The 57,671-nt window shown below is 40.3% G+C and carries 49 protein-coding genes and 1 riboswitch (2 of these 50 cut by a window edge); of the genes, 21 read left to right on the plus strand and 28 right to left on the minus strand.

What is annotated here, in order from left to right; genetic code table 11:
- From H4J63_RS00265 to H4J63_RS00295, 7 genes are all read right to left on the minus strand, one after another.
- Positions 1-1,350, minus strand: partial view of an alpha-galactosidase gene (locus tag H4J63_RS00265; RefSeq protein ID WP_182193719.1) — the 5' portion only. Its footprint begins 783 nt before the window's first position; the window shows 1,350 of its 2,133 coding nt (coding positions 1-1,350); the start codon lies at positions 1,348-1,350; its stop codon lies beyond the left edge, outside the window.
- A 321-nt stretch (positions 1,351-1,671) separates the two neighbouring features.
- Positions 1,672-3,150: an SLC5 family protein gene (locus H4J63_RS00270; protein ID WP_182193722.1), complete on the minus strand. Its 1,479-nt coding sequence runs from the start codon at positions 3,148-3,150 to the stop codon at positions 1,672-1,674.
- 53 nt (positions 3,151-3,203) lie between these two features.
- The gene (locus H4J63_RS00275; RefSeq protein ID WP_182193724.1) at positions 3,204-3,965 is read right to left on the minus strand and encodes a SapC family protein; all 762 of its coding nucleotides are present in this window, start codon (positions 3,963-3,965) and stop codon (positions 3,204-3,206) included.
- A 12-nt stretch (positions 3,966-3,977) separates the two neighbouring features.
- Positions 3,978-5,504 carry a tryptophan halogenase family protein gene (locus tag H4J63_RS00280; RefSeq protein WP_182193725.1) on the minus strand — a complete coding sequence of 509 codons (1,527 nt, stop codon included), beginning with the start codon at positions 5,502-5,504 and terminating at the stop codon, positions 3,978-3,980.
- A gap of 192 nt (positions 5,505-5,696) precedes the next feature.
- A complete protein-coding gene (locus H4J63_RS00285; protein WP_182193727.1) occupies positions 5,697-8,444 on the minus strand; it encodes a TonB-dependent receptor in 2,748 nt (915 codons plus the stop codon).
- Between the two features lie 187 nt (positions 8,445-8,631).
- Positions 8,632-9,606, minus strand: coding sequence for an aldose epimerase family protein (locus H4J63_RS00290; RefSeq protein ID WP_024606514.1), 975 nt, complete (start codon positions 9,604-9,606; stop codon positions 8,632-8,634).
- 363 nt (positions 9,607-9,969) lie between these two features.
- Positions 9,970-10,368, minus strand: a complete 399-nt coding sequence (locus H4J63_RS00295) for a thioesterase family protein (RefSeq protein WP_002958811.1) — start codon at positions 10,366-10,368, stop codon at positions 9,970-9,972.
- Positions 10,369-10,401: 33 nt separating this feature from the next.
- Here H4J63_RS00295 and H4J63_RS00300 point away from each other — a divergent pair, with 33 nt between their 5' ends.
- Positions 10,402-11,106: a 2OG-Fe(II) oxygenase gene (locus tag H4J63_RS00300; protein WP_182193729.1), complete on the plus strand. Its 705-nt coding sequence runs from the start codon at positions 10,402-10,404 to the stop codon at positions 11,104-11,106.
- 20 nt (positions 11,107-11,126) lie between these two features.
- On the opposite strand, the gene H4J63_RS00305 is transcribed toward H4J63_RS00300, so the two are convergent.
- The 6 genes from H4J63_RS00305 to H4J63_RS00330 form a co-directional block, all read right to left on the minus strand.
- Positions 11,127-12,362 carry a cysteine desulfurase-like protein gene (locus H4J63_RS00305; protein ID WP_182193731.1) on the minus strand — a complete coding sequence of 412 codons (1,236 nt, stop codon included), beginning with the start codon at positions 12,360-12,362 and terminating at the stop codon, positions 11,127-11,129.
- An 11-nt stretch (positions 12,363-12,373) separates the two neighbouring features.
- A complete protein-coding gene (locus H4J63_RS00310) occupies positions 12,374-13,006 on the minus strand; it encodes a 2OG-Fe dioxygenase family protein (RefSeq protein ID WP_182193733.1) in 633 nt (210 codons plus the stop codon).
- A gap of 199 nt (positions 13,007-13,205) precedes the next feature.
- A complete protein-coding gene (gene acnB, locus H4J63_RS00315; RefSeq protein ID WP_182193735.1) occupies positions 13,206-15,803 on the minus strand; it encodes a bifunctional aconitate hydratase 2/2-methylisocitrate dehydratase in 2,598 nt (865 codons plus the stop codon).
- 294 nt (positions 15,804-16,097) lie between these two features.
- Positions 16,098-17,156 carry an OmpA family protein gene (locus tag H4J63_RS00320; protein WP_182193737.1) on the minus strand — a complete coding sequence of 353 codons (1,059 nt, stop codon included), beginning with the start codon at positions 17,154-17,156 and terminating at the stop codon, positions 16,098-16,100.
- A gap of 391 nt (positions 17,157-17,547) precedes the next feature.
- A complete protein-coding gene (locus H4J63_RS00325; protein WP_182193739.1) occupies positions 17,548-18,957 on the minus strand; it encodes a YdiU family protein in 1,410 nt (469 codons plus the stop codon).
- Between the two features lie 11 nt (positions 18,958-18,968).
- A complete protein-coding gene (locus H4J63_RS00330) occupies positions 18,969-19,664 on the minus strand; it encodes a DNA-3-methyladenine glycosylase I (RefSeq protein ID WP_024606520.1) in 696 nt (231 codons plus the stop codon).
- Positions 19,665-19,855: 191 nt separating this feature from the next.
- Positions 19,856-20,056, plus strand: a riboswitch (Lysine riboswitch).
- Positions 20,057-20,246: 190 nt separating this feature from the next.
- On the opposite strand from H4J63_RS00330, the gene dapA reads away from it, so the two are divergent.
- The 5 genes from dapA to H4J63_RS00355 all read left to right on the plus strand — a co-directional run bounded on the left by dapA (position 20,247) and on the right by H4J63_RS00355 (position 25,633).
- Positions 20,247-21,131, plus strand: coding sequence for a 4-hydroxy-tetrahydrodipicolinate synthase (gene dapA / locus H4J63_RS00335; RefSeq protein ID WP_024606521.1), 885 nt, complete (start codon positions 20,247-20,249; stop codon positions 21,129-21,131).
- 15 nt (positions 21,132-21,146) lie between these two features.
- Complete coding sequence (locus H4J63_RS00340) at positions 21,147-21,887, plus strand: 2,3,4,5-tetrahydropyridine-2,6-dicarboxylate N-succinyltransferase (RefSeq protein WP_024600030.1); 741 nt, start codon at positions 21,147-21,149, stop codon at positions 21,885-21,887.
- On the plus strand, positions 21,887-23,092 hold the full coding sequence (locus H4J63_RS00345; RefSeq protein ID WP_182193741.1) for a PLP-dependent decarboxylase: 1,206 nt from the start codon (positions 21,887-21,889) through the stop codon (positions 23,090-23,092). The genes H4J63_RS00340 and H4J63_RS00345 overlap by 1 nt, the downstream gene beginning before the upstream one ends.
- Before the next feature lie 5 nt (positions 23,093-23,097).
- Positions 23,098-24,219 carry a succinylglutamate desuccinylase/aspartoacylase family protein gene (locus H4J63_RS00350; RefSeq protein WP_182193743.1) on the plus strand — a complete coding sequence of 374 codons (1,122 nt, stop codon included), beginning with the start codon at positions 23,098-23,100 and terminating at the stop codon, positions 24,217-24,219.
- A 379-nt stretch (positions 24,220-24,598) separates the two neighbouring features.
- Positions 24,599-25,633 carry a phospholipase A gene (locus H4J63_RS00355; protein WP_182193745.1) on the plus strand — a complete coding sequence of 345 codons (1,035 nt, stop codon included), beginning with the start codon at positions 24,599-24,601 and terminating at the stop codon, positions 25,631-25,633.
- 72 nt (positions 25,634-25,705) lie between these two features.
- On the opposite strand, the gene H4J63_RS00360 is transcribed toward H4J63_RS00355, so the two are convergent.
- Positions 25,706-26,599, minus strand: a complete 894-nt coding sequence (locus H4J63_RS00360) for a bifunctional GNAT family N-acetyltransferase/hotdog fold thioesterase (protein ID WP_182193747.1) — start codon at positions 26,597-26,599, stop codon at positions 25,706-25,708.
- Positions 26,600-26,844: 245 nt separating this feature from the next.
- On the opposite strand from H4J63_RS00360, the gene H4J63_RS00365 reads away from it, so the two are divergent.
- Entirely contained in the window at positions 26,845-27,555 is a 711-nt protein-coding gene (locus tag H4J63_RS00365) for a spermidine synthase (protein ID WP_182193749.1), read from the plus strand.
- A gap of 8 nt (positions 27,556-27,563) precedes the next feature.
- Here the strand turns inward: H4J63_RS00365 and dtd are convergent, their stop codons facing one another.
- Positions 27,564-28,001, minus strand: coding sequence for a D-aminoacyl-tRNA deacylase (dtd, locus tag H4J63_RS00370; protein ID WP_024600024.1), 438 nt, complete (start codon positions 27,999-28,001; stop codon positions 27,564-27,566).
- Entirely contained in the window at positions 28,002-28,907 is a 906-nt protein-coding gene (locus H4J63_RS00375) for a virulence factor BrkB family protein (RefSeq protein ID WP_024600023.1), read from the minus strand.
- 87 nt (positions 28,908-28,994) lie between these two features.
- Between H4J63_RS00375 and H4J63_RS00380 the strand changes: the two genes are divergently transcribed.
- The 3 genes from H4J63_RS00380 to H4J63_RS00390 all read left to right on the plus strand — a co-directional run bounded on the left by H4J63_RS00380 (position 28,995) and on the right by H4J63_RS00390 (position 31,601).
- Entirely contained in the window at positions 28,995-29,651 is a 657-nt protein-coding gene (locus H4J63_RS00380; protein ID WP_024597208.1) for a DUF2959 domain-containing protein, read from the plus strand.
- Between the two features lie 74 nt (positions 29,652-29,725).
- A complete protein-coding gene (locus H4J63_RS00385; protein WP_182193751.1) occupies positions 29,726-30,805 on the plus strand; it encodes an MBL fold metallo-hydrolase in 1,080 nt (359 codons plus the stop codon).
- 67 nt (positions 30,806-30,872) lie between these two features.
- A complete protein-coding gene (locus H4J63_RS00390; protein WP_076925804.1) occupies positions 30,873-31,601 on the plus strand; it encodes a CBM9 family sugar-binding protein in 729 nt (242 codons plus the stop codon).
- A 152-nt stretch (positions 31,602-31,753) separates the two neighbouring features.
- Here the strand turns inward: H4J63_RS00390 and H4J63_RS00395 are convergent, their stop codons facing one another.
- Both H4J63_RS00395 and typA read right to left on the minus strand, forming a co-directional pair.
- Positions 31,754-32,071 carry a hypothetical protein gene (locus H4J63_RS00395; protein WP_076926067.1) on the minus strand — a complete coding sequence of 106 codons (318 nt, stop codon included), beginning with the start codon at positions 32,069-32,071 and terminating at the stop codon, positions 31,754-31,756.
- Positions 32,072-32,285: 214 nt separating this feature from the next.
- A complete protein-coding gene (typA, locus tag H4J63_RS00400) occupies positions 32,286-34,109 on the minus strand; it encodes a translational GTPase TypA (protein ID WP_002961123.1) in 1,824 nt (607 codons plus the stop codon).
- 507 nt (positions 34,110-34,616) lie between these two features.
- Between typA and glnA the strand changes: the two genes are divergently transcribed.
- From glnA to H4J63_RS00425, 5 genes are all read left to right on the plus strand, one after another.
- Positions 34,617-36,023, plus strand: coding sequence for a glutamate--ammonia ligase (gene glnA, locus H4J63_RS00405; RefSeq protein ID WP_024603879.1), 1,407 nt, complete (start codon positions 34,617-34,619; stop codon positions 36,021-36,023).
- Between the two features lie 114 nt (positions 36,024-36,137).
- Positions 36,138-36,659, plus strand: a complete 522-nt coding sequence (locus H4J63_RS00410) for a DUF4124 domain-containing protein (protein ID WP_024603878.1) — start codon at positions 36,138-36,140, stop codon at positions 36,657-36,659.
- An 82-nt stretch (positions 36,660-36,741) separates the two neighbouring features.
- Positions 36,742-37,812 (plus strand): nitrogen regulation protein NR(II), encoded by a 1,071-nt coding sequence (glnL, locus tag H4J63_RS00415; RefSeq protein ID WP_024603877.1) that lies wholly within the window; start codon positions 36,742-36,744, stop codon positions 37,810-37,812.
- Positions 37,813-37,826: 14 nt separating this feature from the next.
- Positions 37,827-39,212: a nitrogen regulation protein NR(I) gene (gene ntrC, locus H4J63_RS00420; protein WP_182193753.1), complete on the plus strand. Its 1,386-nt coding sequence runs from the start codon at positions 37,827-37,829 to the stop codon at positions 39,210-39,212.
- A 29-nt stretch (positions 39,213-39,241) separates the two neighbouring features.
- Entirely contained in the window at positions 39,242-39,700 is a 459-nt protein-coding gene (locus tag H4J63_RS00425) for a cyclic nucleotide-binding domain-containing protein (protein ID WP_010554789.1), read from the plus strand.
- Between the two features lie 9 nt (positions 39,701-39,709).
- Here H4J63_RS00425 and H4J63_RS00430 read toward each other — a convergent pair whose 3' ends face one another.
- Positions 39,710-40,375, minus strand: a complete 666-nt coding sequence (locus tag H4J63_RS00430; RefSeq protein WP_076926064.1) for a hypothetical protein — start codon at positions 40,373-40,375, stop codon at positions 39,710-39,712.
- Between the two features lie 55 nt (positions 40,376-40,430).
- Positions 40,431-40,718, minus strand: coding sequence for a hypothetical protein (locus H4J63_RS00435; RefSeq protein WP_024596967.1), 288 nt, complete (start codon positions 40,716-40,718; stop codon positions 40,431-40,433).
- Positions 40,719-40,974: 256 nt separating this feature from the next.
- Between H4J63_RS00435 and H4J63_RS00440 the strand changes: the two genes are divergently transcribed.
- From H4J63_RS00440 to H4J63_RS00455, 4 genes are all read left to right on the plus strand, one after another.
- Positions 40,975-41,358 carry an RNA-binding S4 domain-containing protein gene (locus tag H4J63_RS00440; protein ID WP_076926063.1) on the plus strand — a complete coding sequence of 128 codons (384 nt, stop codon included), beginning with the start codon at positions 40,975-40,977 and terminating at the stop codon, positions 41,356-41,358.
- A 102-nt stretch (positions 41,359-41,460) separates the two neighbouring features.
- Positions 41,461-41,889, plus strand: a complete 429-nt coding sequence (locus tag H4J63_RS00445; RefSeq protein ID WP_182193755.1) for a hypothetical protein — start codon at positions 41,461-41,463, stop codon at positions 41,887-41,889.
- 205 nt (positions 41,890-42,094) lie between these two features.
- Positions 42,095-44,839: an aconitate hydratase AcnA gene (acnA, locus tag H4J63_RS00450; RefSeq protein ID WP_024600016.1), complete on the plus strand. Its 2,745-nt coding sequence runs from the start codon at positions 42,095-42,097 to the stop codon at positions 44,837-44,839.
- A gap of 120 nt (positions 44,840-44,959) precedes the next feature.
- Positions 44,960-45,214 (plus strand): hypothetical protein, encoded by a 255-nt coding sequence (locus H4J63_RS00455; protein ID WP_024603799.1) that lies wholly within the window; start codon positions 44,960-44,962, stop codon positions 45,212-45,214.
- Here the strand turns inward: H4J63_RS00455 and H4J63_RS00460 are convergent, their stop codons facing one another.
- The 4 genes from H4J63_RS00460 to H4J63_RS00475 all read right to left on the minus strand — a co-directional run bounded on the left by H4J63_RS00460 (position 45,215) and on the right by H4J63_RS00475 (position 50,266).
- Positions 45,215-45,763, minus strand: a complete 549-nt coding sequence (locus H4J63_RS00460; protein ID WP_024603798.1) for a DUF4124 domain-containing protein — start codon at positions 45,761-45,763, stop codon at positions 45,215-45,217.
- Between the two features lie 145 nt (positions 45,764-45,908).
- Complete coding sequence (locus H4J63_RS00465; RefSeq protein WP_182193757.1) at positions 45,909-46,649, minus strand: phosphoadenylyl-sulfate reductase; 741 nt, start codon at positions 46,647-46,649, stop codon at positions 45,909-45,911.
- A 43-nt stretch (positions 46,650-46,692) separates the two neighbouring features.
- Positions 46,693-48,390 carry an assimilatory sulfite reductase (NADPH) hemoprotein subunit gene (gene cysI, locus H4J63_RS00470; protein ID WP_076926058.1) on the minus strand — a complete coding sequence of 566 codons (1,698 nt, stop codon included), beginning with the start codon at positions 48,388-48,390 and terminating at the stop codon, positions 46,693-46,695.
- Positions 48,391-48,451: 61 nt separating this feature from the next.
- Positions 48,452-50,266 carry an assimilatory sulfite reductase (NADPH) flavoprotein subunit gene (locus H4J63_RS00475; protein WP_182193759.1) on the minus strand — a complete coding sequence of 605 codons (1,815 nt, stop codon included), beginning with the start codon at positions 50,264-50,266 and terminating at the stop codon, positions 48,452-48,454.
- Between the two features lie 303 nt (positions 50,267-50,569).
- Between H4J63_RS00475 and H4J63_RS00480 the strand changes: the two genes are divergently transcribed.
- Positions 50,570-52,195 (plus strand): endonuclease, encoded by a 1,626-nt coding sequence (locus H4J63_RS00480; RefSeq protein WP_182193761.1) that lies wholly within the window; start codon positions 50,570-50,572, stop codon positions 52,193-52,195.
- 86 nt (positions 52,196-52,281) lie between these two features.
- On the opposite strand, the gene H4J63_RS00485 is transcribed toward H4J63_RS00480, so the two are convergent.
- Positions 52,282-53,268, minus strand: a complete 987-nt coding sequence (locus tag H4J63_RS00485) for a hypothetical protein (protein WP_154903735.1) — start codon at positions 53,266-53,268, stop codon at positions 52,282-52,284.
- A 417-nt stretch (positions 53,269-53,685) separates the two neighbouring features.
- On the opposite strand from H4J63_RS00485, the gene H4J63_RS00490 reads away from it, so the two are divergent.
- Positions 53,686-55,185 (plus strand): DUF3360 family protein, encoded by a 1,500-nt coding sequence (locus H4J63_RS00490; protein WP_007582201.1) that lies wholly within the window; start codon positions 53,686-53,688, stop codon positions 55,183-55,185.
- Between the two features lie 93 nt (positions 55,186-55,278).
- On the opposite strand, the gene leuD is transcribed toward H4J63_RS00490, so the two are convergent.
- The 3 genes in view from leuD to leuB are tightly spaced (at most 60 nt apart) and all read right to left on the minus strand, a layout consistent with a single transcriptional unit that may run on beyond the window.
- Entirely contained in the window at positions 55,279-55,878 is a 600-nt protein-coding gene (gene leuD / locus H4J63_RS00495) for a 3-isopropylmalate dehydratase small subunit (RefSeq protein ID WP_010555450.1), read from the minus strand.
- On the minus strand, positions 55,878-57,278 hold the full coding sequence (gene leuC, locus H4J63_RS00500) for a 3-isopropylmalate dehydratase large subunit (protein ID WP_101217610.1): 1,401 nt from the start codon (positions 57,276-57,278) through the stop codon (positions 55,878-55,880). Before leuC ends, leuD begins: the two co-directional genes overlap by 1 nt.
- A 60-nt stretch (positions 57,279-57,338) precedes the next feature.
- On the minus strand, positions 57,339-57,671 hold the 3' portion of the coding sequence (gene leuB, locus H4J63_RS00505) for a 3-isopropylmalate dehydrogenase (protein WP_007582207.1). 744 nt of this gene lie beyond the right edge of the window; the window shows 333 of its 1,077 coding nt (coding positions 745-1,077); its start codon lies off the right edge, out of view — the gene reads right to left on this strand; its stop codon occupies positions 57,339-57,341.

Consider the following 57,671-nt stretch of genomic DNA (forward strand, 5'->3'; position numbering starts at 1 on the left):
CCATTTAATGTACTTAATAGTTGGGTATTCAACTAAAATATCGTCGATGGCTTTGTATAGGTACTCAACAACCTCAGAGCGCGTTAGATCAAGTACTAGCTGATTTCTAAAGCTTAACTGTTCGTTGTTTTCAGATCCTAAAACCCAATCTGGATGCGCGCGGTATAAATCGCTATCAGGGTTGACCATTTCTGGTTCGAACCAAATACCAAACTCCATACCCAAGCTATTCACATGATCAATAACGGGTGATAAACCATTTGGGTAAATTTTATAATCTACTGTCCAATCACCTAAACCAGCGTTATCGCCACGGCGGCCTTTAAACCAACCATCATCAAGTACAAAACGTTCAATACCTAACGGCGCTACTTTGTCGGCTAGTTGCTTAAGCGTGTCTACGTCGTGATCAAAGTAAATGCCTTCCCATGTGTTGTAATGCACAGGACGCGTTTTTTCACGCTGTGCTTGGCTAAGTAAATTAGCTTTAACAAAACGATGAAAATTACGAGAAAGCGCACTAAAACCTTCACTCGAAAACGAGCCATAAATGCTCGGGCTTTGATACGTTTGACCTTTAGCAAGCGTAAGCTCACCAGGAAGTAATAACTCACCCATTTGTACATAACGACGACCTTCAGCTAAAAGCTCTGCGCGTAATTTATTATTGCCACTCCAACCTAAATGAAAGCCGTAACATTCGCCGTGTTGCTCGCCTGCATTTTCGTTATGCACTAATAAACCTGGAAATACATCGTGTGATGTTTTGCCTTTACGGTTTTCGCGAACAAAACTGCCTAAAACTAAATCAACCGACTGACGTTGAAATTCGTTTGACCAACGACCTTCAAAGCTCACTATTTTGCTTACGCTATCTGGTAGCTGAAATGTTGGTGCTGCGCAAAAGTTAACGCTTAGCGGTAAGTCGCCTAAATTAGTTAATACAGTATGTGCGCTTAGTACATCAGTGTTTTTATCAAGTGTAATGCTGTGCACTACTTCAATACCACGAAGCTTATCTACGCTTACAAACTCAGCGGTCGTACTTGAAGGCTGACGCACTTCTTGAAGCTCTGGCCCTACTGACCATGCGATTGAGTCGTTTACTAGCTCAAGCCCTGGCGCACCAGTAAAGCCCTCACCGAGTAATGGAGATAGAGAAATAGGCGCTTCTTCAACCACGGCACATTTTACTTCTTGACGCGTAGCAAGCTGAGTTAGCATTGTTTCTGTTGTTTGCTCAGATAGGCGTTTACCAAAGTACAGTAACGCCGGTGTTTTGCTCTGGCAGTCGAAAATAACGGTGCTGTTTACACTGTCTAATCGATAAAATGATTTAGTGTCGGCCATGATTTTCCTATCCTCTTATTCATTGTGTGAGTTATAAATATAACGAAAATTAGTAAGCTACACTATTTACTAAATGTATCTCTTTGCTTGAGCCACAATCGATCAGACAGTGACATTCAATAATAATAGTATATATCATATAAATTAGGTTTTGATAGTCTTTACATCGCAAATAGTCAGATAAACTCACTGGAAGTACCACTGTAATAAAAAGTATTAAACTAACCTTAGCTTTGAAGTTGTCATGTTGCTTTTAATACATATAAAAAATCGGCCAGAGTTTCCCCATGACCGATTTTGTCAGCTTAAACTATTTATACGTTATTTTTGTACTTGTGCTTGGCCTGCGTCATCAAGTGCCGGTGTTTTACCTGCCCACTGCGCATTCAAACCAAATACCACTTTATTTACTATCAATGCAAAAGCTACACATACAATCAGTGTAATTGGCATTAAATGAATGTAATGAATGTCAGTATGTAGTGGTGAGTTTGCAAACGTAAGCATGCCGTACATTACAACACCTAAAATTACTGCTGCAATACCTGCACGTGCATCAACATTTTTAAATAATAAGCCCACTACAAAAATTGAGAATATAGGCATACTTAATAAGCCGTTTAATTGCTGTAGTAAGTTAATAATACTGTCGGCTTGCTGGTAAATTGGTACAAGTACCAGTGCTAAGCTTGTTAGTAGCAATGTTACGTAACCACTTAGCTTTACAACACTTGGCTCTTTATTAAAGTAAGCTTCGTGAATGTCACACACGTATAGTGCTGTAGCTGAATTTAATAAGCTGTTGTAAGTAGAGAGTACAGCGGCTGCCATTGCCGCTGCAAACACACCGGTTAACCATGCTGGCATTACATCACCTACAATTCGACCATAAGCAGCGTCGCCAATATCGCCGTAAAGTTTAAACGAAATAATACCCGGTAATACCACAATTGCAGGGACGATTAAAAAACGAATACCCGCAGCTGCAAATATACCTTTTTGCGCTTCTTTAACATTAGGAGCAGCCATGGCTCGTTGCGTAATTGTTTGGTTAGTACCCCAGTAATACATTTGAATAAAGATCATACCGGTTAAAAGTGTTGGCCACGGAATAGGTGAGTCAGCATCGCCTATGAGTGTTAAGCGCTCCTCAGGAATACCCGTAAAGTCATAATTAATCGCATTAAGTGCTAAAAATACCACTAAAACAGCCATACCCAGTACCAGTAAACCGTTGTAAGTATCAGACACTGCAACTGCACGTAGACCACCAAAAAACGCATAAATAGCACCTACAATGGCAAATGCGGTGGCAATATACATTAGCGGAATATCAACCTTAAACATGGTTTGCATAAACAGCGCACCTGAGTAAATTACCGCTGGCATGTAAATAAGTGCATTACCTAAAAAGAATAATCCCCCAATAACAGCGCGAATATGTTTGTTGTTATAGCGCTTTTCTAAAAGCTCTGTGGTCGTTGTACAGTTGTATTTATAATAAACAGGAATAAACACTTTGGCTAAAATAATCAAACCTATAATTGCTGCAAACTCCCACCAAACTAGTAAAGCCATTTGGTTACCATTCATACCTACTAGTTGGTCGGTACTTAAATTAGTTAATGTTATTGAACCTGCAACAAACATCCAAGTAAGGCCACCGCCCGCTAAAAAATACTCTTTGGTTTGGCTTTGTCCGTTATTACGATTTTGGCCTCGGCATTTCCAATAAGTAAGGCCACCAATTAAAGCGGTGACAAAAACAAAAACCACCAGCTGTAAAATGTTATCTGACATGTGTGTGTCTCCTACGCGTTACGCGCAATGTCTGTGTAATAAAAAAGTGCACGCTACAGCGCGTGCGCATCTCGACTTAGTTCTAACTTAATTTGCTTTAAAGGCATAAGTTCGGGACGTTGGTTGTGCAGCTTTACCAATGCATTTAACTGAAACAGTGAAATAAGCATACTGTTAAGCACACTTAGGTAACCTTGCTTGTGTAAGTTTGCAACGGTATCGCTATCTAAAGTTTGCAGTTTGTCTTCATCAACGGTGCTCAAACCTTGAATAGTTTGGGTTTCGCCTTGTTCAAACTGCAATACAATATCTATGTTTTTAATAAGCCCTAAGCGCGCTACTTCCTGGGTAAATTGATACGTTTGATAATCATTTTTTAAATCGCTCTCAAGTAGCTTTTGCTGTGAATTTAAAAATAAGCTTGGGTTACCTTTAGCATCAAATAGTGCCTCGCCTTGCTGCGTATTTACGGCTGAGCTTTGATCATCAATCGCAATAAAGTAGTCGCTGCTATTTGCTTCACGGGTCATTAAATAAAGAGGCTGGGTTTGCATACATACCGGTGTGTAAAGCGCCTGCCACTGGTGGTTATTAACCAATAAACTTTGCCCAGCACTAAAGCTTGTTAAACCCGATACGGTATAACTGCCGTTTTGCGCATTTCGTGCTAAAAAAATAGGTAAGTCGCAGGCTGCTTTTGCTATTTCATTTGCTCTTAAATTAACTAAATGCTGCGTTTTTGCATATTCAATACCTGCATTAGGGTTAATTTTTAATGTTTGGTGTTTGGTGTTTACTAGTTCACTAATAGCCATAGTTACACATCCTTAAACTGGGTTAGCCGCTAACCACTGCTCAATATAAGCGCGGTGTGGCGGCAAAGTTTGCAACATCTGCTGTGTAAGCTGGCTGTTACGTTCAATTATTTGTTTGGCTTGCACATGTTGTGAATACAAATATGCTTGTTTAGTAAAGTCAGGCTTAAAGCCCATACCGTACAAAACATACTGATAACTGGCAGCAGGGAATAACTCTAATGCGCCATGAAAATCTTGAATAAGCGGGCCACGGCTTCCCCAAAGCAGTAAATCTTCTTGCAGGGTTTGTGGAATAGTATTGGGCTGCACATGTGCTTGCCAGTAAGGTTCTGGGCGCTTGGTTAACATGTAATGCAGCTTTAAAAAGTCGATAATGCGCTGCCAGCGGTAGTCCATTTGCTCGTTAAAGCGTTTAGCTACAATAGGCATTACTTGTGTATCTGCTGGCATATGCTCTGCTACAAAGCGTGCTGAAATTTCAACAAGCATAATAGCGGTTGCTTCAAGCGGCTCTACAAACCCTGCTGACATACCCACTGCAACACAGTTTTTATGCCAAAACTTCTCACGGTAGCCCGACTCAAAGCTAATTTTACGGGCAGTTAAACCGTTTGCTGCATCGCCTAAATAGTTTCGTAAGTTTTGCTCTGCTTCATCGTCTGATAAAAATTTGCTTGAATATACATGCCCTACACCACGACGATGCGTTAAACCTATATCCCAAATCCATCCAGCATTTTGCGCTGTTGCTATGGTATGGCTGGCTAAGGAGTCATCGTTTTCATCGTAAGGGACTTGCATCGCCAGTGCGCTGTCGTTAAATAGCACGTGGTCCATTTTTTTAAACGCTACGTTGAGCGCTTGGCCTAATAACAATGATGAAAAACCAGTACAGTCTATAAATAAATCGGCGCTTATAATGCGGGTTTGATCTTTTAGAGTAAGCTCATTTATTGCACCATCGTCATCAAGTTTTACCTGTTCAACAGTACCAACAATATGCTCTACGCCAAGCTTACTTTTACAATGCTGTTTAAGTATTTCTGCAAAAGCGCCGGCATCTAAGTGATAAGCGTAATTACAGTTACCTTGATATTCACCTTGCGCTATACCTCTTGGGGCTAAGCTTGCTTCGCAAATATCATGTTGAAAATTAGTTTGCTGTGCAAAGTCTTCAACATTATCTAAATATGGGGCTAAATCTATACGGCCGTAGCCTAGCGGTACAGTAAATGGATGGTAGTAAAAGTCATTATTGCCATGCGTCCAATTTACAAACTTTCCGCCTTGTTTGAAGGTAGCATTACAGGCTTTAAACACATCAACTTCACGCAAGCCTATTTGCTGAAGTGTGTTTTTCATCGTGGGCCAGGTACCTTCACCTACGCCAATAGTTGGAATGTCTGACGATTCAACCAACATCACTTTTAAGCCGTCACCATTTTGACCTTGGTGATACGAAGCTATAATTGCAGCGCTCAACCATCCTGCTGTGCCGCCACCAATTACTGCGATTGTTTTTATTGTTTTATTCATAATGGACTACTCTTTGAGTATCTTTGATAACGTTTTATACAACAAATGCCCGGTAGGGCATTTTGATTTAATGTGAATTCATTTTAGCCAATTAGGTTAACTAATATACATTACTGTTAAATTAACCTAATTGGTATTAGCACTAATGTGCTGCAATGAAACAAGAGGCGAGAAGTTCGCCTCAAACATTAATTAAAACGATCCGCGAATACCAAACGCGTAACGTGAGCCATTATCTTCCACTGAATAAATTTGGTTAGCAAAACGACCTGTTTGTACTAACTCTTCTTCAGTGATATTGATGCCTTCAGCAAAAATAGTGAAGTTTTCATTAATATCATAGCTTGCACTAATATCCCACTGGCCGTACGTTTCTACGTTCACTGGTTCACCATTGAAGCCGTTATCAACTAAGCGTAAAAAGCCTTCACGGTTGTTAAATGCAACACGTGCTTGCCAGTTGTCTTGCTCATAAAACAATACTAAGTTTTGTGAATCGCCCAAACCTTCAAGTGCAAATGTTTGAGTTGTATCATCACCTACACTAATGTCGCTATTCACAACAGTCGCATTAGCGATAAAACCAAAGCCATTTTCAAACATGTGAGTAACACCCACTTCGAAGCCGGTTACAGTTGCAGACTCACCATTTTGAGGACGGCTTACAGTGTAAACTTCTGAGCTACCAATAAGTTCGTCATCTGTTTGGTCTGTACATGTAGTACACGCAGAATCAGGACCTGAACGGTCAGACATTTCGTATGTTTCTGCACCTGTTAACGTAACAATAAAGTCGTCAACTTCTTTACTAAATACTGCAAAGCTAAATAAGTTAGCATCGTTGTAGTACCACTCGTAAGAGATATCCCAGTTTTCTGATTGGAATGGTTTAAGTGCTGGATTGCCACCACTTGCCGTTAAGTTTTGACGACGTGGTTCGTTAAAGTTTGTCGCAGGAGATAACTGAGACATAGTTGGACGAGTAATACTATCGTACGCGGCAAAACGTAAAATCATATTATCTTGTAGCTCAAGCTTAACGTTGAAAGACGGTAGTAAGTTTGAGTAGCTAGTACCTTGTTCAATATTAGTCGCAGGGCCAAATACGTTAGCAAACAATGTCGCATCTGAAGTTGGAACTACATCGCTAATAAAGCTTTGTATTGCCGCAACTTCAATATCGGTTTCAGAGTAACGAGCACCCATATTAACGGTTACCGGCATATCAGCTAGGTCAAAACCAAGCGTAAAGTCCATGTATAAACTAGTGATGTCTTCGTTAATTGTGTAACGGTTATTTTGTAGCGTTGGCTCTACTGGAAAACCTTGATCGGCTAAGTAATCAAGCATTTTATCGCCATCGTAGCTATAAAATGTATCGATTAAACCAGGGAAGTAATTACTCGCTGTGTATGCTTCAAAATCAATTTCATCAAGCGGTGCTTGTGTACCGTAACCACAAAATTGACATTGGCTACCAAAGATTTGAAAGCTTGATTTTTCACGCTCTTGGCGATAAGCACCAAAGTTAATACGCTCTACTGGGCCTTTATCTGGCACATATTCAAAATCGGCTTTTACTTCAGTAATTTCATCTTCATCTGTAAATTGATTACCAATTTCGTTGTGATGAAGTCGCGCTAGGCTTGGATCTGGCAACGAACCATTTTCAAAACCGTCATGCTGTACAGTAGGAATGCTGCCTGTACCGTCAAAAGTATAGCTATTGATAACACCTACAACGTTAAAGCGATCTCTACCAGCACGGTCGTTTTCGGCTGTTGAGCGAGATACATCAAATTTAGCTTTTAATGACTCGTTTACTTGCCAATCTACGTTAATACCAAATGCTTTATTAGTTACATCACGTGAATTACGTGTATGCGATACTAAGTCACTTGCAGGGTCGCCACTTGGCGCGCCTAAACCAACTTCTTGAGAGAAAGTTAAAAGAGTGCCTGTTTCTGGATCAATCGTTGCACTGCCTACGCGGTCTGGTTCAAACCAAGATGCTAAATCGCGTACTGTTGAGTCAACTTCGAATTTTGAAATCATACCATCAACAGTAATCGTAACATCGTCAGATGGTGCATATTGAAGTACTAAACTTGCATTTGTACGCTCGCGGTCTTGCTCATCAACTACTTGGTCCCAGTTACGTGGAATATAGGCATTTTCAAACAATACACCATCAGTTGGGTTAGATATTGTTTGGCCACCGCGCCAACCTGCCGTTAAAATTTGGTTATTTTGAAGTTTACGTTGTTGATTAGTGATGGCAAAAAGCACACCTAGCTTGTCATCGTTAAACGTATTACTTATTAAAAATGATGTTGATGGAGATACTTCTTCAGAAAGGCTTTCGTACATACCTTTAACTGAACCTAAAATATGTAAACCACCAAAATCAAAAGGGCGTGCTGTAGTTACGTTAACCGTACCACCAATGCCGCCTTCTTGAAGCGTTGCTGTATTACTTTTATAAATATCAGCACCGGTGATTTGATCTGCCGCTAATACATCAAAATTAAATTCACGACCTGCACTGTCTGTCGCAATTTGACGACCATTAACAAGTACAGTATTAAATTGTGGACCAAAACCACGAATAGTTACCGCTTGGCCTTCACCACCACTGCGGTCAATTGCTACACCTGTAATACGTTGCAGAGACTCTGCTACGTTTAAATCAGGAAATTTGCCAAGATCTTCTGCTTTAATCCCGTCTGTAACAACATTAGATGCTTTTTTATCTAACATTGATGAACGTAAGCTGCTGCGGATACCCGTTACTGCGATAACTTCAACATCTTCATTTACTACTGTAGGCGTATTGCCTTCAGCGCCTTGAGCTGCAACGCTTCCGCTTGCCAATATACCAGTGATAGCAATACTGAGCGCGGTTTTCTTGTTGAACGATAACTTATTGTTAATTATCATTTTTTAAAAACTCCTGATTGTGTGTAGTCGTTGTGTCGTTGTGGTAGTGCGTATAGTTTCAAATACTATTTATATTATAAATACTTTAAACCGGCAAAAAGTGCAACCTTTTCCTTAATTATGGATAGCATTTAATTACCGTATATTTTCTTTTGATTTTCTTTTAATTAACATTAAAGAACTGTATTTACTCAGAAAAAGCGTAAATAATAACCTGTTCGTATTTCTCTGCTGGCAATAAATTAGCCTTTGGAAAATTTTCACGATTTGGCGCATCTGGCCAATTTTGCGCTTCAAAACACAAAGCTTGCCGTGCTTTAAAAGGCGAACCAACAAAGTTTGCGGTATAAAGCTGCATGCCTGGCTGCGTACTTTTAAGGGTTAAACTAACGTTCGTGTGTGGCGAAGTTAATGTAGCCATCGTCTTTAAACTGCTGTCATCATTAAAAATATAGCAGTGATCAAAGCCATTTCCAGCTTCTAGCTGAGGATGAACGGCGCTTAAGGCCTCACCAACTTGAGCTGGCTTACTAAAGTCAAAGCAGGTACCGCAAACTAAAGCGGCTTCATTAAGTGGAATACTAGTTGTATCAATAGGAAGGTAACGATCGGTATTAATTTGAACAAGATGCTCATTAATTGACTCACTGCCATCAAGATTAAAATAGCAATGGTTGGTAAAGTTAACGAGCGTTTCTTTATTCGTTATCGCTTTAAAGTGCAGAGTAAGCTCGCCGTTTTTAGCGCTAATAGTTTGCCAAACCTGCAACTCACCGGGGAAACCTTGTTCGCCGTCGGGCGAGCAATAATAAAGCTCAACTTCACTTTCAGTTTGTTTAGTTACTTGCCAAAGTACTTTATTAAAACCTTTAACACCGCCATGTAGGCTATTAGGACCGTTATTTGCCTCTAGTTGATACTGCGTACCAGATAAGTTAAAACGCCCCTTTGCAATACGATTAGCGTATCGACCTACTGTAGCGCCTAAGTAAAATGGGTTTTCAAGATAGTATTGAGGGTCATCGACGCTAAGCGTCATTTCTTGTTTTTTAAATTTAATGCTTTTTATTATTGCGCCAAACGGCAAAATTTCAGCTGCTAAATTCTCACCATCACTGAGCTGAATAACTTGTAAAGGCTGGTTACTGGCAATAGATGTCACACGCATACTCCAATCAAATTACCGAATTAACATTTCCTGTTATAACGGCGCAACAATATATAATATAAATAGTATATAATTGAAGCCTGCAACTCAATCTAAATACGTTAAAATTTCTCGACAAAAATTTATACCTCTTCACTTAATTAAGTGATCTATTTTGAGGTAAGAAAATCGTGTTGATAACAAGGCAAAAATTTCGTTATTTAGTTGTTCTATATCAGAAATTTTTAACGCAGTTATCGTCAGATTTAATCCCTCAAATTGATTAAGTATTATTGAGGATAGGTATTACAGCTGCCATTATTTATTTACACTAATCCAGCTCAGCATGAGCTTATATAAAATATAAGCTTTGTAAGGTTAACTGCCTTGGTAAATATGCTCGTTAAGCGCTGCTTTTTCGTCAATGCTAAGCGCTTGCTTTGATTTAGCAATAAAATCGTACCTCACCATCACAGCTTTGCCTATTGCGCAGCATTTATCGTGTTGCCATGCTTCTTGCCTCAGCGTAAAAGAACTAGTCCCTATATGCTCTACAGAGGTTTTTACTGTCACTTCGTGGCCATAAAATAACTCGCCTACAAACGACACTTCAACTTTGGCGATAATCAATTTCCAATCATGTGGATTTAAGTCCGGTGTAAAAAACTTAAAAATAGGTCCACGCGCGACTTCAAACCATACAGGGAGTACGGTATTGTTAATGTGTCCGAGTGCATCTGTTTCGCTAAAGCGCGGCATCACTTTTTCAATAAACATAAAAATCCAATAATAATTATATAAAGGTAAACCATGACGGACTTTATACGCGTTATTAATAACGCATTAAGCGATGAGTTTTGCGATGAATTTATTTCCACATTCGCGCAAAGCCCGCATGTAAGACAAGGGGTAACATCGGGCGGTGTCGACTTAAAGAAAAAAGACAGCCACGACCTACACTTAAATAATCACCCCGAATATGCACAACAATTAAAACATATACAACAAACGACTGCACAGCATGTTTTTAAGTATGTTGAAGAGCATATTTTTATGATGATTGGGGCATTTGGCTTAAAGGTTTATCATCCAAAAACAGGCGAAGTAGTCGATTTAACCCAAGAGAATTTTGAAGAAGTGGGTAAACCGCAATTACCCGTTTTAGTTCAGCAAATTTTTAGACTCGGTAACATTCAAGCGCAAAAATACGAACTAAACAAAGGTGGCTACCCTTACTGGCACAGTGAAGTTTATCCGCAGCTACAGCACAATGAAGCTTTGCATCGCGTGTTGTTATTTATGTTTTACTTAAACGATGTAGAAGAAGGTGGTGAAACAGAGTTTTATTATCAAAACCGTAAAATCGCCCCTAAAAAAGGCACTATGGTAATAGCACCTGGCTACTTTACACATACTCATAGAGGCAATAAGCCAGTATCAAACGATAAGTATATTTTAACCTCGTGGGTATTGTTTAACCGTGCAGAACAAATATATGGTGCGCCTAAGAGTTAGCGCACCAAAATCAGTATTATTTAACCGAGCAGTTCATCAAATAAATTAAACAACTGATCTAGCTCTTCAATGGTGTTGTAGTGCATACAACCAATGCGCACTACGCCGCCTTTATCAAGCACATCTAATTGCTTGCACAACCCTTGCGCGTAAAAATTACCATCCCACACGCAAATATGCTGCTTACCTAGAAATTCTGAAACGGCGCGTGGCTCAAGCCCTTCAAAAATTAAAGCAAAAGTAGGTGTACGCTCATTAAGGCGATCAAAATCATCAATACCAAATAACTTAATACGTGGATAATTAACTAAGCGCGTTAAAAAGTGTTCGCTAAGCGCCATTTCGTGCTGCTTAGTTTTAGCAAAAGCAACGCTTAACTTTTCGCGGCGTGAATGGCTATCGTCAAGTTCGCTAATCGCTGCAATGTAATCAACAGCAGCAATAAAGCCCGCCATAGCTTCAAAGCTTTGTGTGCCGGTTTCCCAACGACCTGGTGCTACGTCTTTAGCTGGCTCAACCTTGTAAGGCGTAAACCCGTCTAAATGTTCTTTTTTACCGTAAACCATACCTAAATGCGGGCCAAAAAACTTATACGCAGAGCACGCTAAAAAGTCACAATCAAGTGCTTGCACGTCAACAAGTTCGTGAGGTGCATAGTGTACGGCATCAACATAAACAAGTGCACCTACAGCGTGAGCAAGCTCTACAATACGTTTAATATTATTAATTGAACCTGTGGTATTTGAAGCGTAAGTAACCGCTACAAGCTTAGTGTTACTGTTTAATAAGCTTTCAAATTGCGCCATATCTAAGCTGCAATCAGCTTCGTTAATTAAAGCCGTATTAACTTTAACGTCTTTATCTTCTGCAGCTTGTTGCCACGACGATACATTTGAGAAGTGATCGGCATTGGTTACAATTATTTCATCGCCAGCCTGCCAGTCGCGTGAAATTGCACGGCTAAAACTAAACGTAAGGCTGGTCATGTTTGGACCAAACACAATTTGTTGTGAGCTAGGTGCATTAAGTAAGTCAGCGGCGGCTTGGCGCGCATTCGCCATCAACTCAACCGTTTTATCACTTGAAAAAAACGCGCCACCTAAGTTCGAATTATAATGACCTAAATAAGCTGTCATCGCAGTAAGCACCGATGTTGGTACCTGCGAGCCACCTGGTCCGTCTAAAAATATTGGCGATTTACCATCAACGTTCTGCATTAATGCTGGAAACTGCTCACGTAATTGCGTTATGTTCATGCCTAACTTCCTTAAGACGTTAATACAAAACAATCCAGGTAACCTGGTTTGCTAGCATCAATTTTGTTCATAGGTGTTGCGTTATGCCACACTTGACGGTCGTTTATTAATGCAAACATGCCGTCTTTTATTTCCATTTTAAAACAAGGCTCAGCTTGCTTGTTTTCGTATACAAGCAGTTCGCCACCTTCTAAGTTCTCGTGAGAAACACCGCATATACATACATGGTCAAAACCATCTTGATGCACGCCTTCTGGCGCTGCAGGTGTATCGCTATCGATGGCAAGCATACGGAACTGATGAATTTCAATATCACGCTGCTCATCAATACCGGTAAGTTGGCGAAACTCATTTACAATGCTTTTCATGCCCTCTGACTCAAGTAAACTTTGCTCTAAGTTTTCGTAAGTGCGCTCTACATTACCTTGAAAAGTATTAATTGAATCGTCTTGAACAAATGCTTTGGCTTGCTGTAGCTTTATTTCACCATTTTGCATTTTAACTACTGAGTAACGACGTTTACGAAAGGCACCATCTGCATAAGGATTAGCAGGCAGGTTATCAAAAGAAGGCTTAATCAAATCAATATTTGCTTGGTTAACAAAACGTAGTTGCAGTAAATTCTGGTTGTTTAATGCTGTCATAAAATCTCGCCTAAAATAATGAGAATATTGATGAGGATTTTAATGCATTTTTATAGGAATTTTTGCGCTATTAATTACTTTAAAAGTAACTTGAGACTAGATTTAATACAATAATATAAAAAAGAAGCATGAACTATCTAATATTTATTTTAGCCAATAAAAAACCCGCCTAAGCGGGTTTTTAAACAAACTCTAAAAATTATACAGCTTGTTGAATAATCACGTTGTCTGCTTTTTTAGTGTAAGCAGGCATACGGTGGAAGTTCAAGTAACGGTATGTATCTGAAGCCGTTGCATTGATCTTCGCTGCATATTCTTGGTACTCAGCAGCTGTAGGTAGTCTACCTATGATTGCAGCAATTGCAGCAAGCTCAGATGATGCTAAGAATACGTTCGCGCCATTACCTAAACGGTTAGGGAAGTTACGTGTAGAGGTAGACACAACCGTTGCTTTATCTGCAACACGTGCTTGGTTACCCATACATAGTGAACAACCTGGAGTTTCGATACGTGCGCCAACACGACCAAAAATACCGTAGTAACCTTCTTCTGTAAGTTGATCTTTGTCCATCTTAGTAGGTGGAGCAACCCAAAGCTGAGTAGGAAGTTGACCTTTAAAGCCATCAAGCAACTTACCAGCAGCACGGAAGTGACCAATGTTAGTCATACAAGAACCGATGAATACTTCATCAATTTTCTCGCCAGCAACATCAGAAAGAAGACGCGCATCATCTGGGTCATTTGGAGCACAAAGAACTGGCTCTTTAATCTCAGCTAAATCAATTTCAACGATATGCTTGTACTCTGCATCAGCGTCAGCTTCCATTAGTTCTGGGTTAGCTAACCAATCTTGCATTGCAGTAATACGACGTTCAATCGTACGTACATCGCCGTAACCTTCAGAAATCATCCACTTAAGCATAACAATGTTAGACTCAAGGTACTCAGAGATAGACTCTTTAGATAACTTAACAGTACAACCAGCAGCAGAACGCTCTGCAGATGCATCTGATAATTCAAACGCTTGCTCAACAGTAAGGTGCTCAACGCCTTCAATTTCTAGTACGCGACCAGAGAATTCGTTAATTTTACCTTTTTTCTCAACTGTTAATAAACCTTGTTTGATACCGTAGTAAGGGATTGCATGAACAAGGTCACGTAACGTGATACCTGGTTGCATTTCGCCTTTAAAACGAACCAAAATAGATTCTGGCATATCAAGTGGCATAACACCCGTTGCTGCTGCGAATGCAACTGCACCCGAACCTGCTGGGAATGAAATACCTAATGGGAAACGTGTATGTGAATCACCACCAGTACCTACGGTATCTGGTAATAACATACGGTTTAACCACGAGTGAATAATACCATCACCTGGACGAAGTGAAACACCGCCACGGTTCATGATGAAATCAGGAAGCGTATGGTGAGTGCTTACATCGATAGGCTTAGGATAAGCTGATGTATGACAGAATGACTGCATTGTTAAATCTGCAGAGAAACCTAAACATGCTAAATCTTTAAGTTCATCACGTGTCATAGGACCTGTTGTATCTTGCGAACCAACAGTTGTCATTTTAGGCTCACAGTACTGACCTGGGCGAATACCTGCAACGTTACATGCTTTACCAACCATTTTTTGCGCTAGTGTGAAGCCTTTATCAGAAACTTCTGTTGCTGTTGGTACCTTAAATATATCAGTTGCGCCTAAGCCAAGAGATGTACGCGCTTTATCAGTTAAACCACGACCGATAATTAGTGGAATACGACCACCAGCACGAACTTCATCTAAAATTACATCAGATTTAAGTTCAAAAGTTGAGATTACTTTGTCAGTACCGTGGCTCTTAACAACACCTTCGTACGGGTAAATATCGATTTGCTCACCCATGTTAAGCTCATCAACATTTAATTCGATTGGTAATGCACCTGAATCTTCCATTGTATTGAAGAAGATTGGAGCAATTTTATTACCTAGACATACACCGCCAACACGCTTGTTTGGTACGAACGGGATATCATCGCCCATGAACCAAAGTACAGAGTTAGTTGCAGACTTACGAGAAGAACCAGTACCAACAACGTCACCTACATATGCAAGTGGTAAGCCTTTAGTTTTTAATTCTTCAAGCTGAGAGATTGGACCTACTTCGCCTGGCTTGTCTGGTGTAATTCCGTCACGTTCAATTTTTAGCATTGCTAAAGCATGAAGTGGGATATCTGGACGAGACCATGCATCTGGTGCTGGTGATAAGTCATCAGTATTTGTCTCGCCAGTTACTTTAAATACAGTAACTGAGATCTTTTCAGCAACAGCTGGTTTATTAGTAAACCACTGCGCATTTGCCCAAGACTCAATAATTTGCTTAGCGAATGTATTACCCGCTTTTGCTTTTTCTTCAACATCGTAGAACGCATCAAACATAAGTAATGTATTTGAAAGGCCTTTAACTACGATTGGTGCAAGTGTTTCGTCATCAAGTAGGTCAATCATTGGCGCGATATTGTAACCGCCCAGCATTGTACCTAATAATTCTGCCGCTTTTTCTTTAGAAACAAGTGGAGAATTAGCTTCACCTTTAGCTACAGCTGCTAAAAATCCCGCTTTAATATAAGCAGCATCATCAACACCAGCTGGTATACGCTGAATGAACAAATCTAAAATGAATTCTTCTTCACCTGCAGGTGGGTTTTTTATTAATTCAATAAGATCAGCAGTTTGCTGAGCATCTAATGGCGCTGGTACGATACCTAACGCGGCACGTTCTTCTACGTGTTTACGATATTCTTGTAGCACAATATTGCCCTCTTGGTGACGTGAAAGTATCCGGTAGCGCTTTGGGCGCGAATAAGTTACCCAATACTTATAGTATTCTAACGCGTAATTATAAAGCTTTTATGGATAGATGAAAATCCATCCAGTTGCGCAACTGATTATACCGATTATAAATACTATGAATAGTGGTTGTGGTAAAAACTATTTTCATGAATACTTGTTAAGTAAGAATCATTACTGTTTATAAATATGCTCACTTTAATACACACATAAAAAAACCCAGCCGAAGCTGGGTTTTTCATAGATAAATAACTATTAACGCTTAACTTTTACTTTCTCTACTGTAGTCAATTGCGCTTCAACACGACGGTTTTCTGCGTTTGCAGCACGTGTGTTTGCTGGGTTCTTAAGGCGTGTTTCGCCGTAACCCATAGTAGAAATACGTGATTTTTTAATACCGTCTTTCGATAATTCAGCTGCTACATCTTTAGCACGCTTTTCAGAAAGCGATTGGTTATAAGTTGCATCACCAGGAGCAGAAGCATGACCTTCTAATACTACAGTTACTTCACTGTTCTCTTTCATGAAATTAGCAACTTGCTTGATATCATCGAAGAATTTATTTGGTACATCAGCAACGTCATGAGGGAAAGTCACTAATAACTTTACAGTTACTTCTTTATCTTCGTATACAGTACAACCTTTAGCATCAACAGCATCTACCATTGGAGTGTTAGCACACTCGTCGTTAGCGTCAATAACACCATCGTTATCACTGTCTGATGGAGCTGCAGCAACAGGTTCTGGAGCAGCCTGAACTGGCTCTGCTGGCGAAGAGTTCTGACCAAATAAGTAGTTAATACCTAATTTAGCACCTACGTCAGTGTAACCACGGTCAAGACCTTGGTATACAGATGTTTCAGCGTTAACAAATAAGCCATCTGTAATGAAATGTTGGTAACCAACACCTGCATTTAAGAACGTATTATCTGTAGCTACTTGCATTTCCTTAACACCGAATAAACCGTAGAAAGGGCCGCCACCAAAGTGGTAAAGAGCATCAATACCGTAACGTTCGCCATCAACATCGTCACGATTACCATTTGGGATCGGAGCTGCTAAAAATGCGTTAAAATCCATGTCAGCATACTCAAGGCGTGCGCTCCAGTAATCACTGAAACGGTAACCAACTTCAGCACCCCAACTTGCAGACTCATTAACTTCTAAGTCTTGGTACATGTTTAAATTTTTCCAAGATGCGTCGTAGTAATCACCAAACACACCAATGTAGAAACCTTCTTCTTTATCTGCAGCAAATGTAGATGCGCTAGTTGCAGCCAACGCGATAGCGATTGTAAGTGATTTTAATTTCATTGTTTTCTTCCCATTTTTAACAACTAATAAATTGTAGCTAATCAATACTAGCTCAATCAGTTTTATATAGACTAACTGAGCCTTTGTTAATCAATACTTAACGAAAAATAAAGTTTATAACTTTTTTCAATACCCTGTAACAACACACAACCACTTACTATAGGCGAAATTAAAACTTTATTGAAAAATAAGTATAGTAGTTTTTGTAGATTAGTATTGAGCAAGGAATGTAAAGCAATTAAATAAAATACACTTAGTATATGCACAGAAATATTGCCTCACTTTAATTCGGCGCATAATACCACCTGATCTTGCATTCCCAAACATATATGCTCACATTTGGTTGAAAAATGACTCTTTTGAATCATGTAGTTACATTGATTTCTAATAGTTAAGTACCACAAAAAGTCTGGTAATCATTATCATTTATCGGTGCAGCCTGAAACTCTGATAGCTTTTCATCATCAGAATACGGGTTATCCGCTATTCTCATAAAGCGCTGTAGCAACTCACTAGACCCTGCAGCATTATACTCTGCAATTATTTTTTCGATCACATGATTACGAGGAATTACACGAGGATTTGCCGCTCTCATTACTTCATAACTATTATCGTCGGTTAAGCTTACCCACTTAGCTCTCCATTCAATTAGCGACTCAGGTATTACTGTTTCTTCTTTTAAGGATTCAGTAAGCGCATCGAAGGTATTGGTGTAATCGAGCTGGTTATCTTTTAATAGTGTTAGCAACTCTGCGATTAACTCGCCATCACTGCAGCTAGATTCATTTAAACCCAGTTTTTGTTCCCACATAGCAGTAAACTCAATATTAAATTGCTCAGCAAAGCTATTAATGTATGGCGTCATTAACGTAACAGCCTGCTCGTCATCATCATTAATAAGTGGTATTAAACTCTCGGCCAAGCGTGCGCAGTTCCAGTTAGCTATATTAGGTTGATTACCGAATGCATAGCGGCCTTGTTTGTCTATAGAGCTAAATACGGTATCAAAATCAAAGCTATTCATCATGGCACACGGACCGTAATCAATGGTCTCTCCGCTAACTAGTGTATTATCTGTATTCATTACTCCGTGAATAAAGCCAACACGCATCCAGCTCACAACTAGCTTAACTTGGTTTTTAATCACAGCGCCTAAAAATGCTAAATAGCGCTGTGGTCCTGTGTCGGTTATTTCTGGATAATGTCGCTCTATAGCTAAATCAGCTAAATTTTTAAGCCCTTCAACATCGCCTTGCGTCGCTAAATATTGAAACGAGCCAACGCGAATATGACTGGTTGCTAAACGAGTAACTATTGCGCCTGCTTGTGGTGGGTTACGATAAACCGTTTCACCGCTGCCAACGACCGCTAAACATCGGGTAGTTTTAATGCCTAGTGCATGCATTGCTTCGCTCATTACGTATTCACGAATAGCGGGCCCAAGTGCACAACGGCCATCACCCCCTCTTGAATAAGGAGTAGCGCCAGAGCCCTTCAATTGAATATCCCATAACTGGTTTTCATTGTCAGTAACAGCCCCTAATAAGTGGGCTCGTCCGTCACCTAAACGTGGTGAAAAATGTCCAAATTGGTGCCCAGAGTAACCAAGTGCTACTGCAGGAATCGCCTGCTTTTCATTACCGCTAAAAGTATTAGCACGTAAATCATCAGCGACATTAATATTAAACTGTTTTGCTAAGCTCTCGTTCCACAGCAATAACTGAGGGGAGGCAACACTTGCAGGGAAATCTTCAATCGCGAAGTTTTCCGCAATATCTGTGTATCTTGGCACTAATTTCATGGTAATTCCTATTATTGCTGACTTATACCCACGCGGTTATCACCTACACCATAGGCCACAATTAAGCTTAGCTCTTGCATACTTAAACCACTTTGCTTTTGCATTTCATTAAAAAAGGCTTGGGCTGCACTCAGTGATTTTTTGGTTTGTAAGCCGCCGTCTATAATTTTATGAGCACGCAAATAATTCTCTACATCGCGTGATAGTAAAAAAGTATCTTTACCAAGTGCTCGTAGCGCATAAGGCCCTGTATTTCCGCCTAAACGCGAACCATGCTTTTTTAAATACGCCCATAAACCAATAATATCGTCTGTTGGCCAACTAGCGACAAACTGGCTAAAACTGCCATGTTCTTGTGCTATTTCGTGGATCATGTAAGCATTTTCGGTAATTGTTTTTACTTTTTTATAGTTACGAACAATTCGCTCATCCGTTGCTTTTTGTTCCAGCATATCGGGTGGCATCATTAATAACTTATCAACGCTAAAATCCCAAAAAACCTCTCTAAAGCCTGCCCACTTATTATTTATGACTGACCAATAAAAGCCGCTTTGAAATACTTTTCGAGTAAATTCTTCAAGCCAATCGTCGTCACTTAACGTGCTTAGTTGTTTTTTAGATAGCGGTTTTGCAAGTAATAACTTAAGCATTTTTTCAGAGCCTTTTCGCTCTACCGCTCGCTTATAAATATCGCTAAATTTTTCCATACTAATTAAATACCTCACTACTTATATTGCTAGTGTACGAGAAAAGCACCTAATACGTAACCACCCCTCTTTTCGATGAATTAATCTGTATTTAGTCGCTTGACACCTAGACGGCTAAAATGCTTTAATCGCCGTAATTACCCTATTTAAATTGCACAGGTTTGTAAGTTTTACTCTATAAACAGGTGCAAAGGGCTAGAAGAGGTGCGTTATTCAGGTAGCGTATGTTAGGAGCGCAAACTCCAGTGAGCATACGTGAGGGGAATTAACGCCGAGAAGTAATCACTTTTGCGAAGTGTTTATTTCGGGCGACTAGGTTGAACCCTAGCGACTGTCACCAATAGCTGCTTATAACAAGCAGCTTATTAGTTTGGTGGAGAGCTTCTGGTCTTAAATATTAAGGCCGTGCGCCCTATTATTTTAAGCCCATTCGCTCTTCGAATTATTAGTTCGAACGATGTTAATGCGGCTCCTTCCATAAAGCTTTTTAACTCTTCGAATAATACCAATTACATTAAATTAGTTATCGCTAAAATGATCACGTTTTTAATAAAATTGGTACAAATTATAAGTTCGTGAGAGATGATCAACAACTTCAATTTAAACGACTACTCACTGTGGACCGCGCTCGTTACGCCATTTGATCAACACGGCGATGTTGACTACAACACGTTAACTAAGCTGGTTAGCGAGCAAGAAGCGGCACATAACGGTATTCTACTACTTGGTAGTACGGGCGAAGGCTTGGCGCTAACGCAAGAAGAGCAGCAAGCCATTGTTGAACACGTATGCCAGCTAAAACCAGCGGTACCATTAATGGTTGCTGTGGGTGGTAGTAACTTAAAGCAACAAATTGAGTGGGTTAACTATTGTAATACACTACCCATTCATAGCTTTTTACTTGGCTCACCCCTTTATGCAAAGCCCGGCGCTATAGGCCAAACTCATTGGTTTGAAAGCCTACTTAATGCAAGCGCTCACCCGTGTATGCTTTATAACGTACCGGGGCGCAGTGCTGTTAGCATCCCAACGGCAACAATTCAAAACTTACAAAACAATAAAAATTTATGGGCGTTAAAAGAAGCGAGCGGCAGCATTGCTCAGTTTGAAGCTTACCGCCAAGCTGCGCCTAATTTAGCTATTTTTAGTGGCGACGATGCGCTAATGCCTTATTTTGCACAAGCAGGTGCAAAAGGCTTAGTGTCGGTAGCTGCAAATGCATGGCCCGCACAAACTCACGAGTTTGTTAAACGCAGTTTAAGTGGTCAACATCCTAATTTATTTGCTCAGTGGACTAGTGCCATTAATAGCCTATTTGCTGTCGCAAATCCCATTCCCGTAAAGGTATTGATGCATTTACAAGGCCGCTTAAGCAGCCCGCAACTTCGTCCACCTTTAACACACCTTGAGTTAACTCAAACCGATTGCATCACAACTGCAAACAACACCATTTTATCTTGGCATTAAATACAGGTTTTTATAATGAGCTGGTTAGAACTATTAAATAATTTAGAATCGGGCGCAGTACGCGCAGCATCACAAAACGAAAGCGGCCAATGGCAAGCTAACGTAGAAGTAAAAAAAGGCATTTTAGAAGCCTTTAAAAATGGCACTAATACTGAGTTTGCAGGCGGTTTTGTTGATAAACACAACTTAGCTCCACAAGAGTTTAGTACTGATGATGGCGTGCGTATGGTGCCGGGTGGCTCTAGTGTTCGCCGTGGTGCTTATGTTGCTAAAGGCACGATTATTATGCCACCAGCGTATGTAAACATCGGTGCATATATCGACGAAGGCACAATGGTAGATAGCCACGCATTAGTTGGCTCGTGTGCACAAGTAGGTAAAAACGTACATTTAAGTGCAGCAGTGCAGCTTGGTGGTGTACTTGAGCCAATTGGTGCAAGCCCAGTAGTTGTCGAAGACGATGCATTTATTGGCGCAGGCTGCGTTATTGTTGAAGGTGTAGTCATTAAAAAAGGCGCAGTGCTTGCACCAGGCGTGCGTTTATCTGCGACTATTCCAGTTTACGACTGCGTAAACGAGCGCCAACTAGATAAAGGCGAGCCTATTCCTGAATATGCCATTGTAATACCGGGCTCTCGTCCTGCGTCAAACGAATGGGCACGTAAGCAAGGTCTAAGTATGTCGTGTGCGTTAATTGTCAAATACCGCGACGAACAAAGCGATGCATCATTATTACTTGAAGAGGTTTTACGATAATGAGCTTTTTGAGCACGCCTATCAAAACTGCTGTAAATACTATTACACAACAACTTGATACACCTTTTTTTGTTTACGACTTAGATAAACTAAACACGCATCTTGCGCGTTTAGTTGCACAAACCGACGTAAAACTTTGGTACGCCGTAAAAGCAAACCCACTGTCTAAAATTATTCAAAGCTTAGACAACGCCGGTTTTAATTTTGACGTAGCAAGTAAAGGTGAGCTTGAGCAAGTATTAGCACAAGGTATTAGCTCACAGCGCGTGCTCAACACGGGGCCTGCAAAAAGCCCCAAACAAATTAAACACTTTATTGAGCGCGGCGTACGTATATTTGTAGCCGAAAGCCTCAATCAAGTCCGTTGGTTAAACCAACAAGCACAACTACAAAACACGCAGTTACAAGTACTTTTACGTGTACAGTTGCGCTGGCCTGAAGGTGAAAAAAACCCATTGGGTGGCGACAGCCTTACCCCATTTGGTTTGGGTTGTGATGAGTGGCAAGCACTCAATGTAGCTGACTACCCTGCGCTTAAATTTGACGGCCTGCATATTTTTCAGTGGGGCAACATGCTTAGCACGCAAAAGCTAAGCGACTTGTGGTCACAAATGATTGCACCTCTTAGCCAACTTGCCAGCGATTTAAATATTAGCTTTAAGATTCTCGATTTAGGCGGCGGTTTAGGTATTCCTTATACACAAAACGAAGCAACACTTGATTGGGATGACTTAATTGCTGCGCTCGCTAAAATTAAAAATGATGCGGGTGTAGAAGAGCTATGGATGGAACTTGGTCGCTATGCCGTTGGCGAATGCGGTCATTACGCAAACCCAGTAGTAGAGCGCAAACAAAACTACAATCAAGAACAAGTAATTTTAAGCGGCGGTATAAATCACTTATTACGCCCTGCTGTTACCAGCCAAGATTTCCCTGCTGCGTTACTGCGTGAATCCAGTGCAAAAACTCAAGCGGTCACTTTATACGGCCCACTTTGTACAGCGCTTGATTGCTTGGGTGAACATAACTTACCAAGCGATTTAAATGAGTACGACTGGCTAGTGTTTAGCCAATGCGGTGCTTACGGCTTTACCGAAAGTATGCCGTATTTTTTATGCCATGAGCTAGCTGGCGAGTACACCTTGCAAAACGGTACACTTACCTGTGTTCGCCAAGCCGAAAATGCCAGCCACTACTTAAGGTAATAATCATGAGTAATACAACACACATTAGCCAAGAGAACATTGTAGTAGGGGAAGTTGCAAACGGCTTACCACTTACAATTCCTGTGTATCGTTTAAAAGGTGATGGCACAGGGCCAAGTGTTTACATTCAGGCCAATATGCATGGCGCTGAAGTGCAAGGTAACGCAGTTATTTTTCAGCTGCTTGAGCAATTAAAACACCTTAACCTTAGTGGCGATATTACCCTTGTACCTTATGCAAATCCGATTGGTTGTAATCAAAAATCTGGCGAGTTTACCCTTGGCAGGTTCGATCCGATTACGGGCACTAATTGGAATCGCATGTATCACTACAATAAAAATTTAGTGGCACAGTTTGCACAAAATCATACTCAGTATGACGACGCTACATTAAAAAGTAACTTCAAACAGGCACTTATTGACGAAGTAGACAGCAAACTTAACGGCCCTGCTTATTTACTCAATACGGGTAAACGCATTGCGCTTAACTTACAAAAGCTCGCTCATCAGGCTGATATAGTACTCGATTTACACACAGGCCCTATTTCAAGCAAGCATCTGTACTGCCCAAGCTATGCAACCGACAGCGCACGTTACTTTAATATTGAACATGTATTGCTTATTCCTAGTGATTTTGACGGCGCTATGGATGAAGCTAACTTTTGCCCATGGTGGCATTTAAGTGATGCACTTAGCGGACAAGGTCGCGAATTATCAATACCTGTAGAAGCATTTACTGTAGAGCTAGGCAGCCAAGAAAAAATAGACTTAAAAGAAGCATTAAACGATGCAAACAGCATTTTAAGTTACTTAAATCACAAAGGCGTATTACAAAACGCACCGCATACGCCAGCTAATATGACTCGTTATGCATGTAATTTAGATGACTACTTTGCCTATTACGCCCCTATTGGCGGCATGGTTGAATACTTAGCCCCACTTGGCGGGCACATTAAAGCTGGTGAGCCTATTGCCAATATTTTACGCATGGAGCGCTACTTAAGTGAGCAACCATTGCAAACACTTACTCTTGATTGCGATGCAATTGCTATTTTGCACTTTGCCTCAGCGAGTGTTAATCAAGGTACCGAGCTTTATAAGTTTTTTACTAACATATTTGAGCTTTAGCTCACCCTTCTCATTGCTTGAGAGTAATACCAATTGCATTAAATTAGTGATCTATTATAGCGATAAGGAAATAGCTTAATAACAAGGCTAAAATTATGGTACATAGTTGTTCTATATAAATAATTTTTAACGTAGTTAGTGAGTTATTTAATACGCTAGAATGATCATGTTTTTAATAAAATTGGTATAAATTAACTAAAATAATTAATCTGCATTAAAAAAGCGGCCTAGGTCGCTTTTTTTTCTGTTCTATATTTACTTTATATACGTATAATGATTGCTGTGAATACAAATTCAGTAAAAGTTCACCGTTACATATGTAAAAAGACGTTATAATTAAATTAACGCATACAACAACCCGAACTCACAAGGAATTACAATGAGCTGGCGCCACTGGATCACACTTACTACCTTAATAAGTACAGCGACCTTCGCACAAGAAGAAGTTGCCACAAACGAGCAAGATAACGACATCGAACTTGTAAAGCAGTGTATTTTAAATGAAGTAATTGGCGGAGACGGTAAACAGACATTAGACGATCTTCGTAAAAAGTGTTCAGCTCTTGAAGAAAACAAACAACTTACCGCGCTTGATAAACGCCAAGCTCGAGAAGAAGTCGGTAAAAAAAATAGAAACGTAATTACGCCACATAAGCGTAACTATATTTTACCGCTTTCGTACGTATCACACCCAAACGATCGCCCTTTTGATGGTTTTGACGAATTAACAGATGATAACGATGGCGAGCCACTAGACAACCTAGAAGCAAAATACCAGCTTTCAATCAAAGTGCCTCTATATGATGACTTTTCTGATGAAGACCAAGCCATATTTTTTGGCTTTACTCTGCAATCTTACTGGCAGCTTTATAACTCAGAAATCTCTTCTCCATTTCGTGAAACCAACTACGAACCAGAAATATTTTGGATAAACTACCTCGACCCAGAAAACGTATTATGGGGCGACGAAATGGCAATTTCACTAGGTATTTCGCATCAATCAAATGGTCGCAGCCAGCCAAACTCGCGTTCGTGGAACCGTATTTATGCAGACTTTATTTGGGAAAACAGAGGTTTTGTTTTTAGCTTTAAACCTTGGTATCGCATAAGCGAAGATACTAAAGAAGACATACTTGATGCTAAAGGCGACGACAACCCAGACATATACAAATACATGGGCTATTTTGAATTTAGTGGTGCATATCGTCTTAACGATCATGAATTTAGCTTCATGACGCGTAACAACTTAAATTCAGAAAACCGTGGTGCAATTCAACTCGACTGGTCATTTCCATTATGGGGTCGCGTTCGTGGTTATGCACAATACTTTAACGGTTATGGCGAAAGCTTAATTGATTACAATGCGGATGTAGAACGTATTGGTGTCGGTATATTATTAACCGATTTGCTGTAATACTTCCCTAAGTTTTACGCACAAAAAAGCCAAGCATTGCTTGGCTTTTTTGTGTTTTGAACAGCTAAACAGTTATTTTTTTACTACAAACTGCCCTTCAAATTCTGCAACCACGTTATCACCATCGTAAATAGTTACTGGCACTACGTAACTTGCTTTACCGTCGGTTTCTAAATCGCTTAACTTGCCCTTACAGGTTTGTATATCAACACAACCACGTGGGTCGGTAGTAAGCGGTTTTAAGTACTTAATGTTAGCATCGGCCAATACAATATTACCTTCAAGCCCAGCTTCTTTAAGTGCTAAGTACGTAGCGCCCCAACCTGTTAGCGTGGCCAAGCTATAAATAGACCCTGCAAACATCGTGTTATGTAGGTTTAAGTTGGCGTCAAGGTCGGCACTGGTTGTAAATTGCCAATCGGTATAGCTTTCTACCTTAATGCCCATCGCGTCACTAATTGGAATAGACTCACGCCATATATTTTGTAGTACTTGCGTCCAATTAGGGTGGCGGAACCAACCTGGTTCACATGGCTTTTGCTTTACCATTTTAAAGTGTTGAACATCGCCATACGCTAAATGCGCTTTTTCTTTTAGTTCATAACCGTGGCGCTTATAAAACTCAAGTGCTCGTTCGCGTGCAAACAATACAAGCTCACCGGCATTTTGAACCCATGCAATTTTTTCAAGCTCGTGCAGTAAGCGACTACCAATATGCTGGTTACGATTACCCTCAGCAACTGCCATATAACGCACTTGTGCTTGCTCATGATTGTTAAAGTGCAAACGTGCTACGCCTAGCACTTCACCTTCTTTATTTTTTATAAAGCGATGCTCAGAATCTTGTTCCATATCGTCTTGTTCAGAGCCACGAGGCTCGCCCCAAGGCGCGCGTAATACCTGCCAACGCAATTGATAATACGCTTGCCAATCTTCGCTACTTTGTGGGGTGCTTACCTGAAACATACATACTCCTTTTGTTATATAAGCCGCAAATAAAAGTCAAAAAAGGCTACGGCGCTATACTAATCATATTGATTATCTACCAAGCTAAAAAAATAAAATAATTAAATTGATTGGTATTATTATGGCAAATACCATACTCCATCCTAAAAAAACTGCAAATACGACTTTGGTGATGCCTGCAAAATAACGTAAAAAATAATAGCAAAGGGCATTGCGCTTTAACGTTGCTAGTTTATGCTGAGAATATGACTGAAAAAATCAATTATATAAATTCACTGACTGGTTTGCTAAGCGATCGATTTATTGAAAATAGCCACAGCATTGGTCAGTTAATCTATTGGCATAAATGCAGTGGTGAGCACATTCAAGTACGTGAGCACGAGCAGTTACGCTGGTTACTTATTAACGACACTCTTCAGTCTGTTGTTGATTTAAATAATCCGAGCTTATTACTTTTTCCGCATTTATTGTACTTAGATAAGCATTGGCAAGCTCTTAAGCCGCCACAAAATGTGTTAGAACTTGGCCTTGGCGGTGGAGCAATTCGTAATTATCTACAACATAAATACCCTAAAGCACAAATAACATCGGTTGAAAAAAACGCCGATATTATTAATTGCTATACCCAGTTTTTTTCGTCAAATAAAAATGAGCAACTGCTTTGCGCCGATGCGCAACAGGTTTTAAAAAGTGCGCTAAATGTTGATTGGGTTATTCTAGATTTATTTAGCCAAATAGATGCACCTCGATTTTTATTTGAAGAGGCATTTTATAAAAAAATCTACTCGGCTTTAAATAACAACGGCGTGCTATTTATTAACTTTTTATCGCAGCATGAGTCGCAATTAAAGCAACTTCAGCAGCTGTTACTCGATGTATTTGGTTGTAACGTCAGCCCGCAAAAAATTACGGGCTATGTAAATCATATTGTCGTGATCACTAAAAAAGAGGCATAAAAATAGGCTTAAACAGATAAGTTAAACGTAACGGGCCCGTCGTTACACAAGCTTACTTGCATATCGGCACCAAACTCACCTGTGGCTATTGTAAGCCCCAACTCTTTAGCTTGAGCAACAAAGTACTCGTAAAGCTCATTAGCTTGGCTTGGCGTTGCCGCAGATGAAAAACTAGGGCGCATACCCTTTTTAGTGTCAGCCGCTAGCGTAAATTGCGAAACCACAAGTAACTCACCTTTAATATCTTTAAGGCTTAAGTTCATTTTGTCGTTTTCGTCAGTAAAAATACGATAATTACTTACTTTGTGTAAAAGCTTGTCGGACGTTTGCTTGTCGTCGTGTTTTTCAACACCTAATAGCAACAATATACCATTGCCAATTTCGCCTACTACTTGGTTATTAATTTCTACTTTGGCATGCTTTACACGCTGTATTAAACCTTGCATTTAAACTGTGTCCTTTATTGCTGGTTCATCATCTTCTAGTTCAAGCTCAGGTGTTTCTGGAATATCATTTGGGCTAATGCACGCTGTAAATTCAGCGCCAAGCAAAACAACTACCCACGACAAATACACCCATACAAACAAAATAGGAATGGTAGCTACTGCACCATAAATAACTTCGTACGAAGGAAAATGGCTAATATAAAGTGCAAACCCTTTTTTAGTCAGCTCAAATAAAAGTGCCGCAAAAAAAGCGCCAGGTATTGCCGCTCTAAACGACACGCGCGTATTAGGCACTAAGGTGTAGAGCATAATAAAGCCCACCATCGAAATCCCGTACGGCAATAACTTTAACAAAAATCCGCTAAACCCAGGAATACCCTGATCTGCAAACGATACCAACGATACAATGTAAGAGGTAACACCAATACTAGCTCCGAGCAACATAGGCCCTAAGCTCAAAACCATCCAGTACACAGCAAATGAGATCATCATTGGGCGTTTTTTCTTAATTCGCCAAATTCGGTTTAATGTGGCATCTACATTGCGTATTAACAGCAACGCAATGGCCGCTAAAAAACCAATACCAACCGCCGTCATTTGATTAGCATTGCCCGCAAAGGAGCTAATGTGCTCTCTAATAACATCGGTAGAGGTAGGGACAAAGTTGGTAAACAAAAAGCTCTCAATTTCCATGCGAGTAGATTCAAAGCCCGGAAAAGCCGAAAATATAGCAACACCCACCGCAATTAATGGCACTAACGACAGAAGTGTCACGTAAGCAAGGTAACCTGCATTAACCGTTATCTGATCGTCTATACAACGATTAAAATACTGCATCCACCAACCAGGCTGCTGGCGTATAAAGGACTTAACTTGCTGTTTGTAATGTGAGAGCTTATCATTCATACAATTGACTTGTGCTTATATAATTTTGATTATAATAACAATCAGCGCCATAATTTACAGCACTAACGCACGTAAACAGGAATTCAAATGAAAAAACAAACATTACTCAGTGTTTCAATGCTTGTAGTAACACTTACTTTAACTGGCTGCCAATCAGCTTATTACTCTGCAATGGAAAAAGTCGGTGTTCACAAACGCGATATTCTTATTGACCGCGTAGAAGAAACCAAAGACTCTCAAGAAGAGTCACAAGAAGAATTTAAATCGGCACTAGAGCGCTTAACGACTCTAATCGATTTTAATGGTGGCGAATTACAAGACACTTATAATCAGTTAAACGACGATTACGAGTCGAGCTTAAATGCCGCTAACGAAGTCTCAACTAATATCAATAAGGTAGAAGACGTGGCAGAAGCGCTATTTGATGAGTGGGGCGATGAGTTGGAGCAATACAAAAGCGCATCACTTAAGCGTGAAAGCAGCAAAAAGCTAGCCGCAACTAAGCGTCAATTTGATCAGCTATTACGCTCAATGCGCAGCGCAGAGAGTAAAATGGAGCCAGTATTAACCTCGCTTCATGATAACGTTTTATACTTAAAGCATAACTTAAATGCACAAGCGGTATCGGCTATTAAAGGTGAATTCACTAACCTTAAGCGCGATATTCAATTGTTGATGAACGACATGAACAAATCGATTGCCGATTCAAACAAATTTATTGAACAAATGAATAGCGCAGGCTAATCATTTGTTACTTTAACAAGCCTGCTTAATTGCAGGCTTTTTTATATTAAAGGGAATGCTAAAAGGGATTTACAATGAAAAGCTTTTTAATCACAACAATGCTCTTATGTATACTAACTGCCTGCGGTGCACCTAATAATATTAATCGTATAACCAACCCCGACTCAGTTGTTGTTATTAATGATAAGAACGGTCGTTATAAAAATTTATACACAGGTGAAAAAACATATCCCACCACCTGTACTGAAAACTGCTACCCAACCCACCCAGACTTACTATGCAAAACCGGCAGCGAAAACTGCCAGTATCAAGGCCAGCAAACTAAACCACAACTTAGCACCGGCTATACTGTGCGCTGGCTTGGTCACGCTAGTTTTGTAATTAACACCCCAAATGGTCAAAGTGTGCTGTTTGATCCGGTAAAAAATCAGTTTGATTCTCCAGTCGCACTTGGCTTTAAACTCGGCGTTGGTATTTATCGTAAAGCAGGCGCTTGGCCTAGTGAACAAGAACTGGAAAATATTGATGCGGTAATGTATTCGCATATTCATTACGATCACTTTAATAAAGCCGACATACAAAGCATTGGCAATAAACCTCGTTATTTAACACCACTCGGTATGGCCGACAACTTCCCCACCGGCGGTTTTAATATTAGCGAAATGCCATGGTACTCAACAACCAACATTGACGACTTAATTATTAATGCCGTGCCAGCTCATCATTTTAGCGCTCGAGTATTGGTGCCCTTTATTTACGAAGATAACAATAAAGACTTATGGAATGGCTGGCTGCTTGAACAAAACGGCAATACCTTATTTTTTGCAGGCGATACGGGCTACTCAAAACACTTTAAAGATATACAGCAAAAATATGGCGATATAGATGTGTGCTTAATACGAATCGCATCTTACTACAGTAAAGAAAGTGGCAAATTTTATCGCTACGTTCACACTACACCAGAAGACGCGCTTAACGCAGCACAAGAGCTTAACTGCAAAGTAATGATACCGTGGGGATACGGTAACTCAAGTTGGAAAATGGGCGACCACTCTAGCCACTCTGCTTTGCTACGTTTATTACACATGGTAAAAAAAATGGATGCTAAAACACCGCTGTATATTTTAAACGAAGGCGAAAGTATTTCACTGTAACTATTTACTTAGCTGTTTTAAGATTGTTATTACATTAAACCAAATCGACAATAAAATTGAGAAATTAATGAAAAAATTAGCACTCGCCTTAAGCTTTTTATTAAGCACGCCTGCAATGGCCATTGATGTTGAACATACATCAACTCCAATTACTATTGATGGCGTATCAGAAAGTGCGTGGGATAAAGCCACTTGGCACGATATGCCTTATTTAATGGATGGCACACTGCCATCAAACGATGCCGATTTTAAAGGGCGTTATCGCTTACTGTGGGATCAAAACTACTTATACCTACAAGCCGATATAGTGGATGATGTTTTAATAGATACACACGCAGATCCAACCTATAAATATTGGGATGACGATGCATTAGAGATATTTATTGATAGCGATGCATCGGGCGGAAACCACCAATTTAATCACACCGCTTTGGCGTACCATATTGGCCTTGATAACCAAGCTGCCGATTACGGCCCTGATAAAAAAGCCCATTTGTATACCGACCACCTAGTTAGTAACTGGAAGCGCAACACCACCGCACCTTTTAACATCACGTGGGAAGTAGCAATAAAACTCTACCCGAATGATTATAAAGAAGGTGCTAAAAATACCCCAATTACACTTAGCGAAAAGCAAGTAATCGGCTTTATGTTAGCGTATTGCGATAACGATGGCAGCGACGTGCGCGAACACTTTATGGGCTCACACGAAGTACAGCCAGTAAACGGCGACAGAAATCGTGGCTTTATAGATGCAGATGTATTTGGCAAAATCACCCTACTCCCTAAAAAGTAAGCCCCCCACACCAATAGGTTGGGTTGAGCGAAGCGAAACCCAACGAAAAATATCCTACCAACAAAAACAGAGACTTTGCAATATCGATTATCTAATTCTCAAGCACGTTTTTGCTTAGACAAAGAGCGCTGCGCCCTAATATAAAGCTAATTTCAGCCACCCTTTTGCTCATGTTTAATAATTTTAAGAAGCAAATCAATTCTGCGATTTGTTTTTTTGGTTTGCTCCCTAATCATTCCCTGCACCACAGCTGAAGCAAGGAAAATAAAACATATTATTTGAAATAATTCAGTTTCAATATCATAGAAGCTATTAGCAATTGATAACAAAACAAACGGTAAAAAAATTGATATGAGATCTTTCAAGCCCCAATCATTTTTTCCTAACGTTTCAAATTCATCTTTATATTTTTGCAGTTCAGCAATATGTTCTATCTCTAGTTTTGCCTTCATTTCATTTTCGGTATTCACACTAGCTTACTCTCACATATTAAATATAGCTTTGATAATAACTTAATACCTTTTTTAGGTTCAATATTAAAAACTGTTTAACGGTATCGAACCAACCGCGATGTTCTTCTAACCTGAGAGCTTACAGCTCTTCTCTCGCTAACTATTATTCACAAAAAAGCCGCTGTGTTTTTCAATACAGCGGCTTTTAAAATCATTATTCTAAATTAATAGATTATGACTTAGGTGCACGACCCGCACGTTTACGTTCGTTTTCTGTAAGGTGTTTCTTACGGATACGAATGTTTAGTGGAGTAACTTCAACTAGCTCGTCATCATCGATGAACTCAAGCGCTTGCTCAAGTGAGTAGTTAAGGTGCGGAGAAAGCGTTTGCGCTTCATCAGTACCAGATGCACGTACGTTAGTTAACTGCTTGCCTTTAAGGGCGTTAACTGTAAGGTCGTTATCACGGTTATGAATACCGATAACCATACCTTCGTATACTTCAACACCGTGACCGATGAATAAACGGCCGCGCTCTTGTAAGTTGAATAATGCGTTAGTAAGTGCTTTACCAGTTGCGTTTGCAATCATTACGCCGTTCTTACGAACACCGATAGCGCCACCTTTATGAGGACCATAATGATCGAACGTATGGTACATAAGACCAGAACCCGAAGTAAGCGTCATGAAATCAGTTTGGAAACCAATTAAACCACGGCTTGGGATCATGAAGTCTAAACGCATACGGCCTTTGCCATCTGGAGTCATGTTAGTAAGTTCACCTTTACGTAGGCCAACTTGTTCCATAACAGAACCTTGATGCTCTTCTTGACAGTCAATAGTCACTGTTTCAAACGGTTCTTCTAGAACGCCATCTACAGTACGTAAGATAACTTCTGGACGAGAAACTGAAAGCTCGTAACCTTCACGACGCATGTTTTCGATTAAGATACCTAGGTGTAATTCACCACGACCAGAAACACGGAAGCTATCTGGGCTAGCAGTATCTTCAACGCGAAGTGCTACGTTGTGTACTAATTCTTTGTCTAAACGCTCACGGATATTACGTGACGTTACAAACTTACCTTCTTTACCACAGAAAGGTGAGTTATTTACAGAGAATGTCATTGTTACAGTTGGCTCATCAACACTTAGTGGTGGTAATGCTTCAACGTTTCCTGGGAAACAAACTGTATCAGAAATCTTAAGCTCACCAATACCTGTTACAGTTACGATGTTACCAGCGTAAGCTCTATCAGTTTCGATACGCTCAAGACCTAGGTAGCTTTGTACTGCACCAATTTTACCATTACGTGTAGTGCCATCAGCACTGATAATAGTAACTTGTTGGTTAGGAGCAACAGAACCACGTTTTATACGACCAATACCAACTACACCAACATAAGAGTTGTAATCTAGTTGAGAAATTTGCATTTGGAAGTCACCTTCAGGATCTGCATCCGGTGGTGATACTTCTTCAACGATCATCTTGAACATAGGTTCCATGTTGTCTGATGGTTCGTCTAAATCTAGTGTTGCCCAACCGTTGATTGCTGAAGCGTAGATTACTTTAAAGTCTAACTGTTCGTCAGTCGCGCCAAGGTTGTCGAATAAATCAAAGATTTGATCCATAACCCAATCTGGACGAGCGCCTGGCTTATCAATTTTATTGATAACGACGATTGGTTTTAAGCCTTGCGCGAATGCTTTTTGCGTAACGAAACGCGTTTGCGGCATTGGACCTTCTTGAGCATCAACAAGTAATAATACTGAGTCAGCCATCGAAAGTACGCGTTCAACTTCACCACCGAAATCGGCGTGTCCCGGGGTATCTACGATATTGATATGGTAGTCATTCCAAGAAATGGCTGTGTTTTTAGCCAAAATGGTAATACCACGTTCTTTCTCAATGTCGTTTGAGTCCATCACGCGCTCTTCGTTACCGCCGCGTGTTTCTAATGTACCTGATTGCTCAAGTAGTTTGTCAACCAGTGTTGTTTTACCATGGTCAACGTGCGCGATAATCGCTATATTTCTTAACTGTTCGATGCTCATATATTTACTCAGAGAAATTAAATTCTCATTGATCCTGCAAGATCTACGCACTCATCCACGCTTTCGCGAGATGTCCCAGCATAGGATTTAAAAGGGCGCATATTATCCCTCATTAATGACATGGATGAAAGTTTATCCAATATAAATTTCAAAACTTTCTCAATACTTTTACTAAGTATCTGTTTTATATATGACAATTATATGAATTAAATTTCAAATTTTTTTTGAAAAACAGCCTTTTTGGCTATTTTGCTGATCTTTTTGGTACTCTTTTGCATTTAGGTTATGCTATTTCCGAGCGATTAAATTAGCAGCAAATTGTGCCCTGTAAATTTTGCACCAAAAAGGAAAATTTACGCACCAATATAGTGCGTTTGTACATTCCATTTTGATGCAACGATATTTTTTTAATTTATAAACAGCTAGTTATAAAAATGGCACAAAATCAGCTTAGTAAATCCCAAAGCAATTATGCAGCAATAACAAAACCCAATAGTTGGAGGACACATGTCACAATCGGTTTTAGATTTTATTAAAGAAAATGACGTCAAGTTCATTGATTTACGCTTTACTGACACTAAGGGTAAAGAACAACATATATCTATTCCTCATCACCAAGTTGATGAAGACTTTTTTGAAGACGGTAAAATGTTTGACGGTTCTTCAATTGCAGGCTGGAAAGGCATAAACGAATCAGACATGGTATTAATGCCAGTTGCTGAATCAATCAAACTAGACCCTTTCACTGAAGAATCAACATTAATCGTACGTTGTGACGTAGTAGAGCCTTCAACACTTCAAGGTTATGAGCGCGACCCGCGTTCTGTTGCTAAGCGTGCTGAAGATTACATGCGCTCTACAGGTATTGCAGATACAGTTTTATTTGGCCCTGAGCCAGAGTTTTTCGTATTTGACGACGTTAAATACAAATCAGATATGTCTGGTTCTATGTACAAAATTGATTCTAAGCAAGCTGCTTGGAACTCAGATAAAGAATATGCAGATGGCAACACAGGTCACCGTCCAGGTATTAAAGGCGGTTACTTCCCAGTTGCTCCTGTTGATGACTTCCAAGATTGGCGTTCAGCTACGTGTCTAGTTCTAGAAGAAATGGGTCAAGTAGTAGAAGCACATCACCACGAAGTTGCAACAGCAGGTCAAAACGAGATTGCTACTCGCTTTAATACAATGGTATTAAAAGCGGATGAAATCCAAGAAATGAAATATGTTATCCATAACATGGCTCACTTATACGGTAAAACAGCAACGTTTATGCCTAAGCCAGTTGTTGGTGATAACGGTTCTGGTATGCATTGTCACCAGTCACTTGCTAAAGACGGTGTTAACCTTTTTGCTGGCGATAAGTACGGCGGTCTTTCTGAAGATGCACTTTACTACATTGGCGGTATCATTAAGCATGCTAAAGCAATTAACGCTTTTGCAAACGCATCTACTAACTCGTACAAACGTTTAGTACCAGGTTTTGAAGCACCAGTTATGCTTGCGTACTCTGCACGTAACCGTTCTGCATCAATCCGTATCCCAGTGGTTCCATCTGAAAAAGGTCGTCGTATTGAAGTACGCTTCCCGGATCCAACAGCTAACCCATACCTTGCTTTCTCAGCAATGCTTATGGCTGGCCTTGATGGTATCAAAAACAAGATCCACCCTGGCGATGCTATGGATAAAGATTTATACGACTTACCAGCTGAAGAAGCAGCAGAAATTCCAACTGTTGCAGCATCACTTGACGAAGCACTATCTGCACTTAGCGCAGACCGTGAATTCTTAACTCAAGGTGGCGTATTCACTGACGACTTAATCGATGCTTACATCGAACTTAAGTCTAAAGAAGTTGAAAAGCTTAACATGACAACTCACCCAGTTGAGTTTGAAATGTACTACAGCTGTTAATATAAGCTGTAAAAAATATGTGTGTTCTCAAGCCCGCTTTGCGGGCTTTTTTAATGGTAAAATTAGTCAATCTCCACTAAAGTTAAGTTACCGATAAAAATGCAGGGCTGCAGAGTGAATAACAAGATTTTATTACTATTAATTACTTTAGGATTAAGTAATTATGGTTATGCCGGTGAAACAAAAATATACGCTTGGAAAGATAAAAATGGCGTATTAGTGTTCTCTGACACCCCTCATAGAGGTGCTAAAGAGGTAAAGCTTACCAGCCAAGATCTTAATATGCCTGCAACAAATACTGACATTTTTGACGAGCAACCCCAGCCTCAACAAGCGGCCTTTAGTATTGCCATTTCCTCACCTGATCATAACCAGACTATTCGTGAAAATACCGGCACTGTTTATGTTACTAGCCGAATAAAACCGCGCTTTGAAACTGGTTTTACTATACAACTTTTTATTGATGGTAAAGCACACGGCCCTGCCAGTGACAGCTCAACCTTTGCAATAAGGGATGTAGAACGTGGTCAGCACACACTACAATTAAAGCTTTTTAATAGTAAAAACCAAGTTATTGCTACAAGCGAGCCCTGTATGTTTTTTATGCACCGAAAAGGGCTAAGCCTAAGTAATTAAATTGGGGTATTACTAATCGTGCAGCAGTGTATTTTACCGTATAACTTGCTTGCAAACATCAACGCACTAAAATGGTGCAGCTATGATTAATAATAAAAACTTTAGCCCTGAGCTACTCGATGCTATTTGGCAAAATCAAACAACCGCTATCATGTTGCTTGATAAAAACTTCACCGTTGTCTATGCCAATACCAGTACTAGCGAACTGCTTGGCCTTGGTAACAAGCGCCTATTAGATCAGCCTTTCGACAGTCTTTTTAATTACCATTCAATCGATTTGCAGCGTATAGAACAATACTCATTAGTTGAAGGTGTAGATTGCCAGCAGCACAGAGCTGACGTGGTTTTTAGCGATTCTCGCCATGCAAAAGTAGCCGTAAGTACACGACAAATTAAGTTTGATGGCTCACTTTATATTTTATTTGAGTGGCGCCAAACTGATGACGAAATTAAGCACGACCAAGCGTCTAATCAAATGCATCAATACCAAGCAGCCCGAAATCTAATTAGAGGCTTAGCTCACGAAATTAAAAATCCTTTAGGTGGAATTCGCGGAGCGGCGCAGTTATTGCAGTATGAGGTTGATCAACAAGAAAGAGACCAATGTGCTGAACTTATCATTGAGCAAGCTGACCGATTACGCGAATTAGTAGATAGGCTTTTAGGGCCAAATCAGCTTCCGCAAAAATCGTATGGCAATATACATCAATCACTTGAATCAGTTGCACGACTAAGTACGTTAGATAATTGTTCTAACATTAGCTTGGTTAAGGATTACGACCCAAGCATTCCTGATGTATACATTGATCAAGGTAAAATTCAGCAAGTAGTATTAAACATTGTTCGAAATGCTCAGCAGGCGCTTGTAAATGGCGGTGAAATAACAATAAAAACCCGCATTAATCATCAGCATCGTCGCCCAGGTAAAGCACCTAAAAAAGCCTTGTTGATCCAAATATCTGATAACGGACCAGGTATTGATCCCAGTGTACGTGAAACACTGTTCTACCCTATGATCACCAATAAAGAAGATGGCTCAGGGTTAGGACTCTCAATAGCGCAAACGCTGATAGATCAACATGATGGCTATATAGAATGCGATAGCTGGCCTGGACATACTGAATTTAATATCTATCTGCCCTTTGCAGATTAATGTTTGGAGTTTGCATGAAAACAGTTTGGCTTGTAGATGATGATGCCTCAATTCGCTTTGTACTTGAAAAGGCACTAACCCGTTCAGGGTTTAACACGGAGAGCTTTGCTAATGCGCAAGATGTACTAAGCGCACTAAAGTTTAGCCAACCTACTGTTTTAGTTTCTGACGTTAGAATGCCAGGCATGGATGGTATGGCGTTGCTTGAACTTATCGCAGAGCAAAACCCTGGGCTGCCAGTTATTATAATGACTGCCCACTCAGATTTGGACTCTGCAGTTAATGCATTCCAAAAAGGTGCTTTTGAATACCTAGCTAAGCCGTTTGATTTAAACGAAGCAGTGGCGCTAGTCGAGAGCGCGTGCAGAGCAAACTCCACTAAAAAAGCTAAGCGAAAGCAAGCTCCACCAAAAAGTGCCCACATTATTGGTGAAGCACCCGCTATGCAAGAAGTGTTTAGAGCGATAGGTAAACTATCGGCCTCTAGCATGAGCGTATTAATAAATGGTGAATCTGGCACAGGTAAAGAACTTGTCGCCAGCGCCCTGCACAACCATAGTCCACGTAAAGAAAATCAATTTATTGCACTTAACATGGCAGCCATTCCAAAAGAGCTAGTTGAGTCAGAGTTATTTGGCCACGAAAAAGGCGCATTTACGGGCGCAGATAGCGTACGTAAAGGCCGCTTTGAGCAAGCCAATGGCGGCACACTGTTTTTAGATGAAATTGGTGATATGCCACTTGATGTACAAACACGTTTATTGCGCGTACTTGCCGATGGTGAATTTTATCGCGTTGGTGGCCATCAAAGTATAAAAGTAGATGTCCGTATTATTGCGGCTACTCACCAAAACCTTGAAGATTTAGTTAAACAGGGCAAGTTTAGGGATGATTTATTTCATCGTCTTAATGTTGTGCGCCTACGTTTACCCGCTCTCCGAGAGCGCACTGAAGATATAGAAAGCTTATCGCAGCACTTTTTACATAAAAGTGCTAAAGAACTACAAGTAGAAAGCAAAGTGCTGAGCCCTAAAGCGACTGAGCAATTACGTTTATTTAATTGGCCAGGCAATGTACGCCAATTAGAAAACACGTGTCGCTGGCTAACAGTTATGGCGCCAGGTGAGCTTGTAAGCGAGCAAGACTTACCACCGGAGATTCTGGATGCTTCGCCAACCCAAGAAGAAGGTGATTGGCTAGATGCGTTTCAGCAATGGCTTAATCAAGAGCTTAAACAAGGCAAAGAAAATATTTGGCCTGACATTCAAGCCCAGCTAGAAACTCGTTTAATTAAAACCGCCCTGGCTAATTGTTCTGGTCATAAGCAAGATGCTGCTATAAAAATTGGTTGGGGACGCAACACGTTGACCCGAAAATTAAAAGAGCGCAATATTAGCTGATTAAACGCTTTTAACACATTTGGTTATTGATGAAGCTAATCGAACATATTCCATTATTCAAACAAATGGAAATTATAAACAGGCTGCACTTTTTTAAGGAATTTACGCTCAGCGAGCGCCAAGTCTTATTGGAGTCGTTCGGCCTGTTATATTTAGTAAGCCAGCATCAGTTTTTATTTAAGCAATACGATAACGACAAGCGCTTATATATTGTACTTAGCGGCGCGCTATTAGTATTTAAACATAATCATTTGCTAGAACTTGGTACTATAGAGCCAGGTGAATTTATAGGTGAAGGCGCTTTTATAAATAACCGAGAGCGCAGCACTAGCGCACGCGCCAAAACCGACAGCATAGTTCTTGCTATTACCCCTGAAGCACTCACCCGCTTACCTAATGTTATCCGTGAAAAAATTAAAGACCGAATTATAGAAGGTATGAGTTTGCGTATTGCAAAACTTAGTGAACATATAGAAACTCACGGTTAACTCTATCACTCAATCCATATAAACAATTTGCAATGAGCAATCAAGCCAACTGGGCTTATTAACGTGCGCAGTAAAAGTGTAAGTATCTGAAGGCTTGGCACCAAAGGGGGTATTTACAAGTGGTTGCGAGTGGCTGTATGTTTGCGAATAATTTTTGTAATAAATGACAACGTAACCGTATAAAAACTCCCAACCTAACCTTACAACAGCGCCACTGGGTAAGGTAAAGTCAGCATATTTATCTGTAAATGTGACAAGTAAATCATTGTACTTGTCTTCGCTGCATTGAGTTGTTCGTAACCTTTTAGGCATAACAAAGGTTGTACCCGCCACTACATTTTTTAAATAAAAACCTATGTTGCCATCACCATAAAAATGATTTGAACGCGTTGTATAGTTAACTTGTGGCTCGTAACCTAGCCCCTGCATTATAGCCGCAAGTTGCTCAGTTTCTTTAGAATAAATCTTATCACTTGATAAGAGTAATGTGGCTTCACCAAAGTCAGGTGGGATTGCCAGCTCTACATATTCATAAGAGAGCGATTGTGCTTTTAGCGCAGCATCGAGCTGGTTGCGCTGTTCATCTTGCAAGTTTTCACTAAATACATACACGGTAGGTTGTTGGCACGCAGCTAATAGTAATGCCAACACACATATTAAAATTCCATTTTTCATAGTTACCCTTTTAAATTACAATTGTAGTCTATTAAAGGTAACTATTTATAGCAATTTAATTTGTTTGGCTATCTAACCACGCATCAACACTTTTACGGGTGTATAAAACTTCTTTAAATAAACGATGGCGTTGAAATTCAAGTACCGATTTTTTTTTCATATCGCCACTCACTAAACGACTATGGTGATCGTTAAATTTTGAAATCACAGAAAAACCACGTTCAGCATTTTCCTTTTGCTCTTTTACTTGATTAGTAAGATGTGACCTAACATCATCTGCGGTCAACATATCTGAATTATCTAAGCCCATTAGCTCTTTTTTCATTGCTAATCTTACGCCCATTTTCTACTCCGTTTTATATGTATTCATTACACATTGATTAATCCGCCAGAGTTTTAGCAATTAGCGAGCCATACGTAAAAAAGATTGCAACGAAGCTTAACTTTTAATTGCTTCAGTTTTTTTAAAGACAGATAAAATACCTAAAAACTTTCATAACTAATTGTGTATTACAGCTATCTAAAGTTACTTGCTTTGGTGCAAAAGTCGCTGTAAGCCTTTATACTAAAGCCTGTGCGTTACCCCACCGAGAGCAAATATGAACGAAGAATATATAGAAATAGAGTTAGAAGAAGAGCCGATTGAGCTTTGTAAATTATTAAAAGTATTAAACTTAGTTGAAGGTGGCGGCCAAGCTAAAAACCTAATCACTGAAGGCTATGTGGGTGTTAACCATGAAATTTGTACAATAAAGCGGAAAAAATTATACAGTGGCGATGTACTAGAATTCGATGGTGAGTTTTTTCAACTTGCGTTAAGTGAAGATGCAGTTCCTGCAGAAAAACCTGCGGCACAACCTCAAGCAGAATCAAAGCAAGCTGCACCACAACCAATAAATCAGCCAGCTAAAGCTAAGCGCAAGCGCACTAAAAAGCCAAAAGTTGACGATAAAACAGGTCGTCGTCCTATTTCATTTGGTTAAGTATTTAAAAAACCCTCTTTTTATATAAAAAGGCCACCTTGTATAGTTGGCCTTTTTGCTCTTTAATTACCTAGCTAATAATAATAAAAACAAGGTAATAATATGTCACAAAACACACCAGCCACCTGGTTTAAACCCGCTGTATGGGCGGCACTTGTATGGAACTTACTTGGCGTTATTGCATTTGCTATGCACATGATGATGACACCCGAAATGATAGGTAAACTACCGCTAGATCAACAAGCTGCCTACTCTAACGTTCCTATTTGGTCAACTATTGCCTTTGCTATAGCTGTATTTGGAAGCACTTTGGGTTGTCTGTTTCTACTTACTAAAAACGCGCTGGCAATACCTACTTTTGCACTGTCGCTCGGTGCTATTTTACTACAGCAGTACTATAACTTTGTAGTTATAAACAGTATTGAGCTGCTTGGCGCAAGTGCTGTATTTATGCCTGTTTTTGTAATCATAATTGCCATTGCTCTACTTTATTTAAGTATTAAAGCTAAGCAACAAGGTTGGTTACAGTAATTAATAAAGGTCAAAATAACTTTTGACCTTACCTCGTCTTTCAAATCATCTCTTGAAATTAAATTTTTCAGCATCATCTCTACTATAATAATTGTATAAAATTCGTTCTCTAAAGACAGCTTTTTACATTGGTATGCACTTTGCAACTCAAGTACTACAGAGGTCACTCTTCAAAATATTTTTATAATTCATAAAGGGGCAAATAATGAATAATAGTTTCGATACCCAACATCAGCTCACAATAAACGGTGAGCAATATCATATTCATTCTCTAAAAGGACTTGGCGACAAAGCGAAACGATTGCCCTTCTCCTTAAAAGTATTACTTGAAAACCTTCTTCGAAACGAAGACGGCGCAAATATTAAAGAACAAGACATTCAAGCCCTCCTTAATTGGGATCCTCAAGCAAAACCTGCATCTGAAGTTGCCTTTACTCCAGCTCGCGTAGTTATGCAAGATTTCACCGGTGTACCCGCTATTGTTGATTTAGCCGCGATGCGTGACGCAATGGAAAAACTAGGTGGCGATCCTGCAAAAATAAATCCGTTATCGCCAGCTGAACTTGTTATTGACCATTCGGTACAAGTAGATGGTTATGGTAATGATGGTGCATTTGATTTAAATGCCAAGCTTGAATATGACCGAAATAAAGAACGTTACGAATTTTTACGCTGGGGACAAACCGCTTTTGATAATTTAAAAGTAGTGCCACCAGCAACCGGTATTGTTCACCAAGTGAATTTAGAGTATTTAGCCCGTGTTGTTTTTAATGAAGAGCGCGATGGCAAAAAATTCGCTTACCCAGACACTCTCGTAGGTACCGACTCTCATACAACCATGATTAATGGCTTAGGTGTACTTGGTTGGGGCGTAGGCGGTATTGAAGCCGAAGCGGCTATGCTTGGTCAGCCAATTAGTTTATTGATTCCACAAGTAGTCGGTATGAAGCTAAGCGGCAGATTACCTGAAGGTACAACCGCAACCGATTTAGTATTAACAGTAACCGAAATACTGCGTAACCATGGTGTAGTGGGTAAATTTGTAGAGTTTTATGGTGACGGCCTTGCCGACCTACCACTTGCCGATAGAGCAACCATAGCGAATATGGCACCAGAATACGGCGCTACGTGTGGTATTTTCCCGATTGATGATGAAACCATTAACTACCTTCGCTTAACAAACCGCGACGAAAAACACCTAAAGGTAATTGAAGATTATGCTAAACACCAAGGTTTATGGCGTAACGATGGCGACGAAGCGAGCTACACCGATACACTCGAACTTAAATTAGACGATGTTGTACCAAGCCTTGCAGGCCCTAAACGTCCACAAGATAGAATTGCCCTAAATAAAGCGGGTGAAGTAATTGGCGAGCATTTAAAAGGCTTTCAAGATGAGCGTATGGCTCGTCGCGACAAAAGCGATGAAGAGCAAGCTCGTATTGAAAGTGAAGGCCCAACAACAAATCCAGATGAGCCAGTAGACGAAGCACAGTTTATGGGTGCCGCTAAAGTTAAATTTAAAGGCCAAGAGTTTGAGCTAAATGATGGCGCTTGTGTTATTGCCGCAATTACCAGCTGTACCAATACCTCTAATCCAAGTGTTATTTTAGCCGCAGGCTTAGTCGCTAAAAAAGCGAAGCAATTAGGCATTAATGTAAAACCTTGGGTTAAAACATCCCTTGCACCAGGCTCTAAAGTAGTTACCGACTACCTAGAAAAAGCAGGCTTGATGGACGACCTAGAAAGCCTAGGATTTAACTTGGTAGGCTATGGCTGTACTACGTGTATTGGCAACTCAGGTCCACTAGCGACTGAAATATCAGATGCGATTCAAAAGCATAAATTAGTGGTTAGCTCTATTTTATCGGGTAACCGTAACTTTGAAGGGCGTATTCACCAAGATGTGAAAATGAACTTTTTAGCCTCACCTCCACTTGTTGTAGCCTATGCCATTGCCGGCAGAACCGACATTGACGTATACAACGAACCCCTTGCGCAAGATGCTAATGGTAACGATATTTACCTTAAAAACATCTGGCCAAGCGTTAAAGAAGTGAGCGACCTAGTTAAAGAAACAGTAACTAAAGAAATGTTTGAAAAAAGCTACGCTAACGTTTACGAAGGCGATAGCCGCTGGCAGCAAATTCAAATACCTGATGGCAAACTTTATGATTGGGATGACGCATCTACCTACATTAAAAAAGCACCATTTTTTGATGGTATGAAAGTAGAACCTCCGGGTATTCCAACGATTGAGGGCGCACGTTGTTTAGCTAAGCTTGGGGATTCAGTAACTACTGACCATATTTCTCCAGCAGGTGCTATTAAAGCAGAAGCGCCAGCAGGTTTATACTTGCAAGAGAAAGGTGTAGAAAAATCGCAATTTAACTCGTATGGCTCACGCCGTGGTAATCACGAAGTAATGATGCGCGGCACGTTTGCCAATGTACGTCTTAAAAACTTACTTGCCCCGGGTACTGAGGGCGGTGTAACACGTACACAACCAGAAAACGATTTAGCAAGCATTTACGATGCAGCTATGGAGTATCAAAAAAATAATACGCCTCTCATTATTTTAGCGGGTAAAGAATACGGTACGGGTTCATCTCGTGACTGGGCGGCCAAAGGCTCACTTTTACTAGGCGTTAAAGCGGTTGTAGCACAAAGCTATGAGCGAATTCATCGCTCTAACTTAATTGGTATGGGTGTATTACCTCTGCAATTTAAAGAAGGTGAAAGCTACGAGTCACACGGGTTAACAGGGCAAGAACAATTTGATATTGATGGCCTGTACGATAAAACCGATGAAGTAACCGTTATTGCTACAAATGCCGAAGGTAAAAAAGTAACCTTGAGTGCTGATGTACGTATTGATACCCCTAAAGAGTGGGATTACTACAAACACGGCGGCATTTTACAATATGTACTGCGTAATATGCTCGACTAACAAAGACAGTAGTTAATACATCTAAAAGCCCAGTTTAGTAATAAGCTGGGCTTTTTTATATTTGCTGTTTGTTGTCTTAAATCAATGCTAAGCATTTAAAGCGTGCCTACTGAGGTAACTATGTCGCAAACAATGATAATTAGGCTGCTTAAAACATCAATAGTGCTTGGGTTGTGCCATATCGTGACTGCCCATACGTTAATTGTGTCGAACTACTTTACTGTCGAGCATGGTATTAAAGGAATAACTATAGCGGCGGCATGCATTGCTGTAGGCGTGCTGCTGTCGCTTCCCACTAAAATATATTTAACAGTATTATTGATGGAAGCCGAAAAACGTTATTTAAAAAACCATAAAAGCACTCACTCTAAATAATTAAAGTGCACTTAAATTATTAATTTCTTTATTACGTTTTTCTAGTTTGTCTTTTACATTTTCGGCGTCATTAAATAGCTTTTTAACCGAATCTGGGTTCAAAATACTGATCCCCTCTGGTGCAGCCGACATTGTATTTGTACTTGGAGAGGTATTTAAAATAGACGTGTCTTCTGCAGCAATAACAGTAATATCTTTAGGATCGAGTTTTACTTCAATACTTTTTGCATGTGGGTTAGGTGTATCAGAAAAGTGCCATTGGCCTGTTTCGTCTTGCCACTTAAAAATTTTACCACTTGAGGTAGCATTTGCAGCAATTGGTTCATCAGAAATACTGCTCGCAATTTTATCGCCAGCTTGCTGAACGCCCTGCACTGCTTGGTCCAAAGTACTGCTAGATAGCGCGACCATTCTTTCTTTAATTTGCTGAGATTCACTGCTAATTGATGATGCAGAAAGCCATGTTTGACCATCGGGCTTTTTTAAATAAAACAAAGAGATGACTGCAATAGCCATAATTGATATAGCTAAGTAGGTAAAGTATTTCATAGCGTTCCTGCTTTAATTAATCCTTTAATGCCTTGAGTCTAATAAAAAATACTTAATTAGGCAATTTTTTGTACCCGAATAAAAGAAAATAAAAACGCAGCCGAAGCTGCGTTTTTATTTGCGATTTAACTACATCGTAGTGACGTTAAATACCGTCACCATCCATGTGTAGTCCACATTCTCGGTTTAAACCAAAAAAGCGAGTTTCTTCCTCTGTCATTCCTGGTTCTAACTTACGTGTTGTATGTACGTCACCCATCGACACATAACCTTGTTCCCATAATGGGTGATAAGGTAAATCGTGCTTAGTAAGATACTGATACACGTCGCGGTTAGACCATTCAATAATCGGGTACACTTTAACGGTACCACGGCTTATTTCTACAAACTGTTTATCAGCACGTGTAGATGATTGATCGCGACGCAAACCACTAAACCACGTGCCCGCTTCTATCTCTTTAAGTGCGCGGGTCATCGGCTCAACTTTATTAAGCTGGTTATATTGCTTAATGCCGTCCTCGCCTTGCTCCCACAACTTACCAAACTTAGCTTCTTGCCATGCTGGGCTTAGCTGCGCTCTATACACCTTTAAGTTTAGTGATAAACGCTCACTCATTTGTTCAATAAACTGATACGTTTCAGGAAATAAATAGCCTGTATCGGTTAATACAACGGGAATATCTGGACGTTGTGAGGTCATTAAATGCAGCATTACTGCCGCTTGAATACCAAAGCTAGATGATAAAAAAGCCGTATTAGGCAAGTTATCAAGCGCCCATGCAACACGCTGTTCTGCGCTCATATTCGCTAGTAAACCATTAGCATCAGCTAACATAGCCGTTTGGCTTTGTTTATCTAGCTGTAAAATGTTTTTAAATTCACTCATGGTAAATTCCAAACCTCACCAGCGCCAAAGCGCTGGTATTTAATTAAGCGTGAAAATCGGTTACTGATACTTTTACTTCAGCAACAATGCCTTTGCGTATAACAAAGTCACCAAAACACTCACCGTCATTGCGCTCGCTTGCCCATTGGCCAATTAGCTTATCGAATGCTTCTAGGTAAACGTCTTCGCCTACGTTCTCAAGGTACAATTTAGGAATACGTGTGCCTTCTAAATTACCACCTAGGTAAACGTTGTACTTACCTGGGCCTTTACCCACTAAACCAGCTTCGGCTAGCATTGCGCGGCCACAGCCGTTCGGGCAACCAACAACGCGCATAATAATGCTGTCATCTGGTATACCGTGCTTAGCAAGTAATGCTTCAGTTTTTTCAACTAGGCTTGGTAAGTAACGCTCTGCTTCGGCCATTGCAAGTGGGCACGTTGGCAGTGAAACACACGCCATAGAGTTTTTACGTTGCTGCGAATCTTTGTCATCAATTAAGCCATGGCTACGTGCAATTTCTTCAATCACGGCTTTTTGATCTGCAGGTACACCCGCAATAATTAAGTTTTGGTTTGCCGTCATACGCATGTCACCTTGGTGAACTTCTGCAATTTTACGACAACCTGTTTTAAGCGGTTTGCCTGGGTAGTCTAAAATACGACCACTTTGAATGAATAGCGTTAAGTGATGCTTACCATCAATGCCTTCAACCCAACCAATGCGATCGCCTCGGTGAGTAAACTCAAACGGACGGCTTGGTGCAAACGTAACGCCTGAGCGTTTTTCTACTTCTGCTTTAAATACATCAACACCTACACGGTCTAGTGTGTATTTAGTTTTTGCATTTTTACGGTTTGAACGATTACCCCAATCGCGCTGCACAGATACAACATGCTCTGCAATTTTTAAGGTATCTTCTAGCGTAATAAAGCCAAAGTCATCAGCCTTACGCGGATAAGTTGCGGTATCGCCGTGCGTCATTGCAAGGCCACCGCCCACTAATACGTTAAAACCAACAAGTTTGCCGTTATCAGCAATTGCCACAAAGTTTAAGTCATTCGCATGCACATCAACTTCGTTGTTAGGTGGAATAGTTACCGTTGTTTTAAATTTACGCGGCAAGTAATTAGACCCTAAAATTGGCTCTTCTGTGGTTTCTGCTTTTTCGCCATTTAACCAAATTTCGGCATACGCTTTCGTTTTTGGTAATAAATGCTCAGAAATTTTTGCAGCCCAGTCGTAAGCTTCTTGATGTAACTCAGACTCAACTGGGTTAGTAGTACAAAGCACATTACGGTTAACGTCACCCGCTGTAGCAATAGAGTCTATACCTACGCTATCAAGCATTTGGTGCATGCCTTTAATATTAGGCTTTAATACACCATGAAACTGAAACGTTTGACGCGTTGTTAAACGAATACTGCCGTAGCTTGTTTTGTCATCTGCAAACTTATCGATTGCTAGCCACTGCTCTGGCTTAATAATACCGCCAGGCATACGTGCACGTAACATTACATTATGTAGCGGCTCTAGCTTTTGCTTAGCACGCTCACCACGTATATCGCGGTCATCTTGTTGGTACATGCCATGAAAACGAATTAGCTGAAAGTTGTCGGCAGTAAAACCACCAGTAATTTCATCTTTTAAATCTTTTTCTATGGTGCCACGTAAAAAGTTACTTTCTCTTTTCAAACGTTCGTTATCAGAAAGTTTTACGTTTTTATCTTGTTCGCTCATTTTAAATCCTAAATTTGTTACAGTGACGGCTGTTAGCTGTTAAATAAAATAAGAAACGTGATTAATACACGTCTTTCTGATAGCGGTTTGCGCTACGCAAATCTTTTAAGTATTGCTCTGCGTCTTCGTTACTCTTACCTGTGTTTTCTTTAACGATATCAAGCAAGGCGTTGTGTACATCTTTTGCCATACGATTTGCATCGCCACAAATATAAAAGTGAGCGCCAGCTTCTAACCATTCAAACACGTCTTTACTGTTACTGCGTAATTTGTCTTGTACGTATACTTTTTCGGCTTGGTCGCGGCTAAATGCAACATCTACTTTGTTGAGTAAACCCGATTTTAAATAACCCTGTATTTCTACTTGGTATAAAAAATCTTGAGTAAAATGTGGGTTACCAAAAAACAACCAGTTTTTGCCTTGCGCTTCACGCGAATCACGTTCTTGTAAAAATGCACGGAACGGCGCAATACCGGTACCTGGGCCAACCATGATCACAGGTGTATCATCGTTAGTAGGTAGGCGGAAATTATCGTTGTGTTCGCTAAATACTTTAACTTTACAACCTTCTTCAGCACGACGAGTTAAGTAACCAGTACAGCCACCTAAATGCTCGCTATCAAATGCATCAAACTGCACTAGACCTAGTGTTAAATGTACTTCGTCTTCAACTTCGCTTTGGCTAGATGCAATTGAGTACAAACGAGCTTGTAGTTTACGTAAGCAATCTACTAATGTTTGCGCATCAAGCTTTGCTGGGTTTTGGCGAATCACATCATATATTTGACGAGGCTCAATGTATGCGCGCATTGCCGTTTTATCTTCAACTAGTTTAAGCAGCTCTGGCGTGCCCGTAGCAGTTGCATATTTTTCTACAAAACCAGGGTATGACTGAGTCAGCTCTAGTTTTTCAATAAGTGCATCGCGTACGCTTAGCTCTTCATCACCTACTTTTACAATGCTTGTTGCATCAATTTGAGTAAGTGTAAGTACTTCATCAACTAATACATCGTCATTTAAAAAGTACACACCTAATGAATCACCTGGCGTGTAAGTAATGTCAGAACCTTCAAGCGAAATTTCAACGTGGCGTACATCTTTAGTCGAGTCGCGACCGGTAATTTTTTGAACAGTTAATAGCTCTGCTTCAAATGGATTTTGTTTTGTATATTGGCTTGCTGCAGAGGTTGGAGCGCCAAATGGCATTGATACAACTTGACCACCAGCGGCCTCTTGTTGCGCTTTTAAATCAGGTTCGAATGCGTCAATTGCGCCCGCAATCCATGTTGCAGCTTCTTCTTCATAATCTACATCTAAATCAGCACGTTGATATATGGTCTGTGCACCTAGTTTATTTAAACGCTCTTCAAAGTCTTTTGCTGTTTGGCAGAAAAACTCATAGCTAGAATCACCCAAACCAATAACGGCTATTTTTACATCGTCTAGTTTTGGTGCTTTTTTAGTTGCTAAAAATTCATAGAGTGTTTCTGCGTCTTCTGGTGGCTCACCTTCACCGTAAGTAGATACAACGATGGTTAAAAACTTTTCTTTTTTCAGGGCTGTTGGTTTGTAATCTGACATGCTAACCAATTTAACCGCTAAGCCGCGCGACTCAGCCTGCTCTTTCATTTTGCTTGCTACGCCTTTTGCGTTACCCGTTTGCGAACCATATAAAATAGTTAGCGCTGCAGCATCTCCTGCAGCCGGTACGCCAGCAGTGGGAGCACCTAATGCAGCTGAGTTAGCATTAGCGGCTAAGTAACCACTTACCCATGCTTGTTGAATTGGATTAAGCTCAGCCACTAAACCTTGCAGCTTTTGTACTTGATCTTGCGATAGCGGGCTTGCCGCAGCATTTAGTTGACCTAACAACATGAATCGATTCCCCATAACCCTGAAAATTAAACACAACACACTTTGTGTATTGTTAAAAATGAGTTTTACCTCATCCAGAGTGTATCTGTTGAGGTTTTCTAAGTATGCAGGATAACGGGCTAAGCATAGATAAAAAAAGAATAGAATCTGCTTTGATATTCCATTTAGTTATTAATTTATAAAAATACCTTCAAAAACAGTTTAAAGAGTAATTGTTGCCTTTTACTGCATTTTAAATTAACAATTTTGTAACCAAACTAATGTAGGGTATATTTTACTTTCAAAGTAAAAATAGGAACAATCATGTTACACGGGAAATATAAAAACAAATTAATTAGTACCGCTTTGTTACTGGGCTCATTACCTGTAATGGCCAATGTAACTAATGGCGGCTTTGAGCAATGGTCAGGTAATACACCTGATGCATGGACAACAATAGATGGCGGAATTAGCCTTTCACGATCCACCAGCACAGTTAAAAGTGGCAGTAGCTCTGCTGCTGTAAATGTAACTACAGGGTCGCAAAGTAACACCGATTTATTACAACAAGTTACTGTAGAAGCAGGTAAAACCTATAACTTTTCGGCTGATGTTTACCATACCGAAGGTAAAGTTAAGGCGCGCTTATATGTAGACGGCTACCAAGGCTATTCAAATCAGGCACAAACTAACCAATGGCAAACAGTTAGCCATAGCTATACAGCAAGCAGTGATAAAACAATTAGTGTTGGACTTAGGTTTTACGATGTAAGTGGATTTGATGGCAGCGAAACCGTATACGTAGATAACTTTTTACCAAACGCTGATGGCAGCGCATCAACAAGTTGTACCGACAATAGCCTTACCCTAACGCTTAATACCGATAATTACGGTAGCGAAACTAGCTGGGCCGTAAATAACAATCAAGGTAGCGCAATCGCTAACGGCAGTGGTTACGCATCAAACACACAATATGATGAACAAATATGCCTAACTGATGGTACATACGCACTAGTTATTAGCGACAGCTACGGCGATGGTATGTGTTGCTCAACAGGTAGTGGCAGTTATGCACTTAAGCAAGGCTCTACCACACTTGCAAGTGGTGCAAGTTTTAGTAACACCGACAGTACAGCATTTACTTTAGGCGGTGGCTCTGGTGATGGCGGCGGGACTAATCCAACACCCACAGGCTACTATGTTACTGCTCAAGGGTTATCGGGTTATACACTAAAAACTGAGCTTTATAATATTATTAAAGATCATAATGCACAGGGTTACTTGGCTATTTGGAATTTTTACGACTCATCAGCACGTGATAAATACTTTGAAAACGATAACAGCATTTTAGATATGTATAGTGAAAAACCAAACGGTTCAGATAGCTACAATTATACTGCTGTGAGCGATCAATGTGGTAACTATAGTGGAGAAGGCGACTGTTACAACCGTGAGCATTCATTCCCTAAAAGCTGGTTTGGCGGCACTATTGAGCCAATGAACTCAGATGTGCATCATATTTACGCAACCGACGGTTATGTAAACTCAAAACGTAGTAATTTCCCATTTGGTGAAGTAGCAAGCGCTTCATTTACATCAACTAACGGAAGTAAATTAGGTTCTGCAGCAAGTTCATTAAATTACTCTGGTACTGTGTTTGAGCCAATTGACGAATTTAAAGGTGACTTTGCTCGCGCTTATTTTTACATGGCAACGCGCTACGAAAATGTAATAGGCACTTGGCAAACCAAAACGACCTCAAGTAATGCAGTGCTTGATGGTTCAAGCAACAAAGTGTTTGAAAGCTGGGTCGTAGCCATGCTGCTTAACTGGCATAACAGCGATCCTGTAAGCCAAATGGAACTTGACCGTAACCAAGCAGCGTTTGAATTTCAAGGTAATCGTAACCCGTATATCGACCACCCTGAATTTGTAGAAATGATTTGGTAAAAGTTAGCTGTTAAAACATAAGCCTTTGCAATTGCAAAGGCTTTACCTTTTAACGTGTAATATTTTTAGAGATATGATGGTTTAAGCTAGTTATAAGAAACAATTGCGATAAGTGACTTTTCAGCTCTGTTTTTCATCAACGTTAAAAGTGAATGATGAAAATCTTGAAATATCACCTCTCCCCATATTCGCGAATAAATACCAAAGTTTGTATTATCTTGAACGGTAGTTGTTAACGTTAGAATTGTATTGCCGCTTTTATCTTCACTTAGCTGATAGCCCCCATAAAGTGGAGAAAAGTATTCACCGCCAAGTTTCACGTGTTTATCGAGTGCGTCATCGGGGATAGCATCAGGGTCTATGTCAAATCTATAAAGCATTTTTTTGTTTGGTTGCCAATCAGTAATTACCTCTTTAAATACAACTCCTTTTTGCCATTTACTCGTTCTAATTGCCCCAACACCCGTAGCATTCATATTTGCCTCTAAAGGTTTAGGTACACCTATTAATTGGGTAAGCGAAAATGGCAACTCTTGTGGCTCTATTGTGCTTACATTTGCAAGCTGCTGCCATACACGATTTATAGGTGCTTCAATAACCATAGAGTTGGTGACTTCGTACGTTTTTGATAAATTTAAAAAATTAACTTCAATAGGTGAAAGTAATACAGGAAGCAAAGCAATTGAAAGTAAAGAACGGTTAGCATTTTTTGTTTGACGATTATTAATAAAGCCTGCCAGTAAACCGCCAATACTTGCAAAGAGCATAAAGGCAGGTAATGCCATGGCCACACAAATACTGCCTTCAAGTAAAGTAATTACACTTACAAATAAAAAAACAAAAATAGGCTGCCAAGCAATCGTCACCATTTGCCTTTTAGTTAATGCTTTTGATTCGTTGTACTCAAAGTGAATACGAATATAGCCAATAGCAACAGGCACTAAAAACATAAATGATATAGAGACTAAGCTACCTAAATTATAAGCATTGACTAGCTCTACAAACAGCCGCATAAATATGCCGTAAAGCGTACCAAGTAAAATACCAATTGATTTAGGGGATTTGAGTTGCATCTCTATTCTTTATTGTTGTTATTAACAATCCGAAAGTAACAGAAGTATTATTTCACCACAAATAAAACGAAATTAACGGCTGCTACCAATAAGCTTTTCAAACAAAGCGGCTTTTACAGCCACTAAGACTAAAGGATAATAACCTGCCATTAACACTACTCCCCGCTATAAACAGTAATCAAACTCCTTAAAATAAAAAACAAGCAATTGATTTATAATAACTTTAAATCATTTTGTATAGTTTTATAATTTCTAACGTAAAGCTGACTGTCAGATTAACTGTATTAAAAACAACCATACACGACCTTTTGCCTATACATCCCAGCCTAAGAGCTGATTTACCCTGCATGTTCAATATTCATTTGCTTTAACAAAGCCGTATTTATTTGATTAAGCAACAATGTTGCAGGAGAACGCATGCAAACTACACCACCCGGTGATGCACCATCAAACACGCACAAAGATGCTCAAAGCTACGAGCAACTTCACAAGCCGAGTTCAGAGTTTAATACTCGCGACGAGTACCTCGAACATGAATTACAAATTATGCAGCCTAAGCGCTGGCGTCCTAATTTACCGTTTAGAGATTACCGATTTGAATTTGAAGACACTATACCTGCAATGGCGGGCACTATTGGTAAAGTCGTTATGGTGGGGGCTATTGCAGCAACCTTTGCGGCGCCTCTTGGTTTAAGCGATGCATTTGTTTTAGAAAATGTACGTTACGAATTACTCATTGTTTCTATTTTTATCATCTTATTCTCAGGCTTTATTTTACCAACAGCCAACTTGGCTGGTACTCACGGCCCGCTTATTCCGTTAATTCCTATTGTTGTTGCTGCTGGCGGTCACCCTATGGCGTTTGGCTTACTCATTGGTGCCTTTGGTTTTATTTTAGCCATAACCAAGGGAGGAAGTATGCTCGCGCGCCTAACCAGTAAAGGTGTATGTGGCGGGCTACTTATTTATTTAGGCTTTATTGGTACTATTTCGCAAGTTAAAAAGCTGTTTGCTTGGGCTGAAGCCATTGATATGGCACACATTGCGTTTATTGTTATTTTAGCCACCATTTTATTGTATGCGCTATTAGAGCACTTTAAAAAGCGTTGGTTAGCCGTGCCGTTAAGTTGCCTTATTGGTGGCGTGGTTGCCTTTGCCTTAGGCGCACCGTTTGAGTTTCATACTGCACCGGGTTTACCAAATATGAACCCAGCTTACTGGTGGGGCGAAAACACGGGTTGGATGCTAGGTTTACCAACGCTTGAAAGCTTTGTTGTTGTACTCCCATTTGCAGTGCTCGCCGTTGCTATGTGGTCTCCTGATTTTTTAGGCCATCAAGTATTTCAAAAAATAAGTTATCCGCAACGCACTGAAAAAGTACAAATGAATATCGACGACACCATGCTAAGTGCATCGGTTAGACAAACATTCGGCTCACTTGCCGGTGGTGCTAACTTTGCCTCCTCTTGGGGTACTTATATTGTGCCTGCCGCTATTGCTAAACGCCCTATCCCTGCTGGCGCTATTTTAACTGCATTATTTTGTATTATTGCTGGTTTATGGGGTTACCCTATGGATTTAGCAATTTGGCAGCCTGTATTGTGTGTAGCGCTTATTGTTGGTGTGTTTATCCCGCTACTTGAAGCTGGCATGGAAATGACGCGCGAAGGTAAAACGACGCAATCAGCCGCTATTGTGGTATTTGCTTCGACCTTAGTTAATCCTGCTTTTGGTTGGTCACTTACTATGCTACTTGATAACTTAGGGCTGATTGGCTGTAAAGAGCGCAGCGCTGAGTTAACTAAAATGAGCCGCTGGGTGATTCCACTTATTATGTTTGTGTTACTTACCACTGTAATGGCAATTGTAGGTATGTTACCTGGTATACCGGCGTTAATGGCTGACTTTAGGCATTAACCTTTAGCTACCACATCTCATATTTACCCACAAAAAAGCACGGCAATTGCCGTGCTTTTTAATACGTGATTTTTAATACACACGGTTAAGCAATTACTGCCAAGAACGCTCAGTCGCTAGTTGTTTTTCAAACGCATCAATTTGTGGGTTTAGCGTTTCGGTTACACCAATAAAGTCTAAACCACTTAACAAACGTTCTTTTACCTCTTTACTAATATCAAAACTAATTGGTGCAAACTTACTGCTTGTTAGTGTTTGATTTTCAAGGTCGATTTCAATGTTAATATCGTCGTGCTGCTCGCTAAGTACAAACAATTGCTCAAGCGTATCGGCAGGTAGCGCTATGGCTAACATTTGGTTGTTACCACAGTTATTAAAGAAAATATCTGCAAAGCTTTCAGCTAAAATCACTTCAAAACCATATTGCTTCAGCGCCCATGGCGCGTGCTCACGAGATGAGCCACAACCAAAGTTGTCGCGCGTTAATAATATTTGCGCGCCTTGGTAGCATGGGCGGTTTAAAATAAAGTCAGGGTTTGGCTCGTCGTTATCTAGGTAACGCCAATCATAAAACAATGCCGCATCAAAGCCTTCGCGGCTAGTTGATGTTAAAAACTGCTTAGGGATAATTTGGTCAGTATCTACATTGTTTTTATCAAGTGGGGCCATTAAGCCACTAAAAAATACGCTCATTAGGCTTCTCCTCTAATATCAACAAAGTGACCATGTATTGCAGCAGCTGCGGCCATTGCAGGGCTAACTAAATGAGTACGCCCGCCACGACCTTGGCGACCTTCAAAGTTACGGTTAGAAGTAGATGCACAACGCTTGCCTGCTCCTAGGCGGTCATCGTTCATCGCTAAACACATAGAACAACCCGGTTCGCGCCATTCAAAGCCAGCGGCTTTAAAAATATCGGCTAAGCCTTCGTCTTCGGCTTGTTTTTTAACTAAGCCAGAGCCCGGTACAATTAACGCCTCTATGCCGGCAACAACATGTTTGCCTTCAACAATTTTTGCAGCAGCGCGCAAGTCTTCAATGCGGCTATTTGTACATGAGCCAATAAATACCGTGTCTACTTTCGCGCTTGATAATTTATCGCCCGCTTTTAAATCCATGTATTTAAGCGCGCTGCGAATAGCGTCCGCTTTAATTAAATCAGGTTCTTGGTCTGGATCGGGTATGCACTCATCAACACCAATTACTTGCTCTGGGCTTGTGCCCCAGGTAATTTGTGGCTGAATGTCGTCGGCATTTAGCTCAACAACTAAATCAAAGTGTGCGCCTTCATCCGTTTTTAAAGTTTCCCAATATTCAACGGCTGCATCAAAATCTGCGCCTTTAGGTGCAAACGGACGACCTTTTAGGTAATCATAAGTAATTTGGTCAGATGCAATCAAACCCGCTTTTGCACCCATTTCTATGCTCATATTACATAGCGTCATACGGGCTTCCATTGAAAGTGCTTCAATGCCTGCACCACAAAACTCTGCTACATAACCTGTGCCACCAGCGGTACCTAACTTGCCAATTACCGCCATAATTAAATCTTTAGCCGTAACCGTTGGACGCAATACACCGTTAATTTGAATTTTTAACGATTTCGCCTTTTTTTGCTGTAGCGTTTGCGTTGCTAATACGTGCTCAACCTCAGACGTACCAATACCATGCGCTAATGCGCCAAACGCACCATGCGTAGAGGTATGGCTATCGCCACATACAATGGTTGTGCCAGGCAAAGTAATCCCTTGCTCTGGGCCCATTACGTGCACAATACCTTGATTAATTGAGTTTAAATCGTAAAGCACAATACCAAACTCTTTACAGTTTTTATCAAGCGCCATTAATTGGTTTTTAGATACTTCGCTTGCGGCATCAAGTGATCGGCTTTTAGTCGATACGTTATGATCCATCGTTGCAAAGGTTTTTTCTGGGCAACGTACAGTACGGTTTTTTTCACGTAGACCAGCAAAAGCCTGCGGAGAAGTAACTTCATGCACTAAATGGCGGTCAATATAAAGTAAGTCGGTTTGCTCGTTTATGCTGGCAACGGTATGTGATTGCCAAATTTTTTCGTATAACGTTTGGGCCACTTGCTAATTCCCTAATCAGTTTGAGTTGCAGCATAACGGTGCTGCAACTTTAATATGTTATTAAATGCGTGAAACGATGGCTGCTGCCACATCGCTTGTGCTGTAACCTGCATTTGGATATATATCTGGTGTGCCAACGCCTGCTTCTACGGCTTCTGCTACTGCTTTTTCAATCGTGCGAGCAGCTTCGTCTTGCCCTAGCGAGTAACGTAGCATTAATGCGGCACTTAAAATTTGTGCTATTGGGTTTGCAACGCCTTTACCTGCAATATCTGGTGCTGAACCGCCTGCTGGCTCGTACAATCCAAAACCTGATTGATTCAAACTTGCCGATGGTAATAAGCCCATTGAACCTGTGATCATGGCGCACTCATCTGACAAAATATCGCCAAA

Source organism: Pseudoalteromonas sp. 5Ae-yellow, assembly GCF_014077565.1.
Lineage (GTDB): Bacteria > Pseudomonadota > Gammaproteobacteria > Enterobacterales > Alteromonadaceae > Pseudoalteromonas.

Bases quoted from the DNA above. Each gene is read 5' to 3' on its own strand.
- H4J63_RS00270 (WP_182193722.1), bottom strand. From the start codon at position 3,150: ATGTCAGATAACATTTTACAGCTGGTGGTTTTTGTTTTTGTCACCGCT.
- H4J63_RS00275 (WP_182193724.1), bottom strand. From the start codon at position 3,965: ATGGCTATTAGTGAACTAGTAAACACCAAACACCAAACATTAAAAATT.
- H4J63_RS00280 (WP_182193725.1), bottom strand. From the start codon at position 5,504: ATGAATAAAACAATAAAAACAATCGCAGTAATTGGTGGCGGCACAGCA.
- H4J63_RS00285 (WP_182193727.1), bottom strand. From the start codon at position 8,444: ATGATAATTAACAATAAGTTATCGTTCAACAAGAAAACCGCGCTCAGT.
- H4J63_RS00295 (WP_002958811.1), bottom strand. From the start codon at position 10,368: ATGTTTATTGAAAAAGTGATGCCGCGCTTTAGCGAAACAGATGCACTC.
- H4J63_RS00300 (WP_182193729.1), top strand. From the start codon at position 10,402: ATGACGGACTTTATACGCGTTATTAATAACGCATTAAGCGATGAGTTT.
- H4J63_RS00305 (WP_182193731.1), bottom strand. From the start codon at position 12,362: ATGAACATAACGCAATTACGTGAGCAGTTTCCAGCATTAATGCAGAAC.
- H4J63_RS00310 (WP_182193733.1), bottom strand. From the start codon at position 13,006: ATGACAGCATTAAACAACCAGAATTTACTGCAACTACGTTTTGTTAAC.
- H4J63_RS00320 (WP_182193737.1), bottom strand. From the start codon at position 17,156: ATGAAATTAAAATCACTTACAATCGCTATCGCGTTGGCTGCAACTAGC.
- H4J63_RS00325 (WP_182193739.1), bottom strand. From the start codon at position 18,957: ATGAAATTAGTGCCAAGATACACAGATATTGCGGAAAACTTCGCGATT.
- H4J63_RS00330 (WP_024606520.1), bottom strand. From the start codon at position 19,664: ATGGAAAAATTTAGCGATATTTATAAGCGAGCGGTAGAGCGAAAAGGC.
- dapA (WP_024606521.1), top strand. From the start codon at position 20,247: ATGATCAACAACTTCAATTTAAACGACTACTCACTGTGGACCGCGCTC.
- H4J63_RS00340 (WP_024600030.1), top strand. From the start codon at position 21,147: ATGAGCTGGTTAGAACTATTAAATAATTTAGAATCGGGCGCAGTACGC.
- H4J63_RS00345 (WP_182193741.1), top strand. From the start codon at position 21,887: ATGAGCTTTTTGAGCACGCCTATCAAAACTGCTGTAAATACTATTACA.
- H4J63_RS00350 (WP_182193743.1), top strand. From the start codon at position 23,098: ATGAGTAATACAACACACATTAGCCAAGAGAACATTGTAGTAGGGGAA.
- H4J63_RS00355 (WP_182193745.1), top strand. From the start codon at position 24,599: ATGAGCTGGCGCCACTGGATCACACTTACTACCTTAATAAGTACAGCG.
- H4J63_RS00360 (WP_182193747.1), bottom strand. From the start codon at position 26,599: ATGTTTCAGGTAAGCACCCCACAAAGTAGCGAAGATTGGCAAGCGTAT.
- H4J63_RS00365 (WP_182193749.1), top strand. From the start codon at position 26,845: ATGACTGAAAAAATCAATTATATAAATTCACTGACTGGTTTGCTAAGC.
- dtd (WP_024600024.1), bottom strand. From the start codon at position 28,001: ATGCAAGGTTTAATACAGCGTGTAAAGCATGCCAAAGTAGAAATTAAT.
- H4J63_RS00375 (WP_024600023.1), bottom strand. From the start codon at position 28,907: ATGAATGATAAGCTCTCACATTACAAACAGCAAGTTAAGTCCTTTATA.
- H4J63_RS00380 (WP_024597208.1), top strand. From the start codon at position 28,995: ATGAAAAAACAAACATTACTCAGTGTTTCAATGCTTGTAGTAACACTT.
- H4J63_RS00385 (WP_182193751.1), top strand. From the start codon at position 29,726: ATGAAAAGCTTTTTAATCACAACAATGCTCTTATGTATACTAACTGCC.
- H4J63_RS00390 (WP_076925804.1), top strand. From the start codon at position 30,873: ATGAAAAAATTAGCACTCGCCTTAAGCTTTTTATTAAGCACGCCTGCA.
- typA (WP_002961123.1), bottom strand. From the start codon at position 34,109: ATGAGCATCGAACAGTTAAGAAATATAGCGATTATCGCGCACGTTGAC.
- glnA (WP_024603879.1), top strand. From the start codon at position 34,617: ATGTCACAATCGGTTTTAGATTTTATTAAAGAAAATGACGTCAAGTTC.
- glnL (WP_024603877.1), top strand. From the start codon at position 36,742: ATGATTAATAATAAAAACTTTAGCCCTGAGCTACTCGATGCTATTTGG.
- ntrC (WP_182193753.1), top strand. From the start codon at position 37,827: ATGAAAACAGTTTGGCTTGTAGATGATGATGCCTCAATTCGCTTTGTA.
- H4J63_RS00425 (WP_010554789.1), top strand. From the start codon at position 39,242: ATGAAGCTAATCGAACATATTCCATTATTCAAACAAATGGAAATTATA.
- H4J63_RS00430 (WP_076926064.1), bottom strand. From the start codon at position 40,375: ATGAAAAATGGAATTTTAATATGTGTGTTGGCATTACTATTAGCTGCG.
- H4J63_RS00435 (WP_024596967.1), bottom strand. From the start codon at position 40,718: ATGGGCGTAAGATTAGCAATGAAAAAAGAGCTAATGGGCTTAGATAAT.
- H4J63_RS00440 (WP_076926063.1), top strand. From the start codon at position 40,975: ATGAACGAAGAATATATAGAAATAGAGTTAGAAGAAGAGCCGATTGAG.
- H4J63_RS00445 (WP_182193755.1), top strand. From the start codon at position 41,461: ATGTCACAAAACACACCAGCCACCTGGTTTAAACCCGCTGTATGGGCG.
- acnA (WP_024600016.1), top strand. From the start codon at position 42,095: ATGAATAATAGTTTCGATACCCAACATCAGCTCACAATAAACGGTGAG.
- H4J63_RS00455 (WP_024603799.1), top strand. From the start codon at position 44,960: ATGTCGCAAACAATGATAATTAGGCTGCTTAAAACATCAATAGTGCTT.
- H4J63_RS00460 (WP_024603798.1), bottom strand. From the start codon at position 45,763: ATGAAATACTTTACCTACTTAGCTATATCAATTATGGCTATTGCAGTC.
- H4J63_RS00465 (WP_182193757.1), bottom strand. From the start codon at position 46,649: ATGAGTGAATTTAAAAACATTTTACAGCTAGATAAACAAAGCCAAACG.
- cysI (WP_076926058.1), bottom strand. From the start codon at position 48,390: ATGAGCGAACAAGATAAAAACGTAAAACTTTCTGATAACGAACGTTTG.
- H4J63_RS00475 (WP_182193759.1), bottom strand. From the start codon at position 50,266: ATGTTGTTAGGTCAACTAAATGCTGCGGCAAGCCCGCTATCGCAAGAT.
- H4J63_RS00480 (WP_182193761.1), top strand. From the start codon at position 50,570: ATGTTACACGGGAAATATAAAAACAAATTAATTAGTACCGCTTTGTTA.
- H4J63_RS00485 (WP_154903735.1), bottom strand. From the start codon at position 53,268: ATGCAACTCAAATCCCCTAAATCAATTGGTATTTTACTTGGTACGCTT.
- H4J63_RS00490 (WP_007582201.1), top strand. From the start codon at position 53,686: ATGCAAACTACACCACCCGGTGATGCACCATCAAACACGCACAAAGAT.
- leuD (WP_010555450.1), bottom strand. From the start codon at position 55,878: ATGAGCGTATTTTTTAGTGGCTTAATGGCCCCACTTGATAAAAACAAT.